The organism is Clostridium sp., assembly GCF_036642255.1.
GTDB lineage: Bacteria > Bacillota > Clostridia > Clostridiales > Clostridiaceae > Clostridium_J.
In genome coordinates this window covers 1-57,671 of record NZ_JAVWDJ010000019.1, presented here as the reverse complement: position 1 = coordinate 57,671, position 57,671 = coordinate 1, and the positions used below count along the sequence as shown (strand labels likewise).

The following is a 57,671-nucleotide window of genomic DNA, read 5'->3' as shown; positions in this document are numbered from 1 at the left end:
CAATTATTAGGTGATAGCCATGGTAATGTAGTATATCTAGGAGAAAGAGAATGCTCTGTACAAAGAAGAAATCAAAAGGTTTTAGAAGAGGCACCATCTGTAGTATTAACTGAAAAATTAAGAAAAGAAATGGGAGAAACTGCAGTGCGTGCTGCTAAGGCTATAGGGTACAAAAATGCAGGAACTATCGAATTTTTAGTTGATAAAGATTTAAACTTCTATTTTATGGAGATGAATACAAGAATACAGGTAGAGCATCCAGTAACAGAAATGATAACAGGTATAGACTTAATTAAGGAGCAAATTAGAGTAGCTTATGGTGAAGCACTTAGCTTTAAACAAGAAGATATAGTTCTAAGAGGCCATGCTATAGAATGTAGAATTAATGCAGAAAATCCTTATAAGAACTTTATGCCTTCTCCAGGGGAAATAAAGAGTTTATTAATTCCAGGTGGAAATGGTGTAAGACTAGATTCAGGAGTATATCAAGGATATAAGATTCCATCAGTGTATGATTCTATGGTGGGAAAACTTATTGTCCATGGCAAAGATAGGGATGAAGCTATAAATAAGATGAAAAGAGCCTTAAGTGAGTTTATTATAGAAGGAATTCACACTAATATTGATTTACATCTTGAAATACTATCAAATGAAAAATTTATTAGTGGAGACTTTGATACAAGTTTTATAAGTAGTGAGTTAAAATTATAGTGATGAGCATCATTGGCGAGTTATTTTATTTCGGATGCTTTATACGTAACCTAAGAGAGGTAATTGTATGTTAGAACTTAAAAGGTTATTTAAAAAAAATGTATATATTGAAGTTAAAAATAATCCACAAAAGGAAGAAAATAAACCCACAATCCCTGATGGATTGTGGGTAAAATGTGAAGGCTGTGGAAAAATTTTATATAAGAATGATCTACAGGATAATAAAAAGGTGTGCATATATTGTAGCCATCATTTTAGGTTAACTGCAAGAGAAAGAATTGAGCAAATAATTGATGATGGAACTTTTGTAGAGCTACACAAAAATCTTCATAGCTGTAACCCACTAGAGTTTAATGGATATGAAGAAAAACTAGAAAAGCTAAAAAAATCAACAGAACTTAAAGAGGCTGTAGTAACAGGATATGGGAAGATAAATAATAATCTCACAGTTATAGCAGTAATGGATAGTAGATTTTTGATGGGAAGTATGGGTAGTGTTGTTGGTGAAAAAATAACCAGAGCTGTTGAATTTGCTACTGAAAGATCTCTTCCTATTATAATTTTTACTTGTTCTGGTGGTGCCAGAATGCAGGAGGGAATATTCTCTTTAATGCAAATGGCCAAAACTTCAAGTGCTATTTCTGCTCATAATCAAAAGGGGCTTCTTTACATTACAGTACTTACTGACCCAACAACTGGGGGAGTTACAGCTAGTTTTGCCATGCTTGGAGATATAATTTTATCAGAGCCAAATGCACTAATTGGATTTGCAGGTAGAAGAGTAATAGAGCAGACTATTAAAGAAAATCTTCCAGATGATTTTCAAAAGGCGGAATTCCTTCAGAAAAAAGGTTTCGTAGATAGAATAGTAAAAAGAAGTGAGCTTAAAGAGACTTTGGGTACAATGCTAAGGTTTCATAGGGTTTAAATAAGTGCCTGGCTATAGGAGTGGTAGATATGGAAAGTAACATTAAAATGAAGATTACAGCCTGGGATAAAGTCAATATGGCAAGAGCTATTTCTAGGCCAACTTCTTTAGATTATATAGGAAATATATTTGATAATTTTATAGAACTTAAAGGTGATAGAAACTACGCTGATGATTCAGCTATTGTAGGGGGAATATGCGAGTTTAAAGGAATGCCTGTAACAGTTATTGGTATTCAAAAGGGAAATAATACAAAAGAAAATATCGCTAGGAACTTTGGAATGCCTAAGGCTGAAGGGTATAGAAAAGCCTTAAGATTAATGAAGCAAGCAGAAAAATTCAGAAGACCAGTGATCACCTTTATTGATACTCCAGGAGCCTTTTGTGGTATTGAGGCTGAAGAAAGAGGAGTAGGAGAAGCTATTGCAAGAAATTTAATGGAAATGAGCTCTTTAAAATGTCCAATAATCTCTATTATCATTGGAGAAGGTGGAAGTGGGGGAGCTTTAGCACTTGCTGTAGGTGACGAAGTTTGGATGTTAGAGCATTCAATTTATTCAATTCTTTCTCCCGAAGGTTTTGCTAGTATTCTTTATAAAGATGCTACAAAAGCAAAAGAAGCAGCAGAAAAAATGAAAATAACTTCAAAGGATTTATTGGACTTTGAGATAATAGATAGAATGATTAAAGAGCCATCAGGTGGTGCTCAGGCAGATTTAGAAAAGACTGCAAAGGCTATTTCTAAAAATCTTGAGGAAGCGCTAGAAAGATTAAAGAGTGAAACAATGGACTCTTTACTTACGAAACGCTATTATAAATTTAGAAAAATTGGAAAGTTTTTAGAAGAAACTGTATAATTAAAATTCCAAAAAGAGACTAACTTTTAGGGTTAGTCTCTTTTTTATAAAAATATATCTTAATATATAAGCTTATTTTTAGACTTTAACGGCATTTTTCAAGGAGGATTCCACCATACTATTTAGATGGCAGTTTTAGTCAGAAAATTAAACTTTGGAGTGGGACCTAAATCTCCTTCCAAAATTCTTTAACAAAATGAACTTGTTCATTATTTAATTGTAGAAAATTAGTTTTTAAGATAAAGTATGTTAAAATAATAATGCTTATGGATAAAGTTTACTCTTATAAACTTATAAATAACTTTCAAATTTACTTAATATGGAATTTGTGATAAGATAATATAAATACATAAATATTTGTGAAAGTTTTGATTATTTGAAAAAAGTAAATACATTAGACATAAAATAAAAGGTAATGATTATAAACGTGAGAGGGTGAAGTGAAATGGATAAAAATATAATTTTAGTGGTTGATTCGGCCTCTGCTCTACCACTTGAATTTATTCAACAAGAAAATGTTGTTTGGGCACCAATAGTTTGTCACTTTAAAGGTAAAGATATAGAAGATGATTTTGGAAAAACTTTAAACATAAAGGAATTTTATGAAGGATTAAGAAGTGGTGAGATGCCAACAACATCTCAAATTAACGTATTTAGATTTGAAGAGCTTTTTAGGCCACTAGTGGAAGAAAACAAATCCATTATATATATTGGATTATCTTCTGGACTTACAGGAACAATAGATAATGCTAGAAGAGCAGTGCTTAACCTTAAAGAGGAATATGAAAGCTGTGACATTACAATAATTGACTCATTATGTGCAAGTTTAGGCCTTGGGCTTCTTTGTTACTTAACTTACGAGAAGATAAGGGAAGGAAAATCTAAGGATGAAGTTATAGCCTTTGCAGAAGAAACAAAGCTAAAAGTTAATCTTTATTTCACTGTAGATGATTTAAATCATCTAAAAAGAGGGGGAAGAGTATCAGCTACGGCTGCTGCTGTAGGAACTTTATTAAGTGTTAAGCCAATACTTCATATGAATAATGAAGGAAAGCTTATTCCACTAACTAAAGTAAGAGGACGTAAGAAGGCTATTGCTGCGCTTGCAGAAAAATTTATAGAAAGGTCAGACAAAAATGAAATGCAAACTATTACTATAGTTCATGGAGATTGTTTGGAAGATGCTCTAGCACTTGAGAAGCTTTGCAGGGAAAACGGGAATGTGAAAGAATGCATAATTAATTTTGAAGGACCTACTGTTGCAAGTCACACAGGTGCAGGTCTAGTAGGACTATACTTTGTTGGTAAAGAAAGAGAGTAAAATATATTTTTAGGGATAGGTCTTTCATCTTAATAAGGTGGAGGCCTATTATTTTCGAAAAGTATTTGAATGAATTTTATTTATAAAAACAATGTCAATCGTAGAAAAGATGCATATACAGTTATTAACCCTTTTATTTATAATTCACTAGGAGGTAGTTATGAATACTAGAGAAATATTAATAAATGCTAAAAAAGCTACGATTGAATCATTATTTGACCATGAGATAAGCGATAGGCAAGTCATTGTATATAATAGAAATGCCGCTAAAGCATATGCAGAAGCATATGCACTGTCACCAAATACAAAACAGTATCCACTTTTTAAGGATGATGATTGCACCAACTTTATATCACAGGTTCTTAGAGCTGGTGGAATGATGATGATAGGGAATGATTACACAAAGTTTCAGAATTGGTTTTGTTATACAAACAACCCAAGGAACTTAGCACAGATATCCTTGACATGGAGAAGTGCAAGATATTTTAGAAGGCATTGGGGAAATGAAAATGGTATAGGAAGTAATGCAGCAAGGGAATATAAGGAAATGAAATTGTTAGATGCTATTGCAAATTTCCAAGGGTTATATAATATTTTAGAAATTGGTGATGTAATTCAGTACGGTGACCCTAAGAAAGGTAATTTGCCCTATCACACTCAAGTAATACATGCAAAGGGATATAATACAGTTAAAGGCAGAAACGATCTATTTATGGCGCAGCATACTGCAAATAGAAAGAATGTTTCTTTATATGAATACTTTTCTTTGTTAAAAGATAAAGATAGAAGACGTATTTATATTTATCGTTTCTAAGGTGGGGTAGAGCAATGTTCTACCTCTTCTTTTTGTTTATTTTTCTTTCACTTATACTATAATATAGATATTGCACTAAATATTATTTATGTAATATATAAATTTTGAGGACATTTTAATTATGCATGGTTATCAATTATGCTTTGTTAAAGAGTTAAAATTGAAGTCTATATGTAGGTTGAATTTTGTGTGAAGATATAAAACTATAAATTTTGGAGGAATTAATATGGATAAAATAAATAGAAATGATTTATGTTGGTGTGGTAGTGGAAAGAAGTATAAGAAATGCCATATGGAAGAAGATGCAAAGATATCAAAGTTAGAAGTTGAATTAGGATATGTAATACCACGAGAAAGTATAAAAAATGAAAAAGATATAGAAGGAATAAGAAAGAGTTGTAAGCTAACTAGTGAAATTTTAGATATGGTAGGAGAGAAAATTAAGGTAGGCATAACCACAGAAGAAATTAATAGGTGGGTCCATGACTATACTGTAGAACATGGCGCATATCCAGCACCACTTGGATATAATGGATTTCCAAAGAGTACATGTGTGTCAATAAATGAAGTAGTTTGCCATGGAATTCCTGATGATAATAAGATAATTAATGATGGAGATATTGTAAATGTAGATGTTACTTGTATTCTAGATGGATATTATGGGGATTCAAATAGGACTTATGTAATTGGGAATGCAACAGAGGAGGCGAAAAAACTAGTAAGAGTAGCAAAGGAATGTTTAAATTTAGGAATAGAACAAGTTAAGCCTTATAACACTCTTGGCGATATAGGTCATGCAATTCAAAGTCATGCAGAAGCTCATGGATATTCTGTAGTATATGAGTATGGTGGTCATGGTATTGGTAATGAATTTCATGAAGAGCCATTCGTTCCGCATATAGGGAAAAAGGGTGAAGGAATGATATTACTTCCTAATATGATATTTACCATAGAGCCTATGATAAATATTGGGAGACCAGAAACAGTTGTGCTCGAAGATGAATGGACTGCTATTACCGCTGATGGATCGTTATCGGCTCAATGGGAACATACTATTAGAGTAACAGAAGATGGATGTGAAGTATTAACATAATATAAAGAATAGGTTTCTTAAAAATCATAATTATTAAAAAGGGAAATATAATAAAGATAAGTAATGCTAAATCATGTGGAAGTTAATTCATTTTTATGGTAAATTATGTTATAATATTTGTGGGGTAGTATATGTGTGGGGGGAGAGTTAAGAATGGATATTGTTAACAATAGATATAGAATTGTAAATAGATTAAAGCAAAGTAGATTATATTCTATCTATGAAGCCCTAGATATTCAAAAGGGTTTTATAACTGTAAAACTATACATTCTTAATTCAAAGTATGTATCAAAAGATTTTATTGATTATTGTACTCTTAAATTTGAAAACTTAGGAAGTCTAAATAATAATCATATGATAGAAGCAATTGAATTTGGTACTGTAAAGCAAATAGATAATAAAAAGTCATATCAAAAAACCTATTACTATACTACTGAATATGTGAATGATAAAGAAAAAGTACTAAATATAAATTACGAATTATCGGAAAAACATTTAGTGAAATGTTTTGTAAATATATGCAAGGCGGTAAAGTATTTTGATAATTCTGGAGGCCCATACAGTGAATTAAATATTGATAATATTTATATTAAAGATAAGGACTTCATTATAAAGTTAAAGGATACTATTACTACGGAGCTAGAAAAAAATGAATTTAATTCAGAACTAGAATTTGTCAATTTATTTAAGTCACCAGAGAGTATCAGCAATGGTATCATAAGTATTTCTTCACAAATATATTCTTTAGGAATTATTCTTTTAATTTTAAGTTTAAAGAGTAATGGCCTATATGAGAGTAAAAGGCAAGTAGCTGAGGTTGTTAATGATATTCAAAACTGTGGATGTAATGCAGAGGGTGAAATTTTAAGTAGCAAAATATATGCAATTATATTAAAGATGATAAGTTTGAATTCTGAGAATAGATATAGCACTATAGATATGATAATTGAGGATATTAATAATAGATATGGTACAAGTTATAGAGCTCATAGCAAAAGTGAAATGGAAAAACTAAACTTTGATATAAGAATTATTGGTAGAGAAGAGGAAATTTCCTCAATATTATCAGTAAAAGAATCTGTATTTAAGTATAATTTAACAAAAAATGTTGTAGCAGTTCATGGAGAGATGGGCATCGGAAAAACCAGGCTGCTAAGACATATCAATTATATCTCGGCTTTAGGAGATGATTACGCAATTTTTTCCTTTAATAACGGAAAAGTAAATGATGATTATTCCAACAAATCCTTAGTTGATATACTAAGGCAAATAATTCCCATGGCCAATAGTGAGTTGAAAAATAAATATGCTTTTGAAATAGGAAAGTTTGTACCAGAGTTATCAGAAAGGAAAAACCTTTTAGCTAATAATCCTTTAAAAGGTAATAAGGAAAAATATAGGTTAATAAGTAGGCTTGCTTCATTCCTAGAAGAGTTTTTTTCAGATAAACAAGGAGTAATCATAATAGATGATTTAGATAAGGCAGATGAATTTACATTAGATTTCTTTTTTTACCTAATGAGTAAATATAATAAAGGCACAAAAATAATGATTTTATTTTCCTACTGTGATGGTGAGTGTTTAGAGAACAAAAAATTTATGGAGTTCTTATCTAACGTGAGAGATAGCGTGAGACTTGAATTATTATTAAAACCACTAACCACTGATCAGGCAGGATTTATGATAAAAGAGATACTAAACATAGCAGTTCCTTTTGTTAAATTTACAGAAAACATATATAGGCATACTAGAGGGAATCCCTTATTTATAGAAGAGACAATGAAAGATATATTTCTAAGGAAAATGATATATGTAGAGGAGAATAGTGGCAAGTGGTACAAGTTAGACGATGATAAATTTTTCCTTCCACAAAATATGTATGAAGCTTATAGGAATCAAATGGGAAAGATAGACAAGATTTCTTTAGAGGTTTTATCTATTATTTCCATATTTGAAAGTGCTATATCTATGGAGGTTATAAGAGAATTTATAAATGAGCATGATACGGATATTTCAATTAAGATAGATGACCTAATCAGTAAAGGGTTACTATGTAGAAAAATTGAAGATAGAGGTTTTGTTTACGACTTTTATAATAGGTTTTTAAAAGCTTTTATTTATGAAAGTATTGATAAAGAAGAAAAGAGAGAAAAACATAGATTAGCTTCTGGAATACTAAGTAAATACTATGAGGAAAATGATAATAACTTAATAAATGAAATGATTTACCATCTAGAAAAGTCAGATCAGTATAATAAACTTCTATATTATTACTTAGAAAATGCAGAGATAATGATAACTTTAAAAAATAGAGCAGAAGGTATAAAAAATCTTTCTAAAGCAATACAATTAGTAGAAGAACGATTTTTAGACCAAGAAGGCTCAACTCTAAATAATAAACTAAATTTATTAATAAAAATTGGAGATCTTTACTCTGAAGAAGGTGGAAGAGCAGAAGCACTTTGCTATTATACTGAAGCAGAGGAAATAGCTGAAAAAAGTGAACTTATCAAGGAACAGATAGATATAATATTTAAAATAATCGATATAATTTTTCTTACTGGTGAAGAAATCCTAGTAGATGAGTATTTAGTAAAGGTTAAAAGGCTTTTAAGTGCAATTGAATATACTGAAGGTAAATTAAACTATTTAAAAATTATCTGTCAAAAAGCATTTAATGAACAAAGATATGAGGAATCTTATAATACTTGTACTGAAGGGATTAAGCTTTGTGGGGATAAATATATAAAGCATAAGGTTATATTTAACACCTATTATTCTAATGTGCTTATAGTTAGAAGTAAGATCCAGGAAGCTTTGAAAAATCTAAATCAATGTCTTAAGCAGTGTTATGAAACTAATTATCATACTGGAATAGTTAAGATTATGAATAGTTTAGGGGTAATTTATAGTGATTATTTACAAGACAATGAAGAAGCACTAAAATGTTTTGAAAAGGTCTATAAACTTAGTAAAGAACACAATGATATATATGATGAAATAATTGCCCTAAGTAACATTGGATTTACTAACTTTACACTTCAGAATTACGATTATGCTTACGAGTACTTTATTAAAGCTGTTAACAAGGCAAAGAAATACGACTATAATAGTATGATTTTTTATGGATATACTTACCTAGGGAATATTTCCTTCAAATTTGGAAATTATGGTGAAGCACATAGATACTACTCACTTTGTGAGGATCAGCTACGAAATGGTCAAAATCAAGGACAAGAAGTAGGACCTTTCTATCTTTTGGCATTCAGATTGAACTTCATATTTGGAAATAAGGAAAAAGCTAGTGAGTATATTGAAAAGGCGGCCAAGATTTATGAAAGTTCAGATTCAATACTAAAATGGGAACTTGAAGTTTTACGCTTGTTTGCAAATTTAATGATAAATAAAAGTTTTACAGGAAATATCATTAAAGAATTGCTAGAAATAAGTGAAAAGATTACTGGCATGGATAGTAAATTAGCTATTTTGTACGAATGTATAATTATACTAAGAGACTTAGGATTTATTATTGAGGCAAAGAAAATCTATGAGTTTATGGAAAATAATAATATGGAAAGTAAGAATAATAGACTAATTTGCAATAAGCTATATCTGCAAAATATTTTAAGTAGTAACATTAATATTGAAGAGCTGATGAAGGCTACAGATATTTGTAATAAACACGAACAAACACATATTCTTTGGAGGATATATTCAGAAATAGGTAATTATTATTTTAGAAAAAAGGAATACTCATATGCTGTTACGTACTACTTTGAAGCTTGTGGAATTATTGCTGATTTAGTACTTCAGGTACCTAAAGAATATAGAGTGACCTTTATAAATAGTAACAATATGATTAAGCCTTTCATGAGATTTATTGATATAGAAAATTATTTTGAAAATAATAAACTATTTTCAAAAGCTGTTAATTCTAGAATATATGTAAATAATGAAAGCGATATTGAGATACTATTTAATTACTTAAATGATAATAAAATATTAAAAAATAAAAAATTCATGAGAACATTGAAAAAGATATGGGCTTTATCCATTGGAGAAGATATTCAGGAATTTGGAGAGCTCATCGATAAGTTAAGTCTCAATAGTATTAAGAATATGGAATTAATCATACAATATATGAGCTATACTACCTTAGCAACAAAGGCAAGTGTAATTATAGAAGTTGATAAGAAGTTTCAAGTGCTTGCAAGCAGTGGTAAAGATAATGAACTGCCAAAGGACCTAAGTATTGTTGAAAGATGTAGGGATTCTTTAAAGCCAATACTTAGTAAGGATAACTTTTTGGAAGGTTTAAATTTGAACTCCTGCAAGATATCCAGTAATAATGTGAGAGCTGCTATGTGTATACCCATAGTAATGGATTCAAAATTAGATCTAATAGACAAGTATAAAAGGGATTCAGATATATATTATTATAATGATAATGTACTTGGTTATGTTTATATTGAATCAGAAAGAATTCTTAATAATATTAATGATAATACAATTGATGAGTGTACAGTACTTAGTAAGATATTAGGTGTTGTTATAGATAAACATAATACCACAATTAGCTCAAGTATCGATAAGCTTACGGGTACCTTTACAAGAAAACAACTTGAAAGATTGATTCAAAATCAAATTGATAGAGCATGTGAATTAAATACTCAATTTTCACTTTTAATGTTTGATTTAGATAAGTTTAAAGATATCAATGATAATTTTGGTCATAGAGCAGGAGATAAAGTTCTACAAAAGCTATGTGAAATTGTTATGAATAATATTAGACAAAGAGATTTGGTTGGGAGATATGGTGGAGAAGAATTTATAGTTATACTTCCGGATACAGACGTTGAGGGAGCTAAGCAAGTAGCAGAAAAGATTAGGGGTAAGATTGAACAAGGTAAAATACTAGGAGATAAGAGAGATGTTACTATAAGTCTTGGCATATCAAATTACCCACATCATTCAGTTAATTACGAAGAATTAGTTGAGAAAGCAGATCAGGCACTTTACGCAGCCAAAAATAATGGAAGAAACATCTATAAGGTGTGGAATGAAACCTATTCACTTAAAGGAAATACTACAAACAGGTTAAGTGGAATTCTTACAGGAAGCACTAACCAAGATTTTAGAAATGTATCAACCTTAGTTGAAATTGTTGATTTAATAAATGAGAATAAAACAATTGAAAATAAGATTTATAGTATCTTGGGAAAAATTATCGAAGTTACTGAATCTGAAAATGCAGGGTTATTCTTACTAGAAGATAATAATATAGTGAATACCTTTGTAAGAAAGAAATTTTTACCAGAATGGGGTACTTTAGAATCATTCAATGAAAATATTATTTATAATTCAATAGCTTCTGGAGAAAATGTGTGCTCTATAGATTGGGACAACATAAGTGAGTACGACTCTTTAAATATTATTCCAGATTGGAAATCCATTATGGTAATACCAATTAAAAAGGCAGAGTGTGTATTAGCAGTGCTATATTTGTCAGTTTCTCATGAAGTTAAAGAGTTTAATGGGGATGAATTAAATTTTGTCAGTACACTAGGTAAAATCATTACTACTATTTTATAAATAGAAGTTTTAATAGGGCTGAAATGCCCTATTTTTATAGATTAAATAATCATTAAGTATATTGGTTATTTAATCTATGAGGAGAATTATCATGCGAAAAGGTAATGATAATTTATTTTTGATAGAAACTTTAGAGAGGCATTTATTATTCTAACTGATTTAAAAAGTTAATTAATAAAAAACTCTAAAATAACTTTGTATAGGTTTAAACCTACTTAGGGAATATATAGATATAAAACTAATTAAATAAGATATTATTTTTTAAAAGAAGTAAATACGATAAAAAAGGTTGAAATTTAAATATATTAAAGTCAATCGGGAGGATTATTATGGAATATAAAATAGGTGGATTATATCATGGATTTAAGCTAAACAATACAGAATATGTAGAAGAAATTAATTCAAATGCTAAGGTGTTTTATCATGAAAAAAGTGGTGCTAGGCTTTTGTATTTAGAAAATGACGATGATAACAAGGTGTTTTCCATAGGATTTAGGACACCACCACAGGATAGCACTGGTGTTGCTCACATACTTGAGCATAGTGTTCTTTGTGGCTCAAGAAAATTTCCTACAAAGGAACCTTTTGTTGAACTTATTAAGGGATCACTAAACACCTTTTTAAATGCTATGACTTATGGAGATAAAACTATTTATCCTTTAGCAAGTAAAAATGAAAAAGACTTTTTCAATTTAATGGATGTGTATCTAGATGCAGTGTTTTATCCTAATATTTATAGTCAGCCAGAAATCTTAATGCAAGAAGGATGGCACTATGAACTTGAAAATAAGGAAGATGATTTAAAGTATAAAGGAGTTGTTTATAACGAGATGAAGGGTGCCTTCTCATCTCCTGAAGGAGTGCTAATGAGAAAGGTGCAAGAAACTCTCTTTCCTGATAATACTTATGGATATGAATCTGGTGGAGATCCAGAATTTATTCCAGATTTAAGTCATGAAGAATTCTTAGGTTTCCACACAAAATACTATCATCCATCTAATAGCTATATTTTCTTGTATGGAAATTTAGATTTATATAAATCCCTAGCTTTTATCAATGATAATTATTTAAGAAACTTTGATGTAAAAGAAATTGATTCTTCAATAAATCTCCAAAAACCATTTGATGAAATGAAGGAGATAATTGAAGAATACTCTATATCCAATGAAGATAGTGATAAGGAAAAAACTTTTTTAGCTTTAAATCTTGCTACAGGTAGAGGTACAGATCCTGAAATACATCTTGCAATGGAAACTATTGAATATTTGCTTCTTGAAACTCAGGGAGCACCACTTAAAAAGGCACTTCTTGATGCAGGAATTGGTAAAGACGTATTTGGCAGCTTAGATAGTGGTATACTTCAACCAATATTTAGTATTATAGCTAAAAATACAGAGGAAAATAAGAAGGAAGATTTTAAGAAGGTAATCTTTGATACACTGAAGGACTTAGTTAACAATGGGATAGATAAAAAGCTTATAGAAGCTTGTATTAATATTACAGAATTTAAGTTAAGAGAAGCAGATTTACAAGGATTTCCTAAAGGGTTATTTTACTATATAACTGCTATGGATAGTTGGCTTTACGATAAGTGTCCATTAATTCATTTAAAATATAATGCTATGCTAGAGCAGATGAAAACTGCACTTAATTCTAATTATTTTGAGGAGTTAATTGAAAAATATATTTTGAATAACACTCACTCATCTTTATTAATTTTAAAGCCTAAAAAGGGATTAGCAGATGAAAAGGAAAAGGCCTTAGCAGAAAAGCTTAGAAAATATAAGGAAGGCTTAAGTGAAGAAGGCATAGAAAATATAATTAAAGAGACAAAGTCCTTGATGGAAAGACAAAACACTCCAGATTCTAAGGAAGCCTTAGAAACTATACCAGTATTATCCTTAGAGGATATTGATAAGAAAGTTGAAGTTCTTGATATTGAAGAACATAAGGAAAATGAAATTAAGATACTTCATCATAAAACTTTTACAAGTAAAATTGCTTATATAAGCTTTATGTTTAATACTAACTGCGTTAAAGAAGAAGATATACCTTACATTAGTTTATTATCAAATTTACTAGGAAAAGTAGAAACTAAAAATCACAGTTATATAGATTTATCTAATGAAGTTCTAATTAATACTGGCGGTATATACTTTAAGTCAGAGGTTTATGGAGATGATAAAGAGTTACTTAATTATCATCCATTCTTAGAAGCACATTGTAAGGCGGTAGTAGATAAAGTCCCAAAAGCATTAGAACTTGTGGGGGAAATAATTAAAAATACCGTATTCAGTGATAAAAAGAGAATAAAAGAAATAATTCAAATGTTAAAATCAAGGATAGAAGGTAGACTTATTGAAAGAGGTCATCAGGTAGCCACAGTAAGACTAGCCTCTTATTTTACACCAGCATCCTTGTACCTTGAGCATACAAGTGGATATGAGTACTATAAGTTCTTAAAGAATATTGAAGAAAACTTTGATGAAAATATTGATAAAGTAGTGTGTAAGCTCTATGATGTGATGAAAGTTATATTTAATAAAGATAATATTATTGCTACGGTTACAGGAGAAGAAGAAGAATACAATATACTTAAAGATAATCTTCAGCTCATTTTGGATTCTGTAGAAAATAATGTAGTTCATAAACAAAGCTACAGCTTTAGTGAAAGCCAGAAAAATGAAGGATTATTAACTCCTTCTAATGTCCAATACGTTGCTAAAGGTTATAACTTTAGAAAGCTTGGATATGAATATACTGGTAAGTTATTAGTTTTAAAAACCATAATAAGTTTAGACTATTTGTGGAATAAAGTTCGTGTTCAAGGAGGCGCATATGGAGGTTTTGCTACTCTTGTGAGAAGTGGAAATTTAGTATTTGTATCCTATAGGGATCCAAATCTAGTAGAGACTTTAGAAGCTTATAATAAAGCCGTTGACTATGTGGCAATCTTTGAAGCAGATGAACGAGAAATGATAAAATATATTATAGGAACTATTAGTGAACTTGATTCTCCTCTAACACCTTCCATGAAGGGTGAAAAGGCCGTTAGTATGTATATAAGAGGAATCTCTAAGGAAGATAGACAAAGGGAAAGAGAGCAGGTTCTGGCAACCACAGTAAATGACATTAAATCTTTCGAAGATTTATTAAAACACGTTATGGATAAAAATTTCTTTGCAGTGTTAGGAAATGATGCTAAGATTAAAGATAATAAGGAATTGTTTAATAATTTAGAAAGTGTATTTAAATAAAATTATAAGCTCTAATCCTTATGGATTGGAGCTTACCTTGTTTATAGGTAACTTATTAAGTCTATTTATAGAAGGGCAGAAAGAATTAGTATATGAATTATTAGAATAGGAGGCAACAGCATGAAACGTGAAATATTAGGTAACTATGTATACAAAGAAGAGGATACTTTATTAGAGGATGTTTTAGGTGAGTTCTTGGTTAAAAATAGCTTAACAATTTCTACTGCAGAGTCATGCACAGGAGGAATGGTAGCAGCAAAATTAATTAATTATCCAGGAATTTCATCTTCATTTCTTGAAGGAGTAGTATCTTATAGTAATGAGGCTAAAATTTCAAGACTCGGGGTAAAAGAGGAAACTTTAAAAAAATATGGTGCAGTAAGTCATGAAGTAGCAGAAGAAATGGCTATAGGCATAGCTAAGACATCAGGCTCACATATAGGACTATCTACTACAGGGATAGCAGGACCAGGTGGAGGAACGGAGAAAAAGCCAGTGGGGCTTGTCTATGTTGGGATTTGTTATAAAGGAGAGGTAATTACAACAGAGTTAAGATTTCATGGAGATAGACAAAAAATAAGAGAAGGGGCCACTAATACTTTACTTAATATGTTAAGGCATGAATTATTGTGTAAAAGAGATTAACATTTGGAAATTTACTTCATATACTAATACTAGTGTAACAATGTAATAGGAGGCTTTCATGTTGTTTTTCACTAGAAAACTTGATCCTACTCTAAAACATGCAATTTCATCTAATTTATATAATAGCTATAGAGTGATTATTCAATATAAATCTCTTCGAGAAGATATAGAGAAAAAAATTAAATCCAATAGAGGAAAGGTTCTTTTTCATATTGAATCAATAAAGTGTATCACTGCGATAGTAAATGGAAAGTTCATGAAAAAATTAATAGAACTCCCAGAAGTTGTTTATATTTCACTAGATGATCTTGCACAACTATGCGGAAGAACTGTTTTGTCCGCCAATGGAATATCTCTACAAAGTAGTTCTACTATATTGAAAGGAGACTATAATTTAAGTGGTAAGGGAATAGGAGTAGGTATAATTGATAGTGGGGTTTACCCTCATCCAGATTTATTAAATCCTAAAAATAAAATAAAAAAATTTATAGACTTAATTAATAACTATACTTATCCATATGATGATAATGGCCATGGGACCTTTATTGCTGGTGAAATTTGCGGTAGTGGATATAGTTCTAAGGATAAAAATAGGGGGATTGCAATGAATTCCCATATATTAATGGTTAAGGCTTTTGATAGACTTGGTAGAGGATATATATCAACTACTCTTCTTGCTCTTGAAGTTCTTTATAGTAATATCGAGGAATTTAACATAAAAGTTTTATGTCTGCCCTTTGAAACTTTTAATATGACTAATTTTATGGTTTCGCTGTACAATAGACTATTTGAAAGATTTAAAGATAAAAATGTAGTAGTTGTGGTTCCATCAGGACATAATGGAAATGAGGAAGATTCCATGAAAGGCATAGCAACATGCTCAAGTGCTATAACAGTAGGAGGCATGAATACTACCTCTGAATATTCAGTAGCTTCTTATTCTTCTTGTGGTTCTGTAAAATCACTATTAAAACCTGACTTTATAGCAGCTAGTGAAAATATAATTTCACTAGCATGCGACACATCTTATATTTCAGAGCGTAATGGAATAAAGATTTATCCACCTCATCTTAAAAACTTATATACGGAATATAGCGGGACATCTGCTGCCTGTGGCTTTGTTGCAGGAGTATGTGCATTGCTTTATGAGCATAACATGGAGTATAAGTTTGAAGACATCTATGGATTATTAAAGCATAGTTCTACTCTTATAAATGATATGAAGTATAAACAAGGAAATGGTTTTTTGAATTTAGCTAAAATACTTCCTAGAAATTTAAAAAAGTAAAAGCAAAAAATTACTATGGGTATAACCTATAGTAATTTTTATTTTTTAAGGGCCTAATTTAAATTATACAGTTGCTTACACATGTTAAAAAATGCGGTAGCAATAGGAGTTAAGGTTCTTCTTGAACTTATAATTAAATAGATATTACGATTTAAAGAAATGTCTTCAATAGTTGTAGGTTTTAAAATCTCGTTTTTAAAGTATTCCTCACAAAGAGCTCTACTCATGATTGAAATACCCATACCAAGCTTAACAAACTTTAGCTGAGCATCTAAGTTATTAACTTCGCAAAGAACTTTAAGCTTGTTTAAATCTATGTTAGAGTTAGCTAAGGTTGTTTCTAGAGTATATCTTGTAGCAGATTCCTTTTCTCTAATTATAAAATTATATTTAAATAAGTCATCTATACTAATTTTATCTGGTAAGTTTAATTCAGGACTAGATACTATAACTAGTTCATCCTCCATAATTTTATAACTTTTTATTTTTGTATTATCAATGCTTGTCCCAACTAATCCTATTTCACAGTTTAAATCAATAATGTCCTTAATTATACCCACAGATCCCTGTTCTTTAATAGTAAATCTTACATTAGAATAAGATTCATTAAATTGATTAATAAGACCAGGTAAAATAGAATTACAGGGAGTAGTACTTGCAGAAATATTAAGTCTTCCTGATATATTGTTATTAAAATTTGAAAGCTCAGTAATTGCATGATTTCTTGTATTTAAAATATCATTAGCATATTGCAGAAAAGATTGCCCTGCAGGGGTAAGATTGACTTCTTTAGAAGTTCTATCGAAAAGTTGAATATTTAAATCTTTTTCTAAACTAGAGATGTGTGAACTAATAGTTGGTTGAGATAAATAAATAGCATTTGCCGCTTTAGAAAAACTTCTAAGCTTTGCAACACTTATAAACGCCTCTAATTGTTTAAAGTCCATATGGTCACTCCTAACGTGTTATTTAAATTATGATATAATTATCTCCATAAGTATTATAAATTTCAATAGCAATTATTGAAATTTATAATAAAAAGTTAAAACAAATACATACAATGAAAATTATATATTTTTATGTACTGTGATTATTCAGAAATTACTATATGTGTAGTTTATTGAATGAAGTTTTATATAGGGTAGAATAAAAAAGGAAAAGCAACATTAGCTTTTCCATTTAAAAATTATAATTCCGAGTATCATCACTGCAACACCGATGAATTGCTTCACCCCACATCTTACACAAGTTGCGTCAAACAATCCAAAATGATCAATGGCAGCTGCAGCAGTGAGTTGAGAAACTAAAATTATAGCCACTGCTAGAGTAGTACCTAGGGCACCCATACCCTTCATAACAGTAAAAGTTATAGCAGCACCTAAAACCCCTCCAAGCAGGTAGAATTTATTGGCATCTTTTAAAGCTCTAAAGTTACCATCACCAATGGTAAAAGCAGCAATTAATGTAACTACTAGAGCAATACCTTGCACCAATGCGCTAGTTTCCCAAAGTCCAATTTTCTCTCCCAATCTTGTATTGAGAACTCCTTGAAGACTCATAGCGGCTCCAGCTACAATAGAGAAAATTATTCCCAACATAAAATCACCATCCTTATGGATAGTTTAACCTATAATTTTAGGAAATATTTATGAGCTAATGTTAATGTTGCTTCCAATGAGAAGCTCTATCAGCCTCAGCAACTTGCAGCACTTTATTATAAAACAAACTTTCGTAGAAAAAATTAATTTATTAAATTCATTAAACAAGTTAAGGATTGTAGTAGTTAATAACCTTGATCCTGTCTCTCGTGGTTAATTTCATTTTTAGATATATAAGCAGCCTCAATGTCAGTTGGTGTAAATCCTAATAATTTTCCTAGGAACAAGAAGTTGCTAAATATATTAACATAATTTTCTTTGCTCTGATTGTTTATGAAATTTGATATAGAAAGATTTAAAATTAAGAAAAGATCTGTAAGGTTAGAATCAGTATAATTTAAAGAGTTTAATTCTATGTCTAAGTATTCATTATAAAGTCCTATACTTAAAATAAAGTGAAGACAATCTACGTATTCTTCAAGGATTACTTCCTTAGATGATGGAGATTTTTTACTCCAGAATTTAAAACATCTTGTTTCATTAGCCAATTCACCAAGTTCAACAATAAGGGCAAGGATTTTTTTGTTAATTAATGATACGTTGTGAAGATTATGTTGTTTTTCTATTCTATCATCAAGTATTTCTTGCATGGAAAATAATTTATTTAAGTTCATTTGCTATCAGCCTTTCTCATCAGTTTTAAGGGTACTTTAGAAAATCAGTTTTGTAAAACTTAATATGTAGGAATTTTTATAAAAAACTCACCTTAGTTATGATTAAGTTTTTACCTAAAGCCCTGGAAAAGGTAACTTATTAATTGTTTAAAAAGTAAGTATATACTACCATATCTTTTTTATCATTTATAGGTTTCCAAAGTTGAAGCTCATTTATATTAATTGTTAAGTTACAACAACTTTTTTGTGCAAAAACACAAGCATCTTCATATTCCATATTAGTCCATTGTTTATTAGAAAAGTAAGAGTTTGCTAAGGAAATATGATGTTTGTATTGAAATATATCATCTCTCACTTTAAAACCTTTTTCTTTAAGATAAGTATTGAAATTAAGGGATAGTTTTTCTAATACTCCGCCTTTTAAAATGTTTAAATTCACGGATTTATGTGGAGGGTCAAAGCAAATAATTCCATCACAAGTAGCTTCAAAAAAACTATAATTTTTTAAAACTTCTTTAATACATTCATCTAGTGCCTCTAAATTTGGCTCATCAATGGTCTCTAAGGTAATGTGAAGGGTAGGGAGACTATCCTCAGGGGTGAATAGATTATATTTTGTGCATATATCCCTTTGAATAAGTTCAACTTTTTTATAAGACTTAGAGTCTAAAAGGGCTACTAAATAATATATCATAAAAGAACACCGCCTATTAAATCCACATAGGAATAAGAATATAAAGTTTTCACACAAAAATTGTTATAGGTGATTATTGAAGTTTACTAATAGTCCTTTAAAATATAGCTTTTAACTAAAGAATCTTTCTTATTACTTAATGACTTCCAAATTTCAAGTCTATTAATTTTTACAAACTTAAAAAAATCTTCTTTATCTTTAGAGCTATCAATAATCAAGCTATTATTAGAAGAAGCTTTTCTTACACTATGGTTTGCAGTTGATAAAGGAATATTAAAGGTATTAGAGTTAAAGTCTTTAACAGTAATGCCATGTAAGCTTAAAGTGTCTAAAAGATTTCTTGAAATCCTATTTATATATCCCTTATCTTCTATTCGTAAGTTTATAGTGTTTAAATCTTCACTGAGACTAAGAGTATTATCTATTCCAATTTTAAACTTTTTATAAGGACTAATTATTTTTGTAACTAATTCATCAAGCTTATCAAAATCCATGTTAGAAACAGAACCTAGAGGAATATATAAGCTAGATATGTTCTTGTAAAGTTTATATTTTTTACTTATATTTTTTTGAATGCCAGCAATATCTGTTGATGAATCTTCATCTAATAATGCAACTATATAATATTTCATATTTTTCCTCCAAAGATTACATACTATTAATATGTAATGAAATTATAGAAAATATATATTAATTTTCTAATTATAAGATATTATAACATATTTAAATTTTGTTGTAATAGGATAAAATGATAGAAAACTGTATATATTGTATTTTAATCTTTCCCAATATTTCAATATGTGATAACAATAGTTACGAAATATGCAAAATATACTTTAATGTTGAAATAATTTATACAATATAATGTAAATGCATACAAATAACAGGAATAACATTCCAAAATGTATCCTAAGTATCTTATTTACTAAAAAAAACCTGTTTGATATTAGAAATTTAATGTTAAAATATTAAGAGTATGTGATATAATAAAAAATGTATAATTAATAACTGTAAAAATTACGAAAATTAATATAGATAATAAATAGTGAGGATGATACCTAAATGGAAAAATTGGTGATAAACGGTGGTAAATCTATATTCGGAAGAGTTAATATAAATGGAGCAAAAAATGCAGCAGTGGCAATATTACCTGCAGCAATTATAGCAAGTAAGGGAATTTCAACTATTGATAATATACCAAACATTGAAGATATAAATTGTATAGAAAAGATTTTAAAATATTTAGGATGTAAAGTTAGTAAAACTCCAAATTCTATTACTATTGATAGTACAGAAATTAAAGTTACTAATGCAGATATTGAAGAAGTTAGAAAAATGAGAGCCTCTTATTATTTCCTTGGAGCACTTCTTGCAAGATTTAAAGAAGCTAGAGTAGAGCTACCAGGGGGATGCCCAATAGGAGTAAGACCCATTGATCAACACATAAAGGGATTTGAAGCTTTAGGAACTAAAGTTACTATTGAGCATGGAGCTGTTAAGGCTAAAGCAGATAAGCTAGTGGGCACTAGCATTTATTTTGATGTAGTAAGTGTAGGGGCAACAATTAATGTAATGCTTGCAGCTACATTAGCTGAAGGTGTAACAGTTTTAGAAAACTCTGCAAAAGAACCTCATGTGGTAGATGTAGCTAACTTTTTAAATAGCATGGGGGCAAGTATTAAGGGTGCTGGTACAGACACTATAAAAATTACAGGGGTAGAGGAGCTTACTGGTTGCAATTACTCTGTAATTCCAGATCAGATTGAAGCAGGTACGTTTATGATTGCAGCAGCAGCTTGTGGTGGAGAAGTAGAGATAAATAATGTGATTCCTAAGCATCTTGAATCCATTTCTGCTAAGTTAATCGAAATGGGTGCAGAGGTGATTGAACATGATGATTCAATTACAGTAAAGTCTAACGGAAGACTAAAAGGAGCAAATATTAAGACTCTACCGTATCCAGGGTTCCCTACAGATGTTCAACAGCCAATGAATGCTCTTTTAACTATTGCGGAAGGAAGAAGCATAATAAACGAAAGCATTTGGGAAAGTAGATTTAAACATGTAGATGAGCTAAAGAAAATGGGAGCAAATATTAAAGTAGAGGGTAGAATTGCAATAATTGATGGTGTGGAAACCTTAACTGGAGCTAATGTAAGAGCTACAGATTTAAGAGCGGGTGCAGCTATGGTAATAGCAGGACTCATGGCAAAAGGCACCACCACTGTTGAGGGAATTGAACATATCGATAGAGGATACCCAAACATAGAAGATAAGTTTAAAGTTTTAGGGGCAGATATAATAAGAATTACAGAATAAATATCCTCCCAAAATTCTGTTAAAGGAGTAAATTATGAAATTTTGTCCATTGTTTAGTGGTAGTAGTGGCAATAGTATATTTGTAGCCAGTGACAATGCAAGAGTATTAATAGATGTGGGAATGCCTGGCAAAGCAATAGAAAATGAAATTTTAAATATTAATGAAAACCCAAAAGAAATCGATGGGATTTTTGTAACACATGAACATTCAGACCATATCAAGGGAATAGGAGTTTTATCAAGAAGATATGATATTCCTATATATGCTAATGAATTGACGTGGAAAGCTATGTTCGATAAGGTTGGAAAAATTAAAGAACATAATATTAAAATCATAGATAGTGCTTTTACCGAGATAAAGGATATCACAGTTGAAAGCTTTGAAATAGCCCATGATGCAGCTAAACCCTCTGGATATAAAATTCATTCAAACAAGGGAATAGCTTGTATTGCTACAGACTTAGGCCATTTTTCAAACAGTGTAAAAGAAGCTCTGAAAGATGCTGATATAATACTGCTTGAAAGTAATCATGATATTGAAATGTTAAAGTTTGGTCCTTATCCCTACCCACTAAAGAGAAGAATATTAAGTGATATAGGACATCTTTCTAATGAGGCTTGTGGGAGGGCAATTTTAGATATTCTAGGAGATAAACATAAATTTATTTATTTAGGACATTTAAGCAAAACTAACAATTATCCTGAACTTGCCTATGAAACAGTAGTTAGTGTATTGAGAGAAAACTCGGTACAATTAGGAAAAGATGTGACTCTAAATATGGCAGATAGAGATAAGCATAGTTTAGTTGTAGAGCTATGATTTTAGATGTAGCACTGTAACGTCAGTCAGAGCAATATAAGTTTTTGTCATATAAGGTATCTAGAAAGATAACTAGTCAGTATGCTAGTGAAATTATCGGCAAATTATGTCGTCAGCATACTGGGTCACCGAAACTATTGATAGCACAACTCTCAATAGAACAGGGTTCCTTGCATGACATAAAATATCAGTAGAATCTTTGACTTAGTACTTTATTTCAAATGCCTAAGTTCCTAAACTAACTAATAGATAAAATAATATGGTTAGGAGGAAGTTATGAATAAAAAAATTATAGCAATAGTATGTTCACTGTTAGTGATAATTACAGTAGGTGTAATATTTAAAATTGTTACTAATGAGAAAAAGGACAAAGTTAGTATTTCAACTAAAGAAAAACTCGAAAATACTAAGTTTCCTTCTGAAAAAGATGGATTTATCCAAATCGATCTTTACTTTGATGAGGGAAAAGAACCTGAATCAAATATTGTAAAAGAAGAAAGGCTTGTGAATAAAGAAGAACTTGTTGGCGAAATTATAATACAAGAGCTTATTAAGGGGCCAGCAGTAGTAAGTAGTTCTAAACCAGTACTTCCCAAGGAAACACGACTCTTAAGCTTTTCTATTAATGAAGGAACTGCATATATAAATTTAAATAGCAATGCTCAATTTGATATGACTGCAGATAAGGAAAGGGTATTGTTATCCTCAATTTCAAGTTCACTTACTCAGTTACCTTCAGTTCAAAAGATAATGATAACTGTAGAGAATAAGAATATAGAAACATTAGGTGGAAACTATAATATTTCAAAGCCTTTTGGAAAAGAAGAAATTGATAGCTTAAAAATTCAAAAGTAGATTGAAAAGTATATCTAATGCCTAAAATATAAAGGCTATTTATATAATTATTGAAAGTACTAAGAATTTTTATTATAATAAATAAACGAGGGTTAATAGCATCTTCGAATTTTTATTTTATTTGAGATGCCTAATACAATTAACTAATAAAGGAGATAAGAACATGGGTTTATATACGAATTGGACAGATTATGTTGTAGATTTTGTTAAAGAAAATGGTGAGCCTGCTTTTTGGAAAGAATATGCTCAGGTTGAAACAAACATATATAGCAAAGTATTAGCTAACCATAGTGGAGAGCTAAAAGGAATATTAAGTGAACTAGCAGCAAAGCATGGAGTAACAGAAGTACAGTTCATGGGATTCTTAGATGGAATAAATGAAAGCTTAGAAAAAAATCTTGATCTTGAAAACATAGAAGGAGATTCTGAAGTAGAACTTAAAATAAACTTTGAAAAGTTATATTTTAATATGCTAGATTCTAAAGCTGATTACCTTTATTCATTACCACAATGGGAAGGAATCTTCTCTGTAGAAAAGAGAAGAGAAATTCAAAAGCAATGGAGAGATTCAAAAACTGTTGTTAATGAAAATAAAGTTGGAAGAAATGAGCCATGTCCTTGTGGAAGTGGAAAGAAATTTAAAAAATGTTGTGGCTAAATTAAACTTAGTGCACATCATGTAGAATTATTGCACCTTTATGAGTTATATTATAATATAACTCATAAAGGTGTTTTTACATTTATGACATTGAAGCTTAAATATATATAGTTTTATAATATATTTAAGCTTCAATAGGATTTTAGACTTGCATTAAGAAGGGAGAATTTATGAATATTACATTGATTTCCGTAGGAAAATTAAAAGAAAAATATTTAAAAGAAGCTATAGATGAATATGTAAAGAGACTTCAAAGATATTGTAAAGTATCAATAATTGAATTACAGGATGAAAAAACTCCTGATAATGCATCAGAAAAGGAAGAGTTGCAAATCAAAGATAAAGAAGGAGAAGCTATACTAAAGGTTATAAAGGATACTAGTTATGTGATAGTACTAGATTTAAAGGGAAAAATGATTACCTCTGAGGAGTTTAGTTCCTATATTCAAGAATTAGGGGTAAGTGGAAAGAGTGATTTAATTTTTGTTATTGGAGGGTCCTTAGGTTTAGCACAATCAGTTATTAATAGAGCAAATTATAAGTTATGTTTTTCCAAGATGACTTTTCCACATCAATTATTTAGGGTAATGCTACTAGAACAGATATATAGAGCATTTAGAATAATGAAAAATGAACCATATCATAAATAACTATAGATTTATTTAATATCTTGATTTGTGATGTATTTAAATTTTAGAGAGAAGAATAAAACCTTAAATTTTGTATTTAGATGCAAAAGCGAACAGATTGGAAAGTAGGTAGGATTTATAAAGTTTTTAGAAATTTCAAACAAATGTTGAAATTTTCTAAATTATGAAATATAATATAAATGTAAAAGGTTATAAAAATACTTCAAACCTTACTACTTTGTTTATTTAGGTGCCCAAAGCATTATAGCGTAAACAAAGCCCAGTAGATGATAATATTCATTTATTGGGCTTTTTATTTTTTAAAAAATTAGGTTCATTAGTAAATTAGTATTCTAAATCTAATTGTAGAAATGGAGTGATATTATGTTAGATGAAAAAATAGTTACTATGAGGGAAGAAATTATTAAAAGTGTTCAAGAGTCCATAAGGATAAAAAGTGTAGAAACTGAGGCAAAAGATAATATGCCATTTGGCGCGGGAGTGCATAGAGCTTTAGAGCATTGTTTAGGAGTTTCAGAATCTTTAGGTTTTATAACAGTAAATGTAGATAATATGATTGGATATGCCGAATATGGACAAGGAGAAGAAATGATAGCAGTGCTAGGACACTTAGACGTGGTACCAGAAGGTGATGGGTGGAATTACCCACCATATGACGCAGAAATTCATGATGGTAGGATATATGGAAGAGGTGCCACAGATGACAAAGGACCAACCATAGGAGCACTTTATGCACTAAAGGCGATAAAAGATTTAAGCCTGCCATTAAAAAGAAGGGTTAGAATAATATTTGGTTTAAATGAGGAATCAGGAAGTAAATGTGTGAAATATTACCTAGAAAGTGGAGAAGAAATACCAGTGTGTGGATTTACTCCTGATGCAGAATATCCAATAATAAATGGAGAAAAGGGGATAGTGACCTGTAAATATAAAAGGAAGCTATCATCTCAAGGCGAAATAATACTAAAATCCATAAGGGGAGGAATTGCTGCAAATGTAGTGCCAGATTATGCAGAGGCAGTAATCTGTATAGACAAAAACAAGGCTGTAAACATTGTTAAATTAGCGGAGAGCTTAGAGGAAATAAAAATAGAAGAAAGAGAAGATTCACTATTAATAAAGTCATATGGCATTTCTGCTCACGGAAGCACTCCAGAGAAGGGAAGAAATGCTATTTCTCATCTTTTATTATTTTTAGGTAAACTAGATTTAAAAGGAGAAACTAAGGAATTTATAAGTTTTATGAACAAATACATTGGTTTAAATTTGCATGGAGAAAAACTAGATATTTATTTAGAAGATAAAATATCAGGAAAGTTTATATTTAATTTAGGAACTATTGTAGGTAATGAGGAAGAAGTAAGCATAGAAATAAATATGAGATACCCCGTTATGAAAACTTATGAAGATTTTATATATACTTTTAGGAAGAAAATGGACTTAGGAAAAATGGAGGAGATGTATGTAAGACACAAAAAGAGCTTGTATGTATCTCCAGACACTGAATTTATTAAAAAGCTACAAAAGGTTTACGAAGAAAAAGTAGGAGAAAAAGCTGAACTAGTATCTATAGGGGGTGGAACCTATGCAAAGGCAATGGATAATATAGTTGCCTTTGGACCAATATTTAAGGGTGAGCCTATGGTAGAGCATAAACCTGATGAATATATAGAGATTGAATCTTTAATAAAGAATGTTCAAATAATGGCAGCTGCTATTTATGAGCTAGCTAAATAACTAAAGCTAAAATTTTAGGTAGAGGAGAAATATTACTATTTTAAAATACTTTGAGGTGATATGAATGTACAAAGATAACACAATATATATAGTTGGAAATTCTAAGACTAATATGGATAATGCAATTACAAGCAACTTTAATTCTTTTTTCATCGGATTTGTGGTAGATATAGATACAGATGTAATAGTAGACGCAAGTTGTTCTGCCACAATAAGAACTACTAATGATTTTGTGATGAGTTTATTTATAGGGAAAAAAATCTTAGAATTTGATTTTAAATTTGAAGAGGAGATTAAGAGGCGATATCATGGATCCTCTCAACGGGCAATAATAGTAGCCTATAAAGATGCGGTAAAACAATACAATGAAATTAAAGCAAAGCATTTTTAATTTTACCATTTTATCAAGAGAGGTATAAAGTCAAAAATCTTATATCAGTAAATAAAAGATAGTAAAGAAATGCAAGATATCTTACTACTTATTCATTTAAATAATAATCTATAAACTTAATTTTGGGAGGTAATAAGGATGAAGATTACAAATATTAGAATAGGTGAAATTTCTGTTCCACTTAAAACTCCATTTAAAACTGCACTGAGAACTGTTAATAGTGTGGAGGATATAATTGTGGAGATTCACACAGACACAGGAAATATAGGTTATGGGGAAGCACCACCTACAGGTGTTATAACAGGAGATACTAAGGGAGCTATAATAGGAGCAATTAATGATCATATAAAGAAAGCAATTATTGGTATGGATATAGAAAACTTTGAAGAAATAATGATAAAGTTAGATAAATCTATAATAAAAAATACTAGTGCGAAAGCAGCAATAGATATAGCTTTATATGATTTATATGGACAATTATATAAGGCACCTCTTTACAAATTATTGGGAGCTTATAGAAAAGAAATAATCACAGATGTAACTATAAGTGTAAATGATCCAGAGGAAATGGCAAAAGATAGCTTAGATGCTATTAGACGAGGATTTAAAACCTTAAAAATAAAAGTTGGAAAAGATTCTTCAATTGATATTGAAAGAATGAAAGCTATAAGAAAGACAGTAGGCTATGATGTAAAACTTAGGATAGATGCTAACCAGGGATGGAAACCGAAGGAAGCAGTAAAAGTCTTAAGTAAAATGGAAGATGAAGGACTGGATATTGAATTTGTAGAGCAGCCTGTAATAGCTCATGATATAGAAGGATTAAAATTTGTTACAGACAATGTTTCTATACCAGTTTTAGCAGATGAAAGTGTATTTTCGCCAGAGGATGCATTAAACATACTTCAAAAAAGGGCAGCAGATTTGATAAATATCAAACTTATGAAAACCGGTGGGTTATACAACGCACTAAAAATTTGCTCTGCTGCAGAAATATATGGTGTAGAGTGTATGATAGGATGTATGTTAGAAGCAAAAGTAAGTGTTAATGCAGCTGTGCATTTAGCTGCGGGTAAGAGCATTATCACAAAGATAGATTTAGATGGACCCGTGCTTTGTAGTGAAGATCCAGTGGAAGGTGGGGCTATCTTCGAGGATTATAAAATTACTTTAAATGATGAACCTGGTCTTGGTATTAAAAATATTAATGGAATAAGATATTTAAATTAAAATCTATTTTATAAGTTAATTTATTTTGGGGGGGCACTAAAATGGAATTGGAATTGGGAAAATGGGCATTGATAACTGCACCATCGTTATGGGCACTGATACCTTTATTGGTTTATCTTGTTATTGTTTTTAGAAACAAATCTAATCTAGCTGGTTTAATAATTGCTACGGTTGTAGCTGCAATTTTAACTGGGCAAAACCTTAAGGCTCTTGCATCAATATTTACTACTTCCCTAGGTTCGTTCTTAGGAATAATAGGGCTCATAATTATGTTTGGAAGTGGGCTTGGATATCTGATGAACAAGGCTAAGGTAAGTCATACACTTGTATACTGGATTGTAAAGAAAATTGGTGTTAACAATGAAAAGAAAGGAATGCTGGCAGTAATTGTTACTTCCATATTAATGTGTGGTTTGCTAGGTACATTAGCTGGTGGCAATGCTGTAATTGCTCCAGTTATTATTCCTGTTGTTGCTGCGGTAGGATTAACTCCAACTACAGTTGCTTCATTATTTAGAGTTTCAGGGGAAGTTGGCTTAATAATGGGACCACTTACTGGTGTAACTCTTGCCACAATGGGGGTTACAGGTCTCTCATATGGCAAGCTTATGTTGTGGGCAGTTATTCCATTTAGCATAGTTTGGATTGTAGCTACATTATTTGCAGTATCTAGAATTCAAAAGAAAACTAAAGGCAGTGAAGTATATGAAATTACAGATGATATGATTGATATTAATAGTATTATCATAACAAAAGAGGAAAAACGAACCACTATTTTATTTATGATTGCTTTTGCACTATTGGTTGGCTTTGGTGTTATCACAAAGCAAGGAACTAATTATGCAATTGTAGTTATGTTAATTTTGGCAATAGTCATTTCTATTAGCAGTAAGATAGAAATAGATTCAGCCATTGATACCTTTGTAGAAGGTGCTTCTAAAATGACTAACATGTTTTTAGTTTTCATACTATTTGAAGTTATGTTTACTATGATTAATCTTGGTGGTGGATTCACAGCTTTAGGTGATTTATTATCAGGGTTAGTTTCTGGGGGAGGAAAAGCAATTGTTATGATAGTTGCATCACTAGTTGGTGGATTCGGTATTGAAGCAGCTGCTGTAGCCGAAATAAATATTGTCCACAAAATGTTTGTAGATTTAGTTACACAAGTAAATTTGCCTATGGAAATCTGGGCAACAGCTATTTTAGCAGCTACTAGGATTACAGGATCAGTATATCCAACAGCAAATTTAGCTGGTCAAATGGGTATAGCTAGATGCAGCAATATGAAAGCGGTTTTAAAAGTATGCTGGATTGGCGCTGTTGCACTTTGGGGTTGGGTTATCCTGTGGTCTTTCGTTGGACCAATGTTAATAGGGTAATTAAAATAACAAAATAAAACAATGTAAAAGAACGGGGCTATTTCAGATTGAATGAAAAATCATTTTGAAATAGCCCTTATATTTATAAGTTTGCTATTTTATCGGTAGCTTAGGTATCTAAGATTTTGAGAAGAAAATTATTTAATTTGACAATAGATCAATTTCCTTATACTCTATTGATAAGATTTATGGCAATATGGGAGTTATTAGAATGAAAAAAATATCTGTAACTTGTATATTGTGAAGTAAATTAAAAAGCTATTATACAAGATATATTTTAATATTGTAATTTGATTAAATAAATTACATACGGGTTATAACTTACATAGATACTACTTTATCTATATAAGTATAAAGGCTTTATTAGGATATTAGTAGGCATTATAACTTTTAATTATTATTTTCAAACTTTAAATATCACAATAACTATGTAGAGAAGAAAATAAAAAGGTTATTAGTCATCTGCAATTTTCTTGAAAGTAGTTTTTAAAAAATATACAAATATGATTTATTTCAAAGAGAAGTAAACTTGGTTGAGAGCTTAATTTCATTACAAGAAAATTGGAGAGAATAAGTATACTCATTATTTAATTAAATAGTTGGAGGTTAAAATAAATGATAGAAAATATAATAGCTGTGAATGAGTTTGATAAGGAAGTTGGGTCCATAGAAAAAATGGAAGCTCATTATAAAGGAATATTGCATAGAGCTTTTTCGATACTCATATTTAATTCTAAAAATGAACTGCTACTTCAAAAAAGAAATGTAAATAAATATCATTCTCCAGGACTTTGGACTAATACTTGTTGCAGTCATCCTAGATACGGTGAAAGCTTACAAGAGGCAATTTACAGAAGGCTGAAGGAAGAAATGGGATTTATATGTGATCTAAAGGAGATATTTAATTTTGTATACAAAGCAGAACTTGAAAATAACCTTTTTGAACATGAATTTGATCATGTGTTTTTCGGGTTTTATGATGGAGAAGTTAACATAAATAAAGACGAGGCTGATGACTTTAAGTGGGTAAGTATTAATGAAATTAAGTCTGATATAAAGGATAATCCCGAGGCATACACTTATTGGTTTAAAGTTCTGTTTGATAGAGCTGAGAGTGAGTTTTATAAATTTATAAACGAAAAAAAATCATAAATTGAGGAAGATTAGTGCTTTAGAGTTTATAATTGGAATTATATTACATAGCAATTGATACAATTTGATGCTTGATGCTATTAATTTTCTAAAGGGAATAATATGATTTTAATAGAGAAAACTATAGGTTAGAATACATATAGAAAGGATGAATAATATGTCTTCAAACCATAGCATTTCTGTTTATAGTGAAATAGGAAATTTAAAATCTGTGCTTCTTCACTGTCCAGGGGAGGAAGTAGAAAATATAGTTCCAGATTATTTAAGAAGGCTTTTGTTCGATGAAATAGTATATTTAGAGCAGGCCCGTAGAGAACACGATCAATTTGCAGATATTCTAAGAAACCAAGGAGTAGAAGTTATTTATCTTACTGATTTAATGGCAGATATTTTACAAGAGCCAAAGGTCAGAAATGAATTTTTAAAGGAATTCATGGAAGAGGGCAAAGTTGTTACACAAGGGCTCCAAGAAGGCATAATGGAGCTTTTTAGCAATTGTTCTCCAAAGGAGCTTATAAGAAAATGCATTGCAGGAGTGAGAAAAGAAGAACTTAAACATATTAAACCCAGGGCCTTAGGTGATATGGTTAAGAATCCATATCCTTTCTACCTTGATCCAATTCCGAATATGTATTTTCAAAGAGATCCTTTTGCGTCTATAGGAAGAGGAATTTCTTTAAATGTAATGGCAAATGAAACACGAAATAGGGAAACTATATTTGCAAAATATATTTTTAATCATCATCCTAGATTTGAAAATGTACCTAGATGGTATAATAGGGATAAAACCCATCCAATTGAAGGTGGAGATATTTTAGTTCTTTCTGATAAGGTTTTAGCTATAGGAATTAGTGATAGGACTGATCCTATGGCTATCGAAAGGATAGCATATAATCTTTTAAGCTCAGATCAGTGTTTTGAAACTGTTTTGGCCTTTGATCTTCCAAAAACAAGAGCTTATATGCATTTAGACACTGTATTTACCATGGTTGATTATGACCAGTTTACTATATTTCCAGGGATTGAAGATCCATTAGATGTTTATAGCATTACCAAAGGCAAAAATGGTACTCTTAACATTAAATATGAGCATGAAGACTTATCTACGGTATTAAAAGAACACTTGAAATTATCATCTATAAATTTAATTAGATGTGGAGATGGAGATGTGATTGCAGCTAGTAGAGAGCAATGGTGTGATGGTAGTAATACTTTAGCTATATCGCCTGGAAAAGTTGTGTGTTATAACCGTAACTATATAACAAATGAAGCCTTAAGAAAAAATAAGATAGAGGTGCTGGAATTTGAATCTTATGAGCTATCTAGAGGACGTGGAGGCCCAAGATGCATGAGCATGCCGTTAATTAGAGAATTTTTATAAGAAATGATAAGATTAAAAGAATGGTTAAAACCATTCTTTTATTTTTTATTATTAATAAATTTAATGCTACATATAAAAATTTATCATGAATCAAAAATATAACTGCATCTTTTAATATTTATATATATTTATTATAAGTAGATTTACAAGTTAGTCTTAGGATAAAACTAGTGGCTGAAGGAGTTTGAGGAAATCTATATTGGAGAGTTAAGAAAACTACTTTATAGTAAAATAGCAATAATTTTAAACTAAAGCTCATGGAAAACTTCAAATAAACTACTCATGATTTAAACCTAATTTGAAAGGTAAAGAAATCCCTAATATGGGCGATAAGTAAGTAAAGAACATTATTGGGGGGAAAAGGGATGAAGAGAGGTAAGGGAATTTGGGTGGTTGCTATGCTAGTAGCATTCACAGTATTATTTTTGTATAATTCTACAAAGCATGTATTTGCTGCAACTAGTATAGAAAGGGAAATGAGAGCTGTTTGGATGTCAACTGTTTTCAATATAGATTGGCCATCTAGTAAAGATTATAATAATGTAGAAAAACAAAAGGCCACTTTAGCTGAAGATATGAAGTTTATTAAGAATCAAAATATGAACACAGTATTTTTTCAGGTAAGAACTATGGGGGATGCATTATATCCTTCGAGCTATGCACCATGGTCGAGGTTTTTAACAGGAACCTTAGGGAAAAACCCAGGATATAATCCTCTGAAGAGTGCAATAGAAGAAGCTCATATTAATGGACTAGAATTTCATGCTTGGTTTAATCCTTTTAGAATTGATGGAGGAAGTAGTACTTTCAACAAGCAAGAGTACATAAATAGCTTACCAGCAAATACAGGTTTAAAAAATAATCCAGATTGGATAGTTAGTTATGGTAAGTATCATTGGCTTGATGTAGGTGTGCCTGAAGTAAGGGAATATGTAATGAATACCATCTTAGAAGTTGTTAAAAGTTATGATGTAGATGGTGTACATTTAGACGATTATTTTTATCCTTATCCTGTTAGTGGAGTTGATTTTCCTGATAGCAAATCCTTTGAATTATATGGCAAAGGATATTCTTCAGTAGCGGATTGGAGAAGGGATAATGTTAATAAGTTTGTTAAAGAATTAAATGAGAAGATCAAGGCAACTAAACCTTATGTGAAGTTTGGAGTAAGTCCTTTTGGAATATGGAAAAATGGCGCTTCTGATGGCGGATCAGAAACTAATGGACTTAGTAGTTATAATGCTATTTATGTAGACTCACGAAAATGGGTTCAAGAAGAATGGATTGACTACATAGTGCCTCAAATATATTGGGAATTTGGACATAACACTGCAGATTATAAAACTCTTGTTGATTGGTGGTCAAAACAGATGGAAGGAAAGAAAGTACATCTTTATATTGGTCACGCTGCTTACAAGGTAGGAGATTCCTATGGAAGCTCATGGCTGAAAAGTGATGAGATAGCTAATCAAATTAATTATGGCAGGCTTAATAAGAATGTAAAAGGCGGAGGGTTCTTTAGTTTAAGGGATATAAAAGCCAATAGATTAGGATTTTTTGACAAGGTAAAATCATTATACTCAACTAGAGTAGCAGTGCCAGAAATGGATTGGTGCAAATCTGTAAGAAAAGGTTGGACAATGATACGTAATTCATGGTACTTCCTTGGAGATGACGGTATTGTTAAGACGGGTTGGATTGAGGATAATGGTAAAAGGTATTTTCTTAAAAGTGATGGAGCAATGTATACTGGCTGGACAAAGCAAGATAATTGGTACTATCTCGGAGGAGATGGTGCAATGAAAACGGGATGGTTTTTTTCTACTGGCAAGTGGTACTATATGGGAACAGATGGAACTATGAAAACAGGGTGGATTCAAGTGCAAAACAAATGGTATTATTTATACAGTGATGGACACATGGCGGCAAACACTACTATTAGTGGATACAAAATAGGTAAAAATGGAGTTTGGATTCAATAGAAATGTGGGTTAAAGAAGCTTAAATTTAATTTTAAAAATAAAACTATAAGAATAAACAGATGGAATTAATAAAGTTCCATCTGTTTATTTTTTTATTCTTGATAATTAGAAAGTGTGCTATTTACAGATTGTAATGCATTTTCTACTGAATTAAGAGTAGTTTGGATTTTTTGTCTATTTTCTGGTTTTTCAACTGAATTTAATGCTTGATTTAAACAGTTTGTAGCATCTTGAAGTTTACTTTGTACGTCTTGAACATGTTGTTTTGCGTTTTTTCCTTGATTATTTTGCATGGCAATCGACCTCCTAAAATTTGCAACTAAGAAATGGATTTAATTAAATACTTATGACCATTCTTAATAAGATTTTATCGTCCAAAGCCATATAACTTATAAAATATAATATAAAGTTTATATAGCTAAGACAACAATCTTATTATGTGTTTCAAATAAAAAAACATACTTGGAAATTTTAAATTATTTAGGAAGTTTAATGAAATATATAATATTTTGTCGAAAACATTCGTTTAAAACAGAGTCATATGTTTAAAATTAAATTATTGATTTTAGGATCCGTATAAATAAGTTTTTCAGTACGCTAATTAAAAATCAAGTTTAATAGCTAATTAAAAAGCAAATATCATTATAATTATATCCGTATAAAATTTAATAAAAAACTTATATAAGGCGGTTTCAGTAGTTATATATGCTTTTAAAAATGAATATAAATAAGAATAAATATTAAAGATAAAAAATTGCATGAAAAAGCAATGAATTAAACTATATTGCTAAGAAAAGAAGGATCCACTTAAGTTATAAATATAACTTACCAATAGATAATATCTGGCAAGCATGAAGTTAATTTAAGTTTACAAATTACTTTAAATACATAAACAAGCTAGTTAACAAATAATTAACGAACGATATATATTGATTTTATTTTAATGTTCGTGTATAATCAGTTATGTAGTTCGGAATATTAATAATTAGTATTGTTAAATTTTATAAAGGTAGGTGTTTTGGGTGGATAAGTTTTTTAAACTGAAAGAAAATGGCACAGATGTTAAGACAGAAGCCTTAGCGGGATTAACTACATTTCTTACAATGGCATACATTATCTTCGTTAATCCGATTATTTTATCTCAAGCAGGAATGGACAAAGGTGCAGTATTTGTAGCAACAATTCTTGCAGCAGTAATAGGAACTTTTATTATGGGATTTGTAGCGAATGTTCCTTTTGCATTAGCACCTGGTATGGGACTTAACGCGTTCTTTACTTTTACAGTAGTTTTTGGATTAGGGTTTACATGGCAACAAGCATTAGCAATGGTATTTATTTGCGGTATTATCAATATCATAATTACAGTTACTAAAATAAGAAAAATGATAATAGTAGCTATACCAGAATCACTTCAATATGCAATAAGTGGTGGTATAGGACTATTCATAGCATACATTGGAGTTAAACAAGCTCACTTCCTTCAATTTACTGGAGAAGCAGTTAACAAGGTTGCAGCTCTAGGAGAAGGCGGAGTATTCCAAGATGTAATTCCAGCTATGGTTAACTTTAAAGATCCAGTAGCACAGCTTGCACTAATAGGACTTGTAATCACTATAGTTTTAATGATATTAGAAGTAAAAAGTGCTATTCTTTTTGGTATACTAGCAACAACATTTATTGGAGTATTCTTCGGAGTTACTCAAGTTCCTGAGTTAGGAAGCATGAATTTCAAAGTTCCAAGTCTTGAACCAACTTTATTTAAATTAGATTTTGCAGGATTGTTTTCAGATCCAGGAAAGATATTCTTAGCATTAACAACAATATTCGCTTTCTCATTAACCGATACTTTTGATACAATCGGTACCTTCCTTGGCGCAGGAAAGAAATCAGGAATATTTGATAGTAATGAAGATTATTCATTGAATAAGAATGGAAAAGGTTTCTCATCAAAGCTTGAAAGAGCATTATTTGCAGACGCAACAGCAACTTCTATCGGAGCATTGCTTGGTACAAGTAATACTACTACTTATGTAGAGAGTACTGCAGGTATAAGCCAAGGTGGAAGAACTGGTCTTACTTCAGTATTTACAGGAATCTTTTTCTTACTTTGTTTATTCATAGCTCCTATAGCAGGAATGGTTCCAGGAGCAGCTACAGCACCAGCATTAATAGTTGTTGGTATTTTAATGGCTGAATCTCTTCAAAAAATAGAATGGTCAGATTTAGGAATTGCAATTCCAGCTTTCTTTACAGTAGCATTTATGCCATTCACATACAGTATCACAAATGGTGTAGCAGCAGGATTCATATTCTATTGTATAGCTAAATTATTAAAGAAAAAAGGCAAAGAAATACACCCAATTTTATATATTGTAACTGGATTATTTATTCTAAGTTATCTAATTTCAGCAATGATATAATAAATACTAATAATAGAACTTCCATCTTTTTAGGTGGGAGTTTTTTTTATAGCAATTTATTTCAGCTAAGAAGTTGGATTTACTGTTAGATACAATGGACTCACAAATTAAGAAAATCATCATAAAATATTTAAGAGTAGTAATTAGTGAGGAGTTTTAGTTATGACGAGTTTAATGTATTTATGTAATTTTATAGAAGAGTTTATCCCTGCGGGTGGTGAAGTACTAATACTAGATGAACCCTGTAAAGGTCCAGCCATTATAATGGGTGACTTGGATGGAGATGGAAGAAAAGAAGTAATTGCTGCATATAGATATCAAGATGAAATTTTTTTAATATTATTAAAGAATTATTGTGGGATTTGGAAAGAGGAAGAAACCGTTAGGGGAAAGGGTTACAATATAACATACTTAGGTATTGCACCAATAATAAAAAACAATAGTAGAGAATTAATTGTTGGGTGGCAAATAGGTACAATATGGTCTGCACTTAGTATTTTCCAATGGACAGATAAAGGACTTAAAGATTTAATGAAAGAAAATTTATATTTTAGTAAAATCGAAGTGGGATATTTAGGTGGGAAAAAAAGCAAGAGTCACAAAGCGAAAGTAGCACTATGGTCTCATTTTACTGGAGAAGCTTATGAAATTCAGGTTTACAGCTGGAAGGACGGGGAGTTAGTGATTGATCCAGGTACTTACGAGCATTACTTCCAAAGGGTAGCATTATACTATAAGGAAAAGCTTAAAGAAAACCCTGAATTATTATTCTATTGGTATTTTTTAGCTGATGCTCAAATTAAAATAAAAAACTATGATGAGGCATTAGTTTCAATCAACAAGGCATTACAATCACCATATCCATTCCCTTCTAAGAAAAAGTTGATTAAAATAAAAACAGAATTACAAGAAAGAATATCCCGTAGAAGTGAAGAATTGTATCCTGCATCGTTAAAAACAATAGAAAATTTAAGATGGGGGTATATAAACTCACAAGGGGATCTCCGTATTAAACCTAACTTTGACTATGCAATGGATTTTCAAAAAAATGGTGTTGCAGTAGTAGGAGCTAACAACCTTCAGGGGATAATTGATGCCAATGGTGAATACGTTGTGAAGCCCATATATGGTAGTATAGGAAATTTTGCGGAGGAAAGAGCAGCTGTAATTGATGATGAAGGTTTTAAGGTAATAGATGAAACAGGAAGGATATTGACCACGAAAGCCTATAGTTTCATAGGAACCTATGAAGACGGGCGTGCATTATTTGCAAATAATAGGGAGGATGGAAAATACCTTTACGGATATTTAGATAGAGAAGGGAACGAGGTAATTCCCCTTCAATTTGAGTCAGGAACTGATTTCAAAAATGGCAGGGCTATTGTGAAGGTAAAAGATAATGTTTATGAAATGATTGATGTTCAAGGGAATATCATAACTACTTATAATTATGCTTTTGTGGGCAATATGAATGAAGAACTATTGGTATTTCAGCCTATTGGAAATGACAAATATGGATATATTGATTACCAGGGAAATATAATCATAAGTCCAGAGTTCATGTGGGCCAGTGCCTTTGAGGAAGGAAGAGCTGTAGTTAATGCATCTGATAGCTTTTCAAACAAAATTGGACTTATCGATAATAAGGGCAATTTTATAATTAGCCCTATATATAATGACATAAACTTATTAGGGCAAGGAAGGGTGGCCATAGGTAAAGCTATTGATGAGGAGAAGCCTTACATGGGTTCTGTTTATGCAATTGGAGATATTGAAGGAAACTTACTTACAGAGTTCAGTTACTTTGATGTTTCAAATTTCAATAATGGATTAGCATCTGTTTCTAACGGAGAAAAAACCTTCTTCATAGATACCAATGGAAAAGTTCAAGAGGATTTACCAATAGTGAATGGTGAGGGTACTTTAACCTTAGATGGAAATATAATTAAAGGATATATAGATCTTAGAACTTTTTATTTAAGTAAGGATGGGGATGTAATTTGGAGTCAAAATACAATTATTCCACTTAACAATCAATATGAAGTAGTAGAAGTAAAATATAAACCTAATAAGGATTATTTAGTATATTATCCTCAAATAGAAGGAATGGAAAGCAAAGCAGCAGAGGATAATGTAAATGAAAACTTGAAGGAATTGTCTGCTATTAAACCTATTGAAAGTGATACTCAACTTGAATATAGTTATTCCGGAGATTTTTCAGTAGAGTTTTTCAAGGAGAATCTTTTAGTTTTAAATCTTAATGGATATGAATATTACTTTGGGGCAGCTCATGGCATGCCTAGTGATGTGTATGCTCATATAAATCTATTAACAGGGGATATATATGAATTAAAGGATTTATTTAAGGAAGAAAGCAACTATGTAAAGGTTCTTAGTGATATAGTGGGGCAACAAATAAAAAATATGGGTGAAAACTCATATATTTTTACTGATACTTATAAGGGAATAAGAACAGATCAGCCATTCTATGTAGATGAAGATGAACTAAATATCTATTTTCAACCCTATGAAATTGCTGCTTTTGCCGCTGGATTTCCTACTTTCAAAATACCATTTTCAGAAATTGTCGATATTATTAATATTGAAGGTGATTTTTGGAAGTCATTTCATTCTTAAAGTAATTTAGGCGCAGAAAATTTCTTTGTAAACTAAATGAAATGAACCTCCCATAACCCAATAAGATTAAAATAGTACTGAAGCATTTAAATTAATCATTTCAGGATACTATATGAATGTATAAAAAATAAGAAAGTTCCAATTTATTAAGTTTAGCAAAATATAACCCCCTATGTAAAATTACATAGGGGGTTGGTTCTTCATTAAAAGTATATTCATAACGTGATGTAAATCTAAACCTGAGTATATTCATATAGAGATACTATTGTATACACATTGTTATTAAGATGTTTTATACCATCCTCGTGATTGCATTTCTTTGAATAAGGTTTCAGCATGACCTTGTTCTTCTTGTTGTATATGTTGAAGCTTTTGTCTAATATTTGAGTCTACAGATTCTAAAACTGCAGTATTATATGAGCTAGAAACATGCTTTTCAGTACTAAGAGCATCATTTAAGAGTTGAGCGTCTGTAATTCCTAAGCTATTTTGAATGTTAGATAAATCACCTTGAGGTTTAGTATAGCTGCTAAATAAGTTATCAGTACTTGAACCATTTTGAGTTAACATATTTTCTAAGGTAGTAGCATGTTGTTGTTCTTTATTTGCAAGGTCAGTAAAGACTTGCTTCAACTGTGAGTCTGATGCCATAGCAGCATATTGCTCATATTTTCTTATGCATAAGTATTCAGCATTTAAGTTGTCTTCAATTAAAGTTTTTTCTTTGTTTGTAAGCATTAATAAAAACTCCCTTCAAAATAATAATTGGTTATTTGTAGTATTCCATAAAAGAAAGGAATTATTTATAAAAAATCATATTACTTTGTTAATATACGGATCTTATAATAATGTATGGAAAATAGTGATAATGAACAAAGTGATAGTAGATTTTGCTGTATATCAAATTTTGTTAGCTTCTTTTATAGAAATCAGAAGAAACTCTATATAAAAATTTAGAATCTTGAATTATAATTATAAGTAGAAGGATTTTATTCTAATAAGATCAACTTTAGGTGTTAATGATTTTAAAGGTCTTATAGTTTTGTATTAGTTTATAAATTATTGATATAAGAAAGGAAAGAAAATATGAAAAGTTTAATGATGCGTATCGTAAGATTATTTTTTGGGCTTTTCCTTTATGCTACGGGAATAGTGCTGACTATTAATGCAAACATAGGACTATCACCATGGGATGTTTTCCATGAAGGTTTTTCAAATTCTGTAGGAATAACCATGGGGCAAGCCAGTATGTTAGCAGGGTTTACTATTGTGGTATTGAATGCTGTTTTTGGAGAAAGAGTTGGTTGGGGGACTATAGCAAATATGATGTTCATAGGAATATTCATGGACATTTTAATGTTAAATGATATGATTCCTATCTTTGAAAACATAATATTAAAGATAATTATGATGGTGCTAGGGTTATTGGTTATTGGAGCAGCATCATACTTTTATATTAGTGCAGGATTGGGGGCAGGGCCTAGAGATGGGCTCATGATTGCTCTTACTAAAAAGACAAGTAAATCAGTGAGGTTTATAAGAAGTTGCATTGAAATAACTGTAGTGGTTGTTGGATATATATTAGGCGGAACTTTGGGCATAGGGACTTTAATCATGACTTTTATGATGGGACCATCTGTACAATTCATGTTTAAAATATTTAATTTTAATGTAGGGATTGTAAAGCATAGATATATAGATGAGGATTTTAAATACATTAAGGAAAAACTTGTTAAAAAAGCAGAGAAGGCAGAAAAAGCTGATTGTGAAGGATTATAGCTTAAGTTAATTTATGAATATATTCATTTTCTATCAATGAAATTAGCACTATGAACGTTATTGAAGACAAATAATGTTCATAGTGCATTTGTTATAATTAGTTCATTTTGGTATCATTATTCTAAAATTGTGTTAAACACATAGGCTTGTCATCAGTGGAAAATATCTGATTTATTGTGTTGATATAATCCTTATTTGAAATTCGGGCCTTTCCATATTTATATAAACTTTTAAAGGAAACGGAACAAGTTATTAAGGAAGAAAAGTCCGCTATATCAAGAGTTACTTCAACATCATAATCATTTTTATTACTCAAAGAAGCTATACCATTCTCAAAGTATATAACAATACTTCCATCATTTTCGCTAACAAAGGTATCTTTGATAGTTAACTTCAATCTGCAAGTTACATCATTAAAATTATGTTGTTTAAGGTCTTTAAATAAGGCTTTTGTATTTATAACTCTATACATGATTCCAGTGCCTTGAATGTTAGTTTCATGGTATACAGGAGTAAACATATTATTACTACCGTTTCTTGGATCATCCAAAAGAAATCTAAAACTTTCATCTTGTACATTAACAATTATATGTCTTATTTGATCTTGTTGACTATTTAAGAAAGTTAATAGTTCATCTAAGGCATGGTTGTTTTCAAAGATAAATTCATTTATAACCATATCATTTAATAAAAAGTTTCCTTCTTCACTCGGCTTAAACTCAAAGAAAATATAACCTTGAACCATATTATATTTTTTGTAAGCCACTACCTTAAATTTAGGATTTTTAATCTTAGAAATAAACTCTTGCTCATATTTTTCTATTAATCCATTGGTAGACTCAAAGGTTCTATTATAGCAATTTAATAGTAAATATGCTTCTTCTTCCTTTATAAATACTATATTACTTTTTGAAGGGCCTTTTGGAAGGTTAGCTGGGTTAATCTTATACTGACTCATGCTAGCACCGAACCCAAAACCCATTTTTTTATAAAAATCTGGTCGGAAGGGATAGAGTAAAACCATGGAGGCACCTAAATTTTTGTAGTGATCTATAAAGTAAGAAACAATTTCTTTAGCAACTTTTTCTTTCTTGTGTAATAGATCCACAGCTACTGAACCAAGGCCGCCGGCAGAGATTTTATGAGATAATAGGTTCATTTTAAAATCATGAAATCTCATACCCCCAACCATAGTATCACCATTAAAAGCACCATAAAACTTAACATAAGGATTTTCTTTATGAATCCTTGTAATATTTTCAATAAATTTATTCTTTTCCTCTATAGAATTAATTTTTAATCCAGGATAAGAATTAAGATCAATTTCCCCAAAGTCTCTAAAATCCATATCACTCCATAGTTTTCTAATTAAATACACGATCTCACCCCATTAATTACAATTAAAAATTTAATGTTCATATATTATTATGCGAAGCATCACTTAATATACGATAATAAATTTTTTTAGTTATAGGGTAAGATACATTTCATATTGAGAGATAGCATCTCTTTTAAAACCAATACGTTTTAGAAACCCTTCTAAAAGGCTATTATTTGGAACAGTTATAGAAAGTTTTGGCTCAGTAATTTTATTACAGAAGTGACCTAAAAGTGCTGACCCAACTCCTTTCAATCTATAATCTTTAGAAGTCCAAAGGAAATTTACTTTTCCCATGGTGTTTCCACATAGATATCCTACTAAGTTTTCACCCTCATAAGCAGCGTAGTAAAGAGAGGTTTCCACTTTTTCAACATAATCAATATCACTTTGCCAATTTATATGATAATCCTTATGAATATCTATCATGTTCTTTAAGTCCACAAAGTTAACTTCTTTAATGTTGATATGTGGATTAAAATAGTTTTTTAATGTGGATAAGTCAGTTAGAGAGAAATAAGCTAAATCATGGATTTTTTCATATTGAAGTTTTTTATAAAAATTGATAGCTCTGTCATTACCAACAATAACTTCAAGGAACAGTTGCTTACAATTATTTTCTACTGCAACTTCCCTATGTAGTTCCATAAGTTTTTGGCTTACTCCTTTTCCTCTATATTCGGGATGAACTGCTAAGGTTCCACATCTCATAGTTTTAATTCCCTCATAATCTTTAATTCCCCCAAGCACAACCCCGACAGCTTTATCACCATGTAGAGCTATATGAGAGTGTTCTAAGGAATTTCCCTCAGGTCCAAAGAATCTATTTACAAAAACATCCTTAGGCATATTAAGTTTTATAATATAATCAGAAAATCCTATGGTAAAGGCCTGAAAAATCAAGTCCATATTTGTCTCAGAGCATTTCATGTAATTTATCATTTATTCCACCCCACATATATTATTTAAAATCATATCTAATAAGTTGTTGATTATATTTGTATTTGCTTTAAGTCCCATTATTCCTGTATAAAATCCTATGGCATCGGTAGAAGACAAGATTATATAGCAATTAGACTCTATATCTAGGTCTCTTTTAAACTCACCTCTTTGGACACCTTCCTCTAATAACTTATATAAGTCTTTAGATATTTGAGTATATCTTTCGGTAGCCAAGTTTTTTATGGCTTCATTCCGTGAGGTCACTGACCAAAATTCAAAGGTGAATTTAAGTTGAAGCATGTTTTTCTCATCAATAACCCAGTCTAATATCCAATGAATATATTCAGTTATTTTTTCCTTGCTGGTCATGCTAGCATTAAAGGTTTCTATTAACTGCTTTCTATTATTAAGTCGCTCCTCTGCTATTGCTAAAAAAATTTCTTCTTTACTTTTAAAATAGGTATATATGCCACCTTTACTTACTCCAGAGGATAATACGATATCATCAACAGTAGTTTGGGAATAGCCTTTCTCGGAAAAAATTTTAAAAGCGTGTTTTGTTATTAAGGATTTTCTTTCTTGTTTTGTTTCTTCATTAATTTTAGGCATGTAAATTTATCACCTCCTATAAATAAAAAAGACTGGTCGGTTTTTATTATTATATCATTAGTATTTTTACAATTCAATAAGGAGTAGTAGTATATGTAAGAATAATAAGAGTTTTTATTTGATACTATTTTATGGTGACTTATAAGGAAATATATAATATTAGGGTTCTGCGAATATGTTTTATAGTTTAACTCAAAAGTGTGCTATTAATAATTGTTTTATCTCAACATTGCACTTTATAAATTGTATTAAATTAAATATAAAATAAGGATTTAAAATAAATAGTTAACAATATCTTAAATCTTTAATAAGATATAGCATAAGTATGTAAACTAGAGGATTTAAAGATGGACTTAAAATGTTTTTCAACAAACCAAATAATAGCGCTATCAGTACTAATAGCTATAATTGTGGCAAGAAAATTAAATGCTAAGGAACAAGTTGTTGTAGCAGGCATGCTTTATATAATTGCAGATGTGATATCTTTAATTAATCAACAAATGCAAAGTGAAGAGAGTAATGAAGAGGATAATTGTGATAGCAATGCAAACCAGGATTCATTTAAAGAAATTAATAATCTACAAGAACAAATAAATGAGTTAAAGTGTTATATATCCCACTTAGAAAGTAGGATATGAAAGTGCCCCATACTAATAAAATAGTACGGGGCGTTTTAAAGATTAATAGTTTTCACAAAATACTTCAAAGTATGACTTTGGATGAACACAAGCAGGGCATAATTCAGGAGCCGCTGTTCCTTCAAATATGAATCCGCAGTTTCCGCACTTCCAAATTACAGCCTCATCTTTTTTAAATACTGTATTGTTTTCAATGTTAGAAAGTAATTTTCTATATCTTTCTTCATGGAATTTTTCTACCTTGGAAATCATTTCAAAAGCTGTGGCAACTTCTGGGAAGCCCTCTTCTCTTGCAACTTTTGCAAATTCTGGGTAAAGTTCAGTCCACTCCTCGTTTTCTCCATTTGCTGCATAACCTAAGTTTGTTTTAGTATCACTACTTAATCCTACCGGAAAAGTAGCAGTAATTTCGATTCCTTCTCCATTCATTTGCTCTTTTAAAAATTTATAGAATCTTTTAGCATGTTCTTTTTCTTGCTCTGCAGTTTCCATGAAAAGAGCAGAAATTTGGTTATAACCTTCTTTTTTAGCTACACTTGAATAATAGGTGTATCTATTTCTTGCTTGAGATTCGCCTGCGAAAGCTTTAAGTAAGTTTTCTGATGTTTTTGTACCTTTTAAGTTTTTCATTACTTCATCCCCCTAAAATCTAAATAATAATTATTATTAATATTATACAATATAGAATGATAAAATTTCTATACAAATGGTATTTATAAGTCATTAATAATCTGTAAACTGGTGAATAAGTTATATTATAACCCCTTAGGTTGTTGCATTTTAAAAAAAGAAAGGGAAAAAGTGATTTATTGACGAATATTGGTGGAACTTTAATAATATAGATAATATTGGGAATATTTAATAAGTATATATTATTTTATAACTCCAAAAACCCTTTATAAGTAATGATTGGGAGGACTTGCTTTATGAATGACTTTTTAGGAATTGATAGCGGAACCAAGGAAAGAGATCTCACATTAAAAATCGATAAGAACTTTTTTATAAAATCCATTTGTGTAGTTTTATTTTTTTCTAGTATGAGCTATTTGAGTTTTGAAAATTATTTGTTATTTCACGGTATAATTGAAATATTGTGTGTATTAGTAGCACTTATGATATTCACTATTGTTGCTAATACTAATGGGTTTTATAAAAATGCATCGATATCAATAGTAGGAGTATCCTTTGGGGTAGTGGCCATGATTGATGGGCTCCATACTTTAGCGTATAAAGGCATGGGGGTATTTGTAGGTTATGGACCTGACTTGCCAACCCAAATGTGGATTATATCAAGATATATAAACAGCATTTCAATTTTTTTAGCTCTAATGCTATTTACAAAAAAAATAAAATATAAAAATGTACTTATTGGATATGGACTTGTTTGTATTTTTCTATTTATAACTATATTTAAGTTTGATATATTTCCAAGTTGTTTTGTTGAAGGGATTGGCTTGACACCCTTTAAGATCTATAGTGAGTATGTTATTTGCGCTATTTATTTGCTTAATATGTTTATTTTATATAAAAATAAATCTCAAACCAATGCAACGACTCTTAAGTATTTACAAGCCTATCTAATTTTCAGTATTATAGCTGAATTATGTTTTACGCTTTATATAGATGTATATGGACTTTCTAATGTGATTGGCCATCACTTCAAGCTTTTAGCTTTTTATTGTATTTATAAATCATTAGTTGAGGTTAACATAAAAGCTCCATACACAGCATTGCAACAAAGTGAATATAGATATAGAATGTTTTTTGAAACTTCTCCTAATGGTATACTTCTTTATTGTAAAGATAAAATATTATTAACAAATCCATGTTTTTTAAAAATGTTTAACTATTCTATTGATAGTGAAGTTATTGGAAAATCAATATTAAAGTTTATTCATCCTGATGAAATAGGGAGACTTAAGGTCCTTAATGAAGCTTTAAGATCGCAAGAAGTTGTAGAGGGTTATGAAATAAAGTTTCTAAAGGCTGATGGTACTGAGATTTATGTAGAGCTTAGCATAATGCCTTATAACTATGAGATGGATGAATGTGCATTTATTATGATTAAAGATATAACTGCGCAAAAATTATCAGAAAGGCTTAAAGAAGAAGTTGAGCAAAAGATACAATTTAATAACTTGCAGAGGGATTTCTTTACTAACTTATCCCATGAGTTAAAAACACCAATAAACTTAATATTTAGTACAGTACAGTTAATGGAAAGTAAAATAAAAAATGATATTATAAACATAAAGGAAATGGGGTTTAATAAACATAGTCATGTTCTTAAACAAAATTGTTATAGAATGTTAAAATTAATTAGCAATTTAATAGACATTACGAAAATAGATACTGGATTTTTAAAGTTAAATCTAGAAAATGCTGATATTATATCAATAGTGGAGGATATAACCTTATCCACTGCAGAGTACATTGAAAGTAAAGGTATTTCCTTAGTATTTGATACAGATATAGAAGAGAGAGTTATGGCAACAGATGCCAATATGATTGAAAGAATTATTTTAAATTTATTGTCTAATGCTATAAAGTTCACAGATAATGGTGGAGAAATCACTGTAGGAATAATGGATAAGGAAACCAGTATAATTATTTCAGTTAAAGATACTGGGGTGGGAATACCTAAAGAAAAGTTAGATGCGATTTTTGGTAGGTTTAATCAGGTGGAACAAACCTTATCTAGAAATGCAAGTGGCAGTGGAATAGGTTTAGCATTAGTACACTCTCTTGTAAAAATGCATGGTGGGATCATATTTGCAGTAAGTGAACCAGGAAAAGGTAGCGAATTTATAATAGAACTCCCGGTAAGGTTAGTGGCACAAGAAGATGGAGAAACATTCATTGATATTCAAGGAAAAGAAAGATATGTGGATATGATGAACATTGAGTTTTCTGATATTTACCCATAGGGTGATTTTGTATAAAAAACCAAGTTGTGTAAAATTACTTACATAACTTGGTTTTTTATTTAATGAATTTTAAGTTTATTTGCTAATAATAGTGAATTTATGATTTAAAGCAAGTTAAATAATAATTTTAATTTTATTAAAGTTATTATTTAACTTTAAAATATTAATAATAATTCATTAAATGTTAACTAAACATAGGAGAAAAATGTTGATTGAGTGAAAAATCATAAAATCATAAAGTGTATACTGAAAAAAATGATGTAAAAGTTCGATAAACTATAATAGCTTTACATTGAATAACTGTAATATAATGTTAACAAGATGTTCATAAAAGCATCAAGGCGAGCTATAAAAATAAAATCACAAAGGGGAGTGAATATTATGTTATCAAAAAAATTACTTGCAACCATGTTGTCTTTATCAATCCTTACGAGTTCTTCAACTACTGCATCGATGTCTTTATTTAAAAATGAAAACATAATTCCAAATCAATCAATAGGACAAGCTATTGATGACATCTCAAGTTTTAAGAATGGTGGCCCTGTGGATTTATCCATTGCTAATGAAGAGAAAATTATTGAGATGCTGAAGAAGGAAGGGAAAATTGATAAGGATGTTTCATATGAAGAAGCACGAAAAATATTTATAAAGTATATGCAAGATAGTGCTAAGGCAAATGAAAATCAACAACCAACTAAAATGGACAGAGAACTTAAAGCGAAACAAAATCAAAAGGTTCAAAAGTACAAATTTGACCCAAGTCAACCAGATACTAATCCAAAAGAAGTTAATGTATTAACACTACTTGTTGACTTCCAGGATTATAAGCACAATAGCATTCAACCTGATGAAAGTGACATGTACTATGGGGACTATAGTCATAAGCACTTTGAAGATATGATATTTGGAGAAGATGGATATGAGGGTCCAAATGGAGAAAAGTTTGTTTCAATGAAACAGTTCTATGAGGAGCAATCAGGAGGAAGTTTAAAAATAAATGGTAAAGTAGCTGGATGGTACACACTACCTCAAGCTGCAGCTTACTATGGTGCAGAATCAGGAAGCTCTAATGATATAAGACCAAGAAATGCTGTTGCTCATGCATTACAGCTTTTAGCAAAAGATCCCAATATAAATCTTGCTGATTTTGATAAAACTGATAGATATGACTTAGATGGAGATGGAAACCTCAATGAATCAGATGGAATCATCGACCATTTAATGGTGATTCATGCTGGTGTTGGACAAGAAGCTGGGGGTGGAAGTTTAGGTTCTGATGCTATTTGGTCGCATAGATGGAATTTAGGAGGACTATATACAATACCAGGAACCAATTATAAGGCATATGATTATACAATAGAGCCTGAAGATGGAGCAGCGGGTGTGTTTGCTCACGAATTTGGTCATGATTTAGGATTGCCAGATGAGTATGATACAAACTATACATCATCTTCTGGAGAACCAATTTCTATGTGGTCAATTATGTCTTCAGGGAGCTGGGCAGGAAAGATTGGAGGAACAGAACCAACAGGTTTTAGCCCATATGCAAAACAATATTTCCAAGCAAACTATGGTGGAAACTGGCAAAAACAAATTACTCTTGATTATGATAAAATTTCTAGAGCCGGCACAAGAGTAAATTTAAAGCAAGCTAGTGAAGAAGGACAAGCTGTAAGAATAAATCTTCCGGAAAAACAGCATGTAATTACTAAACCAGCAAGTGGTCAATATGCTTACTGGGGAGGAAAAGGACATGATGGAGCGCCATTGAAAACCAATATGATTTCAAAAGTAGATTTGACTAAGACTACAAACCCAGTGCTTAACTTTAAGACTTGGTATGATATTGAAGAAGGATGGGATTTTGCAACTGTGCAAGTTAAGGAAGTGGGCGCTAGTGAATGGTCATATGTTCAAGGAAATATAACCACAGATAAACATGACCCTCAAGCAGATGTAGTAGTTCCTCATGGGATTACAGGAGCATCTAATGGATGGGTAGATGGGATTTTTGATTTAAGTGGTTTTGCAGGTAAGAATATAGAAGTTAAATTTGAGTATGAGACTGACTCTTATTCCTTTGGAGCAGGTTTCTATGTAGATGATATTAAATTGGTAGAAGGGACTAATGAAATTCTATCAGATAATGCTGAAGGAACTCCAGCATTTATATTCCAAGGGTTTGAGAAAAATACAGGCTCTGTATTTGCTCCACACTATTACTTAGTTGAATGGAGAAATCATCATGGTGTAGATAAGGGTCTTTCAAACATTGGATTATTAGGAAAAACGCTATCATATGATCCAGGAATGGTGGTTTGGTATGTAGATGAATATCATACTGATAACTGGAGAGGTGTTCATCCGGGAGAAGGCTTCTTAGGAGTAGTAGATGCTGATCAAAAGAGCGTACTTTGGAGATTTGCTGATGGAAAAACACCTTCTAGCTTAGCAAGCGGAAGATATCAAATGCATGATGCAGCTTTCAGCAAATACAAAGAAGCTGCTATCACAGTTAACACAGATGAAGTTTTAGGAAGATCACCTGTAGATGAATATATTTTCACAGAGCCAAACTTTGATGATAGTAAAAATTATTCAAATACAGAAATACCTACACTAGGAAGTAAACTTACTAACTATGGATTAAAGATTCAAATTGCTGAGCAAGCTGAAGATAACTCTTGGTCTACATTAGTAATCAAAAGATAAAGATAGTTGAAAGATTTCAATTTATAGTATCTAAGATTGCAGATATCATAGAAAATAAAAATTAATTCTAAAAAGTATTATTAAAAGAAATAGGATAGAAAATTTAATTTTCTATCCTATTTTTTATGTTATATAAAAGTTTTTATAAAGTTTTTCAATTTGATTTCAATCACAGATTTAAAGTTTGAATCCTCCTATAATAAAGTCATGAAGTGAAACACAAAATCAAAACACAAAAGAATATTTAAGAATTTGGAGCTAGATATTAAGTTTCAAGAATTTTTAAGTTAATATAAGAGAATTGAAAAATAAAATTTGAGATTTAGAAATAAAATTAAGCAATTAAAGGGAGGAAATAAAAATGAAAAAAGATATATTAGTTGTAAAAAATGCTTATTGGGTAGGATATGTAGATGATAGAAAGGTGCCATTTCATAGATTAGTACTAGAAAAGGGAACAACTTATAACAGTTATTTATTAAAAACTGAGAAACCAACAATCATTGATACAGTGGATATAAGTTTTGGAAGAGAGTATGTTGAGAATTTAAAAGAATATATTAACTTAGAAGAAATTAAGTATATAGTAATTAACCACGTAGAACCAGATCACTCAGGAGCACTTCCTGTGCTTGCAAACAAAGCAAAAAATGCGGTGATAGTTGCCACTGAATTAGGTGTAAAAGAACTAAAAGAAATGTATAAACTTCATAACAGAGAGTTCTTAATAGTAAAAGATGGAGATACTCTTGATATTGGTGGAAAAACTCTACAGTTTTTAGAAACACCATATCTTCATACAGAGGAAACTATGGTAACTTACGCTATAGAGGATAAAACACTATATCCATGCGATATATTTAGTACGCATGTAGCAACTTATGATTTATTTAATGACCTGGCAACTGAAGACATTACAACAGACTTTGATGTTTATTATAGTCTTATTATGAATCCACATAAAAATTACGTTCAAGATATGATTGAAAAGATTAGAGAGTTAGATATAGAAATTATTGCACCTTCTCATGGATTTATTTTAAGAAATGATGCTAAAAAATACATTGATTCTTATGATAACATGAGTAAAGCTTCAACAGTTAACAAAAAAGCTGCAATATTATTTTCTACTATGACAAGCAACACTAAAAAGTTAGCTAATTACATTGGAGAAGCCTTAGGGAACAAAGGAATTGAAGCTACAATTATCAATGTAAAAGAAGATGTGGATGTGGAAAATGCTAAAGAAGTAATTTTAAACTCAGATATTTTATTCTTTGGAAGCTCTACTCGTTATGGCGACATGGTAGGAAAAATTGAAGAAATTTTAAAAGAACTTAATAGTATGGATTTAAGTTCAAAAGTAGGGGTTGCCTTTGGGTCTTATGGATGGAGTGGTGAAGCTATAGAAGTTATCAATGATTATTTAAAAGAAACGAACCTTAAAGTTTTAGAAAGCTCTCTTATTATAAAATCTACTGGAATGGACAATGTACAAGCTCCAATAAGAGTTAAGTTTGCAGTAGAGGAAGAGGTAAATAAATTTAGACAATCAGTAAATGTTATAAGTGAAATGTTAGTTGGATAATTTTGATTAGGTTATGAAATGTAATACCTATAACTTAACGTATACACATTTATAGAAGGGGATAGGATATATCTAACAAAAATCAGAATATGATAATAGAAAAAATAATCACAATAAATTTCATGTTGCAGTTTTAACTCAAATAATTAATAATAAAGGTAGTAGTGGATATAAAATCCATTGCTACTTTTGTTTTTTTATAGAATGCTTATATGATAAAACATTTATTTCCTATAGTTAAAAATCATGAGATATTATTTAAGTAAATTGAGCTTAATGAAATACATTGGTTGTTGAAATCCGAATAAATGTTTTTTAAACCAGTATACAAGGATGAATGATGATGAAATTTTACATAATATAGGTTAATTCTCATTATGGTGAAAAGAGGGATAATTATGAGTTGCAATTGTGATAGATGTAAAAATGAACTTTGTGCTAGTAAAGTACCCATATTCTCAAACCTAACCCACGAAGAACTGCTAGAAATAGTTAAGACTACAGGACACAACACCTATAAAAAGGGTGAAAACATATTTTTAGAAGGTAATGAGGCACAAACTCTATACCTCATAAATGAAGGAAAAATTAAACTGTTTAAATTTACTAAGGATGGAAAGCAGCAAATCCTACATATTTTGTCTGATGGTGATTTCTTTGGAGAATTAAATCTTTTTAAGAATTCAGAATATGGTTTCAGTGCGGAAGCTATCGTTCCAACAAAAATTTGCACTTTAACTAAGGATAAGATGAGAAATATAATTTTACAAAAACCTGAAATAGGTATTAAGATACTAGAAATGGTAGGTGATAGGCTTTCAAAAGTAGAAAGCTTGGCACAACATTTGGCAACTAATGATGTGGAATCCAGGCTAGCTTATTTACTAGTTGATATGATGGAAAGCTATGGAAAGAGAACTACTAAAGGAGTAGAAGTAGAATTACCTATATCTAGGGAAGATATGTCTAACTATACTGGAGTAGCTAGAGAAACCATAAGTAGAAAGTTGAAAAAATTTGAAGAAGAGGGCCTTATAGAACTTGTAGGCACTAAAAAGGTAATTATTTTAGAGGAAGAGTCACTAAGGGATTTAATTTAACTGTAGTTTCAGGGATTTTATTTAGCATGCTTTTCAGATATGAAACAAATTTAAGATAAGGATAATTAAATCTATAATTAGTTTTGGTGAAAATTGAGTCTTATTCTAAAAATAATTAGAAGATATGATTTTGCCATTAGTTAATAAAAGGAAGAACCTATAAGAAAAAGGTAGAGAAAGGATAAAGTGTCTTTTACAAGGTATACACTTTATTTTTACTGCTACCTTTTTATATTAAGTTTAGAAGGTAAAAATAATAGAAGTTTACAGGCAAGTTGATTAGATTTACTTTATTTAAGATTTATTAATAGTAGAGTTGATATTATTTTCTATAACTAACAGTAGGCACATTTATAGTACCTTTATAAGGAACTGGTGGAATAAAAACACCTGTTTCTTCTTTTGGAGTTATAGTTCTTCGAAGTTCTGCAATTTTTGTGACTCCAACATAAATATTTGAGATTCTATACCAGGTTGCATAATCAACTTCTCCAGTTTGAGGGAGGTTAAATATACTTTGGAATACTCTCACTGCATTTGCTGTTGCAGGACCATAGGCACCATCTACTGCAACTTTGGGAATGAGAGGATAGTTTTGAGAAATTCTATTTAAGAAAGTTTGAATAGTTCTAACTGGCTCCCCTCGACTTCCTATTTTTAAAGTATAGCCAGGATAGGACTTAGGCACTCCTGACACCCTTGGTGCCTGAACCAAATCAATATTAGTCCCATAGAAGTTGGTTAGGATTTGGTAAGGAGCCAAGCCACGTTCCCCTAAATCCTTACTTCCCCATTGGGTTAACCAGCCTGGGCATTGAACTTGCCTTCCATCACAATATTGCGTTAATAAGGGTTGATTCCCACCTCTTCGTCTCACATAAGTGGTGAAGATCTCATCAACGATTCTACTAATATTATCAAAGATATTTCTACCAAAAGTAAAGGCATGGTCAAAAGCAGTGGAATTTGTAATATCAAAGTTATAGCCCTTACCTCTATACCATTCTGTGTAAATTCTGTTTAAGGTAAAGGATAATATGCAATATATGTTAGCTCTAATAGTATTTTCAGGCCAGGTTGCATAAATTTCAGAGCTGGCTACATTTTTTATATAATCTTGAAATCTTACCCAGTAATTTGGAGCGGAAGCGTTGGTTGGAACTCCTGCATGAACTATTACAAATTCAGGAACTACCACTTGATTCAATACCACACCGCCTGTTGGTGGTGGTAAGGGTTTAATTGGATCCTCAGGAATTTTGGGTGGAAAGTTTCCAAAAAGCCTATTGGCAGGAACTTCAACAATTCTCGTAGGCTCTAGTATTTCCCTACTCCACCAAGAACTTCTTGATGCTGTGGTAGCTTCAGAAGGAGGAATTGCTGAATTTGGTTCCAAGTTACAGATTTGTAAGGCTGTAATGTCAGGAAGTATTTGACATCCTCTTACAATAAAAGTTTCATAGCCTTCAGCTTCTACAGTAATATCACAGGTACTATAGGGTTGTTCAGTAGTATTATTCTCATCTAAAGAAAGCTCTACATTGGGAGCGATTAAGTCTATGACTTGTGTTTGTCCTGTAGCATTAGTAGTTAGGGCCGCAGTTTCTCTTGAAGGTATACTAGTAGGAACAACTGTTACTTTTGCATTTGTAACAGGAACAAAGGTATTTCCACGGAAAGTTTGAACTTGTAATCTTCCTATATCTGCCATAAAATCTCCTCAAATAACATAATGATTCCTTATATTATATGAAGATAAAAGTGAAAAGTTCCTGATATTTAAAAAAAAGCAAAGGTAAGTATTAAGGGGGAATTTATTGCACTAGTTTTAACTTATAGGGGTGTGATAATATAAAGAGGTAGTAGATTTTTATATAAATTTAAGACACATTAAATTTCAAAGGACATTACATGAAGAACTATAGAAATTAAAATGCAAAATAACCATTATAATGAGATTCTTCATAAAAAATTAAGGAAGTAAACTTCATGCTATTATTATCATCTTATTATTTAGTTAAGTTTTTGTTCAAATTAGGGGAGGGGTTAACAAATGTTAGAATTTTTCTTGCAAGGATTTACTTTAGGACTTGCCTATGTAGCACCGATTGGAATGCAAAATATCTACGTAATCAATACAGCTATTGGAAAGAGTAGAATTAGGGCTTATCAAGTAGCATTAATCACCATATTTTTTGATATATCTTTAGCTTTAGCTTGTTTCTTTGGAATGGGTGCCATTATGGAAAAGTCACAGTTACTTAAGGGGTCAATATTATTTGTAGGGTCATTAGCAATAATTTATATTGGAATTGGACTCTTAAGAAGTACACCGAACTTAAATAGAGAAGTAGACATAAATAAAACTATAGGACAAGTTATAACAACTTGCTTTATGGTTACTTGGATTAATCCTCAAGCATTAATTGATGGTTCATTACTTTTAGGTGGATTTAGAGCATCACTGCCTGCAGAAGCCTCTGTAATATTTATTTTAGGAGTATGTCTAGCTTCATTTACTTGGTTCATAGGACTTACAACTATAGTTTCTATTTTTAGACAAAAGATTAATACAAACATTATTAAGGGTATTAATATAGTTTGTGGGATAGTTATTATTTATTACGGATTAAAACTAGGATATAATTTTCTACAGATGATGTAAAGTTATTTTAAATAATATATCCTATAGGTTAAAGAGAACTTAATCACTTTTAACGAAAGTAACTTTTATAATAAATAGGATTTGTATGGGGTCAATTAACTTTTAAGTCTCTAAAGATAATAAATTTTTATACGTTAGCATTAACATTAGGAGGAGCATATATGTCCATAAGCAGTTTTTTTAAGTTAGTAGAGATTCAAACTAAAGTAGCCAGTATGATACCGTTTCTTTTAGGGACTATGTTTACTATATACAGGTATGATAGTTTTAACATAGAAAATTTTATTATAATGTTAATATCATTGCTTACCTTTGATATGGCAACCACCACCATTAATAACTATTATGATTATAAAAAAGCTACAAAGACAAAGGATGATAGTTATAGAAAGGCTAATATCATTGGAAAAGATAACTTAAAAGAATCAAGTGTAGTTGCTATTATAATTAGCTTAGTTCTTATTGCTACTAGCTTTGGTATTGCATTAACCTTCAACACAGATATCATAGTGTTACTCATAGGAACAGTTTCATTTATGGTAGGAATTCTTTATACCTTTGGTCCAATACCACTGTCACGTATGCCCTTAGGAGAAATTTTTTCAGGTTTTTTTATGGGATTTGTAATATTATTCTTGTCAGTATATATCCATATTTTTGATAGTAATATTGTGACTTTAGTTTTTGAAAATTATGTCATAAACTTTTCTATTAATATAAAGGAAGTATTTTATATTTTCTTAGTATCCATACCTGCAGTAGGTGGAATTGCAAATATAATGCTTGTAAACAATATTTGTGATGTAGAAGAGGATATAATAAATAAAAGATTTACATTGCCTTATTATATAGGAAAGAAACCTGCCTTAACACTATTTAAAAGTCTATATTACATTGGATATTTGACCATTGTGATTTTAGTTATATTACAGGTTATGCCAATTGCAAGTTTACTTACACTAGTTACACTAATTCCTGTAAATAAACACTTGAGCATATTTTATAAAAAACAAGTTAAAAGTGAGACCTTTGTACTTGGGGTAAAAAACTTTATAATAATGAATGGATCTTTGTTAATTATTATAACTACAGTAAACGTAATTAAATTTATTTTTAAGCTATGATTGAATAAGATTTGTTGATTTATAATATCAAGAAACATTACATTAGCCTATGCCACTAAAAGTATTATTTAGGGGGCATAGGCCTTTTTATTAGAGTGAATATCGATATCATTAATATTAAAATAGGCATTGTGATTAGATTATCCATAAACAACATATTAATTTCACACAGTGTGTAATTTCATAAATAAAAATGTTTTTAAGAGATATATTTATGAAACAAAATTATTCTTTCACAAGATTTTATGAGAAATCTTAGGATTTTTAAAGCATAATTAATGTCTATTCTTTAATTGAAGGTATAGACGATAAAGCTGAAAGTTATTTAAAGTGAGGAAGCAGGGGACATAAGAAATTATAGTAGGGGGTTAAGCTAATAATAAACTGTTGAAATTAAATTACCGTGTTTAATAGCATATATGTAATTTGAATTTTAATATAGTTAAAAAGTCTCTGATTTTAGCGGCCTAAATCTTAAGAATGTAAAGTGTTGAACTTAAAAATAATTGTAAAAATTTTCACAAAATAGTATTAAAGTCCACAAAATTAAAGTATAATAATATTGGCGATACTATATAATAGTTATTTTATATATTTTGTAATAATTGTTTAGGGACTAGCAAAAAATAACAAAATTCTTCTGTTTACATTTTTAACATTTCATTGTACAATATTAATATAATATGAAGTGTTAAATTAATAACTTATCAATTATAATTAATGAGGTGAAATGAATGGATAAGCAAAAAAATATCCTGATTTTGGGCGCAGGTTATGCTGGGGTACATGCTGCAAAAATGCTTGCTAAAAAATACAAAAAAAATCCTAACATAAATATAACCTTAATAGACAAAAACCCATTCCATACGTTAATGACAGAACTACATGAAGTTGCAGGGGGAAGGGTTCATCCAGAATCAGTACAAGTTGATTTAGGAAAAATATTCAACAGAACAAAAGTTAATGTGGTTACAGATTATATCACAAATGTAGACACTGATAAGAAGGTAGTTACTACTAAGCTTGGAACTTTCAATTATGATTATTTAATCATAGGTACAGGAAGTGAACCAGCATTCTTTGGTGTTCCAGGAGTTAAAGAAAATGGATTTACTCTTTGGTC

Annotated in this window: 44 protein-coding genes and 1 pseudogene (1 of these 45 running past the window's edge); 33 read left to right on the top strand and 12 right to left on the bottom strand. The window is 30.4% G+C overall.

Annotated features, from left to right (window positions below):
* The 10 genes and pseudogenes from RR409_RS11860 to RR409_RS11815 all read left to right on the top strand — a co-directional run.
* On the top strand, nt 1-711 hold the 3' portion of the coding sequence (locus tag RR409_RS11860) for an acetyl-CoA carboxylase biotin carboxylase subunit (RefSeq protein WP_332557971.1). It extends 633 nt beyond the left edge of the window; the window shows 711 of its 1,344 coding nt (coding positions 634-1,344); its start codon lies off the left edge, out of view; its stop codon occupies nt 709-711.
* 67 nt (nt 712-778) lie between these two features.
* Nucleotides 779-1,639 carry an acetyl-CoA carboxylase, carboxyltransferase subunit beta gene (gene accD, locus RR409_RS11855; protein ID WP_332557970.1) on the top strand — a complete coding sequence of 287 codons (861 nt, stop codon included), beginning with the start codon at nt 779-781 and terminating at the stop codon, nt 1,637-1,639.
* A 29-nt stretch (nt 1,640-1,668) separates the two neighbouring features.
* Complete coding sequence (locus tag RR409_RS11850) at nt 1,669-2,496, top strand: acetyl-CoA carboxylase carboxyltransferase subunit alpha (protein WP_332557969.1); 828 nt, start codon at nt 1,669-1,671, stop codon at nt 2,494-2,496.
* Nucleotides 2,497-2,941: 445 nt separating this feature from the next.
* On the top strand, nt 2,942-3,817 hold the full coding sequence (locus tag RR409_RS11845) for a DegV family protein (RefSeq protein ID WP_332557968.1): 876 nt from the start codon (nt 2,942-2,944) through the stop codon (nt 3,815-3,817).
* Nucleotides 3,818-3,977: 160 nt separating this feature from the next.
* Nucleotides 3,978-4,631 carry an amidase domain-containing protein gene (locus tag RR409_RS11840; protein ID WP_332557967.1) on the top strand — a complete coding sequence of 218 codons (654 nt, stop codon included), beginning with the start codon at nt 3,978-3,980 and terminating at the stop codon, nt 4,629-4,631.
* Nucleotides 4,632-4,857: 226 nt separating this feature from the next.
* Nucleotides 4,858-5,724, top strand: a complete 867-nt coding sequence (locus RR409_RS11835; RefSeq protein WP_332557966.1) for a methionyl aminopeptidase — start codon at nt 4,858-4,860, stop codon at nt 5,722-5,724.
* 153 nt (nt 5,725-5,877) lie between these two features.
* Complete coding sequence (locus tag RR409_RS11830; RefSeq protein WP_332557965.1) at nt 5,878-11,316, top strand: diguanylate cyclase; 5,439 nt, start codon at nt 5,878-5,880, stop codon at nt 11,314-11,316.
* A gap of 329 nt (nt 11,317-11,645) precedes the next feature.
* Nucleotides 11,646-14,573 (top strand): insulinase family protein, encoded by a 2,928-nt coding sequence (locus RR409_RS11825; RefSeq protein ID WP_332557964.1) that lies wholly within the window; start codon nt 11,646-11,648, stop codon nt 14,571-14,573.
* Nucleotides 14,574-14,699: 126 nt separating this feature from the next.
* Nucleotides 14,700-15,218, top strand: a pseudogene (locus RR409_RS11820) (nicotinamide-nucleotide amidohydrolase family protein); the annotation flags it as partial.
* Between the two features lie 58 nt (nt 15,219-15,276).
* The gene (locus tag RR409_RS11815) at nt 15,277-16,506 is read left to right on the top strand and encodes a S8 family serine peptidase (RefSeq protein ID WP_332557963.1); all 1,230 of its coding nucleotides are present in this window, start codon (nt 15,277-15,279) and stop codon (nt 16,504-16,506) included.
* Between the two features lie 53 nt (nt 16,507-16,559).
* On the opposite strand, the gene RR409_RS11810 is transcribed toward RR409_RS11815, so the two are convergent.
* The 5 genes from RR409_RS11810 to RR409_RS11790 all read right to left on the bottom strand — a co-directional run bounded on the left by RR409_RS11810 (nt 16,560) and on the right by RR409_RS11790 (nt 20,104).
* Nucleotides 16,560-17,453: a selenium metabolism-associated LysR family transcriptional regulator gene (locus RR409_RS11810; RefSeq protein ID WP_332557962.1), complete on the bottom strand. Its 894-nt coding sequence runs from the start codon at nt 17,451-17,453 to the stop codon at nt 16,560-16,562.
* A 219-nt stretch (nt 17,454-17,672) separates the two neighbouring features.
* Nucleotides 17,673-18,104: a DMT family transporter gene (locus RR409_RS11805; protein ID WP_332557961.1), complete on the bottom strand. Its 432-nt coding sequence runs from the start codon at nt 18,102-18,104 to the stop codon at nt 17,673-17,675.
* Nucleotides 18,105-18,289: 185 nt separating this feature from the next.
* Nucleotides 18,290-18,778, bottom strand: coding sequence for a dUTP diphosphatase (locus RR409_RS11800; RefSeq protein WP_332557960.1), 489 nt, complete (start codon nt 18,776-18,778; stop codon nt 18,290-18,292).
* A 139-nt stretch (nt 18,779-18,917) separates the two neighbouring features.
* Complete coding sequence (locus RR409_RS11795) at nt 18,918-19,472, bottom strand: 2'-5' RNA ligase family protein (protein WP_332557959.1); 555 nt, start codon at nt 19,470-19,472, stop codon at nt 18,918-18,920.
* 86 nt (nt 19,473-19,558) lie between these two features.
* Entirely contained in the window at nt 19,559-20,104 is a 546-nt protein-coding gene (locus tag RR409_RS11790; RefSeq protein WP_332557958.1) for a hypothetical protein, read from the bottom strand.
* A 430-nt stretch (nt 20,105-20,534) separates the two neighbouring features.
* Between RR409_RS11790 and RR409_RS11785 the strand changes: the two genes are divergently transcribed.
* From RR409_RS11785 to RR409_RS11730, 12 genes are all read left to right on the top strand, one after another.
* Nucleotides 20,535-21,791: a UDP-N-acetylglucosamine 1-carboxyvinyltransferase gene (locus RR409_RS11785; protein WP_332557957.1), complete on the top strand. Its 1,257-nt coding sequence runs from the start codon at nt 20,535-20,537 to the stop codon at nt 21,789-21,791.
* Between the two features lie 34 nt (nt 21,792-21,825).
* Nucleotides 21,826-22,611: an MBL fold metallo-hydrolase gene (locus RR409_RS11780; RefSeq protein WP_332557956.1), complete on the top strand. Its 786-nt coding sequence runs from the start codon at nt 21,826-21,828 to the stop codon at nt 22,609-22,611.
* Nucleotides 22,612-22,887: 276 nt separating this feature from the next.
* Complete coding sequence (locus RR409_RS11775) at nt 22,888-23,466, top strand: GerMN domain-containing protein (RefSeq protein ID WP_332557955.1); 579 nt, start codon at nt 22,888-22,890, stop codon at nt 23,464-23,466.
* Nucleotides 23,467-23,629: 163 nt separating this feature from the next.
* Entirely contained in the window at nt 23,630-24,124 is a 495-nt protein-coding gene (locus RR409_RS11770; protein ID WP_332557954.1) for an SEC-C metal-binding domain-containing protein, read from the top strand.
* Between the two features lie 170 nt (nt 24,125-24,294).
* A complete protein-coding gene (gene rlmH, locus RR409_RS11765) occupies nt 24,295-24,774 on the top strand; it encodes a 23S rRNA (pseudouridine(1915)-N(3))-methyltransferase RlmH (RefSeq protein ID WP_332557953.1) in 480 nt (159 codons plus the stop codon).
* Between the two features lie 363 nt (nt 24,775-25,137).
* Nucleotides 25,138-26,511 (top strand): dipeptidase PepV, encoded by a 1,374-nt coding sequence (gene pepV, locus RR409_RS11760; RefSeq protein WP_332557952.1) that lies wholly within the window; start codon nt 25,138-25,140, stop codon nt 26,509-26,511.
* Nucleotides 26,512-26,575: 64 nt separating this feature from the next.
* Nucleotides 26,576-26,902: a DUF3870 domain-containing protein gene (locus RR409_RS11755; protein WP_332557951.1), complete on the top strand. Its 327-nt coding sequence runs from the start codon at nt 26,576-26,578 to the stop codon at nt 26,900-26,902.
* 138 nt (nt 26,903-27,040) lie between these two features.
* On the top strand, nt 27,041-28,132 hold the full coding sequence (locus RR409_RS11750; protein ID WP_332557950.1) for a dipeptide epimerase: 1,092 nt from the start codon (nt 27,041-27,043) through the stop codon (nt 28,130-28,132).
* Between the two features lie 41 nt (nt 28,133-28,173).
* Nucleotides 28,174-29,514: a TRAP transporter large permease subunit gene (locus RR409_RS11745; RefSeq protein ID WP_332557949.1), complete on the top strand. Its 1,341-nt coding sequence runs from the start codon at nt 28,174-28,176 to the stop codon at nt 29,512-29,514.
* 615 nt (nt 29,515-30,129) lie between these two features.
* Nucleotides 30,130-30,666 (top strand): isopentenyl-diphosphate Delta-isomerase, encoded by a 537-nt coding sequence (gene idi, locus RR409_RS11740; RefSeq protein WP_332557948.1) that lies wholly within the window; start codon nt 30,130-30,132, stop codon nt 30,664-30,666.
* A gap of 157 nt (nt 30,667-30,823) precedes the next feature.
* Nucleotides 30,824-32,047 carry an arginine deiminase gene (gene arcA, locus RR409_RS11735; RefSeq protein ID WP_332557947.1) on the top strand — a complete coding sequence of 408 codons (1,224 nt, stop codon included), beginning with the start codon at nt 30,824-30,826 and terminating at the stop codon, nt 32,045-32,047.
* Nucleotides 32,048-32,412: 365 nt separating this feature from the next.
* A complete protein-coding gene (locus RR409_RS11730; RefSeq protein WP_332557946.1) occupies nt 32,413-34,029 on the top strand; it encodes a family 10 glycosylhydrolase in 1,617 nt (538 codons plus the stop codon).
* A 92-nt stretch (nt 34,030-34,121) separates the two neighbouring features.
* Here RR409_RS11730 and RR409_RS11725 read toward each other — a convergent pair whose 3' ends face one another.
* The gene (locus RR409_RS11725; protein ID WP_332557945.1) at nt 34,122-34,322 is read right to left on the bottom strand and encodes an EscE/YscE/SsaE family type III secretion system needle protein co-chaperone; all 201 of its coding nucleotides are present in this window, start codon (nt 34,320-34,322) and stop codon (nt 34,122-34,124) included.
* Nucleotides 34,323-35,051: 729 nt separating this feature from the next.
* Here RR409_RS11725 and RR409_RS11720 point away from each other — a divergent pair.
* Nucleotides 35,052-36,449, top strand: coding sequence for an NCS2 family permease (locus tag RR409_RS11720; protein WP_332557944.1), 1,398 nt, complete (start codon nt 35,052-35,054; stop codon nt 36,447-36,449).
* Nucleotides 36,450-36,611: 162 nt separating this feature from the next.
* Entirely contained in the window at nt 36,612-39,086 is a 2,475-nt protein-coding gene (locus tag RR409_RS11715; RefSeq protein ID WP_332557943.1) for a WG repeat-containing protein, read from the top strand.
* 282 nt (nt 39,087-39,368) lie between these two features.
* On the opposite strand, the gene RR409_RS11710 is transcribed toward RR409_RS11715, so the two are convergent.
* The gene (locus RR409_RS11710) at nt 39,369-39,824 is read right to left on the bottom strand and encodes a spore coat protein (RefSeq protein WP_332557942.1); all 456 of its coding nucleotides are present in this window, start codon (nt 39,822-39,824) and stop codon (nt 39,369-39,371) included.
* A gap of 348 nt (nt 39,825-40,172) precedes the next feature.
* Here RR409_RS11710 and RR409_RS11705 point away from each other — a divergent pair, with 348 nt between their 5' ends.
* On the top strand, nt 40,173-40,865 hold the full coding sequence (locus RR409_RS11705; RefSeq protein ID WP_332557941.1) for a hypothetical protein: 693 nt from the start codon (nt 40,173-40,175) through the stop codon (nt 40,863-40,865).
* A 121-nt stretch (nt 40,866-40,986) separates the two neighbouring features.
* On the opposite strand, the gene RR409_RS11700 is transcribed toward RR409_RS11705, so the two are convergent.
* The 3 genes from RR409_RS11700 to RR409_RS11690 all read right to left on the bottom strand — a co-directional run bounded on the left by RR409_RS11700 (nt 40,987) and on the right by RR409_RS11690 (nt 43,794).
* Nucleotides 40,987-42,243 carry a GNAT family N-acetyltransferase gene (locus RR409_RS11700; protein WP_332557940.1) on the bottom strand — a complete coding sequence of 419 codons (1,257 nt, stop codon included), beginning with the start codon at nt 42,241-42,243 and terminating at the stop codon, nt 40,987-40,989.
* Between the two features lie 90 nt (nt 42,244-42,333).
* Nucleotides 42,334-43,185 carry a GNAT family N-acetyltransferase gene (locus RR409_RS11695; protein ID WP_332557939.1) on the bottom strand — a complete coding sequence of 284 codons (852 nt, stop codon included), beginning with the start codon at nt 43,183-43,185 and terminating at the stop codon, nt 42,334-42,336.
* The gene (locus RR409_RS11690; RefSeq protein WP_332557938.1) at nt 43,186-43,794 is read right to left on the bottom strand and encodes a TetR/AcrR family transcriptional regulator; all 609 of its coding nucleotides are present in this window, start codon (nt 43,792-43,794) and stop codon (nt 43,186-43,188) included. It abuts the gene before it with no gap.
* Between the two features lie 347 nt (nt 43,795-44,141).
* Between RR409_RS11690 and RR409_RS11685 the strand changes: the two genes are divergently transcribed.
* The gene (locus RR409_RS11685) at nt 44,142-44,432 is read left to right on the top strand and encodes a hypothetical protein (protein WP_332557937.1); all 291 of its coding nucleotides are present in this window, start codon (nt 44,142-44,144) and stop codon (nt 44,430-44,432) included.
* A gap of 42 nt (nt 44,433-44,474) precedes the next feature.
* Here the strand turns inward: RR409_RS11685 and RR409_RS11680 are convergent, their stop codons facing one another.
* Complete coding sequence (locus RR409_RS11680) at nt 44,475-45,062, bottom strand: rubrerythrin (RefSeq protein WP_332557936.1); 588 nt, start codon at nt 45,060-45,062, stop codon at nt 44,475-44,477.
* Nucleotides 45,063-45,358: 296 nt separating this feature from the next.
* Here RR409_RS11680 and RR409_RS11675 point away from each other — a divergent pair, with 296 nt between their 5' ends.
* From RR409_RS11675 to RR409_RS11660, 4 genes are all read left to right on the top strand, one after another.
* Nucleotides 45,359-47,359: an MASE3 domain-containing protein gene (locus RR409_RS11675; RefSeq protein WP_332557935.1), complete on the top strand. Its 2,001-nt coding sequence runs from the start codon at nt 45,359-45,361 to the stop codon at nt 47,357-47,359.
* Between the two features lie 381 nt (nt 47,360-47,740).
* On the top strand, nt 47,741-50,071 hold the full coding sequence (locus tag RR409_RS11670) for an immune inhibitor A domain-containing protein (protein ID WP_332557934.1): 2,331 nt from the start codon (nt 47,741-47,743) through the stop codon (nt 50,069-50,071).
* Between the two features lie 361 nt (nt 50,072-50,432).
* The gene (locus tag RR409_RS11665; RefSeq protein WP_332557933.1) at nt 50,433-51,659 is read left to right on the top strand and encodes an FprA family A-type flavoprotein; all 1,227 of its coding nucleotides are present in this window, start codon (nt 50,433-50,435) and stop codon (nt 51,657-51,659) included.
* A gap of 398 nt (nt 51,660-52,057) precedes the next feature.
* Complete coding sequence (locus tag RR409_RS11660) at nt 52,058-52,759, top strand: Crp/Fnr family transcriptional regulator (RefSeq protein ID WP_332557932.1); 702 nt, start codon at nt 52,058-52,060, stop codon at nt 52,757-52,759.
* A gap of 322 nt (nt 52,760-53,081) precedes the next feature.
* On the opposite strand, the gene RR409_RS11655 is transcribed toward RR409_RS11660, so the two are convergent.
* Nucleotides 53,082-54,470 (bottom strand): peptidoglycan-binding domain-containing protein, encoded by a 1,389-nt coding sequence (locus RR409_RS11655; protein WP_332557931.1) that lies wholly within the window; start codon nt 54,468-54,470, stop codon nt 53,082-53,084.
* A gap of 342 nt (nt 54,471-54,812) precedes the next feature.
* On the opposite strand from RR409_RS11655, the gene RR409_RS11650 reads away from it, so the two are divergent.
* From RR409_RS11650 to RR409_RS11640, 3 genes are all read left to right on the top strand, one after another.
* The gene (locus RR409_RS11650) at nt 54,813-55,424 is read left to right on the top strand and encodes a LysE family transporter (protein WP_332557930.1); all 612 of its coding nucleotides are present in this window, start codon (nt 54,813-54,815) and stop codon (nt 55,422-55,424) included.
* A gap of 161 nt (nt 55,425-55,585) precedes the next feature.
* Nucleotides 55,586-56,548: a 1,4-dihydroxy-2-naphthoate polyprenyltransferase gene (gene menA / locus RR409_RS11645; RefSeq protein WP_332557929.1), complete on the top strand. Its 963-nt coding sequence runs from the start codon at nt 55,586-55,588 to the stop codon at nt 56,546-56,548.
* A gap of 734 nt (nt 56,549-57,282) precedes the next feature.
* Nucleotides 57,283-57,671: FAD-dependent oxidoreductase (locus RR409_RS11640; RefSeq protein WP_332557928.1), on the top strand; the 389-nt coding region annotated here is incomplete at its 3' end.

Bases quoted from the DNA above. Each gene is read 5' to 3' on its own strand.
- RR409_RS11650 (WP_332557930.1), top strand. From the start codon at position 54,813: ATGTTAGAATTTTTCTTGCAAGGATTTACTTTAGGACTTGCCTATGTA.
- RR409_RS11780 (WP_332557956.1), top strand. From the start codon at position 21,826: ATGAAATTTTGTCCATTGTTTAGTGGTAGTAGTGGCAATAGTATATTT.
- RR409_RS11705 (WP_332557941.1), top strand. From the start codon at position 40,173: ATGAAAAGTTTAATGATGCGTATCGTAAGATTATTTTTTGGGCTTTTC.
- RR409_RS11775 (WP_332557955.1), top strand. From the start codon at position 22,888: ATGAATAAAAAAATTATAGCAATAGTATGTTCACTGTTAGTGATAATT.
- RR409_RS11665 (WP_332557933.1), top strand. From the start codon at position 50,433: ATGAAAAAAGATATATTAGTTGTAAAAAATGCTTATTGGGTAGGATAT.
- rlmH (WP_332557953.1), top strand. From the start codon at position 24,295: ATGAATATTACATTGATTTCCGTAGGAAAATTAAAAGAAAAATATTTA.
- RR409_RS11710 (WP_332557942.1), bottom strand. From the start codon at position 39,824: ATGCTTACAAACAAAGAAAAAACTTTAATTGAAGACAACTTAAATGCT.
- RR409_RS11670 (WP_332557934.1), top strand. From the start codon at position 47,741: ATGTTATCAAAAAAATTACTTGCAACCATGTTGTCTTTATCAATCCTT.
- RR409_RS11800 (WP_332557960.1), bottom strand. From the start codon at position 18,778: ATGAACTTAAATAAATTATTTTCCATGCAAGAAATACTTGATGATAGA.
- RR409_RS11830 (WP_332557965.1), top strand. From the start codon at position 5,878: ATGGATATTGTTAACAATAGATATAGAATTGTAAATAGATTAAAGCAA.
- RR409_RS11770 (WP_332557954.1), top strand. From the start codon at position 23,630: ATGGGTTTATATACGAATTGGACAGATTATGTTGTAGATTTTGTTAAA.
- menA (WP_332557929.1), top strand. From the start codon at position 55,586: ATGTCCATAAGCAGTTTTTTTAAGTTAGTAGAGATTCAAACTAAAGTA.
- RR409_RS11850 (WP_332557969.1), top strand. From the start codon at position 1,669: ATGGAAAGTAACATTAAAATGAAGATTACAGCCTGGGATAAAGTCAAT.
- RR409_RS11840 (WP_332557967.1), top strand. From the start codon at position 3,978: ATGAATACTAGAGAAATATTAATAAATGCTAAAAAAGCTACGATTGAA.
- RR409_RS11750 (WP_332557950.1), top strand. From the start codon at position 27,041: ATGAAGATTACAAATATTAGAATAGGTGAAATTTCTGTTCCACTTAAA.
- pepV (WP_332557952.1), top strand. From the start codon at position 25,138: ATGTTAGATGAAAAAATAGTTACTATGAGGGAAGAAATTATTAAAAGT.
- RR409_RS11685 (WP_332557937.1), top strand. From the start codon at position 44,142: ATGGACTTAAAATGTTTTTCAACAAACCAAATAATAGCGCTATCAGTA.
- RR409_RS11695 (WP_332557939.1), bottom strand. From the start codon at position 43,185: ATGATAAATTACATGAAATGCTCTGAGACAAATATGGACTTGATTTTT.
- RR409_RS11845 (WP_332557968.1), top strand. From the start codon at position 2,942: ATGGATAAAAATATAATTTTAGTGGTTGATTCGGCCTCTGCTCTACCA.
- RR409_RS11675 (WP_332557935.1), top strand. From the start codon at position 45,359: ATGAATGACTTTTTAGGAATTGATAGCGGAACCAAGGAAAGAGATCTC.
- RR409_RS11755 (WP_332557951.1), top strand. From the start codon at position 26,576: ATGTACAAAGATAACACAATATATATAGTTGGAAATTCTAAGACTAAT.
- RR409_RS11825 (WP_332557964.1), top strand. From the start codon at position 11,646: ATGGAATATAAAATAGGTGGATTATATCATGGATTTAAGCTAAACAAT.
- RR409_RS11730 (WP_332557946.1), top strand. From the start codon at position 32,413: ATGAAGAGAGGTAAGGGAATTTGGGTGGTTGCTATGCTAGTAGCATTC.
- idi (WP_332557948.1), top strand. From the start codon at position 30,130: ATGATAGAAAATATAATAGCTGTGAATGAGTTTGATAAGGAAGTTGGG.
- arcA (WP_332557947.1), top strand. From the start codon at position 30,824: ATGTCTTCAAACCATAGCATTTCTGTTTATAGTGAAATAGGAAATTTA.
- RR409_RS11690 (WP_332557938.1), bottom strand. From the start codon at position 43,794: ATGCCTAAAATTAATGAAGAAACAAAACAAGAAAGAAAATCCTTAATA.
- RR409_RS11805 (WP_332557961.1), bottom strand. From the start codon at position 18,104: ATGTTGGGAATAATTTTCTCTATTGTAGCTGGAGCCGCTATGAGTCTT.
- RR409_RS11680 (WP_332557936.1), bottom strand. From the start codon at position 45,062: ATGAAAAACTTAAAAGGTACAAAAACATCAGAAAACTTACTTAAAGCT.
- RR409_RS11655 (WP_332557931.1), bottom strand. From the start codon at position 54,470: ATGGCAGATATAGGAAGATTACAAGTTCAAACTTTCCGTGGAAATACC.
- RR409_RS11835 (WP_332557966.1), top strand. From the start codon at position 4,858: ATGGATAAAATAAATAGAAATGATTTATGTTGGTGTGGTAGTGGAAAG.
- RR409_RS11660 (WP_332557932.1), top strand. From the start codon at position 52,058: ATGAGTTGCAATTGTGATAGATGTAAAAATGAACTTTGTGCTAGTAAA.
- RR409_RS11745 (WP_332557949.1), top strand. From the start codon at position 28,174: ATGGAATTGGAATTGGGAAAATGGGCATTGATAACTGCACCATCGTTA.
- RR409_RS11785 (WP_332557957.1), top strand. From the start codon at position 20,535: ATGGAAAAATTGGTGATAAACGGTGGTAAATCTATATTCGGAAGAGTT.
- RR409_RS11795 (WP_332557959.1), bottom strand. From the start codon at position 19,472: ATGATATATTATTTAGTAGCCCTTTTAGACTCTAAGTCTTATAAAAAA.
- RR409_RS11715 (WP_332557943.1), top strand. From the start codon at position 36,612: ATGACGAGTTTAATGTATTTATGTAATTTTATAGAAGAGTTTATCCCT.
- accD (WP_332557970.1), top strand. From the start codon at position 779: ATGTTAGAACTTAAAAGGTTATTTAAAAAAAATGTATATATTGAAGTT.
- RR409_RS11725 (WP_332557945.1), bottom strand. From the start codon at position 34,322: ATGCAAAATAATCAAGGAAAAAACGCAAAACAACATGTTCAAGACGTA.
- RR409_RS11810 (WP_332557962.1), bottom strand. From the start codon at position 17,453: ATGGACTTTAAACAATTAGAGGCGTTTATAAGTGTTGCAAAGCTTAGA.
- RR409_RS11815 (WP_332557963.1), top strand. From the start codon at position 15,277: ATGTTGTTTTTCACTAGAAAACTTGATCCTACTCTAAAACATGCAATT.
- RR409_RS11790 (WP_332557958.1), bottom strand. From the start codon at position 20,104: ATGAAATATTATATAGTTGCATTATTAGATGAAGATTCATCAACAGAT.